The organism is Streptomyces sp. NPDC058371, from assembly GCF_042723265.1.
Classification (GTDB): Bacteria; Actinomycetota; Actinomycetes; order Streptomycetales; family Streptomycetaceae; genus Streptomyces.
The window spans coordinates 82461-139805 of record NZ_JBHXJC010000007.1 but is presented as its reverse complement, the minus strand read 5'-3'; the positions used below and the strand labels follow the sequence as shown (position 1 = coordinate 139805).

Sequence of the window (57345 nt, the reverse complement as noted above, 5' to 3'; positions counted from 1 at the left end):
CCAACCGCCCACCCCAGGACACGGCACCGGGCGCGAGCGTCGGCTCTCTCGCGCGGTATGCCCTGCGTGCCGCGTCGCTCGCCGCCGCGTTGACCACCTGGCAGCTGCTGACCAGCCTGAACGTCGATCTCTGGTTGCGCTTCTCCCAGTTCCCGACCGTCGTCGACGTCGCCCGCACCTTCGGCGACCGGCTCGGCGGCGACGACTACTGGACGGATCTCACCGACAGCCTCACCCGGATCCTCACCGGCTTCCTGCTGGCGGCCGTGCTGGGCATCGCCACGGGTGTGACCGTGGCCCGCTCCCGCCTCGCGGAGGACCTGCTCGGACCGGTGCTCGAAGTGGTCCGGCCGATCCCCGCCATCGCGCTCGTCCCCGTCGCGATCCTCCTGTTCCCCAGCAACGAACAGGGCATCGTCTTCATCACCTGCACCGCCGCCTTCTTCCCCGTCCTGGTCTCCACCCGGCACGCGGTGCGCGCGCTGACACCCGTGTGGGAGGAGGCCGTACGCACGATGGGCGGCGGCCGATGGCGGATCCTCGGCTCGGTGGTCCTGCCCGGCGCCCTCCCCGGGATCTTCGGCGGCCTCTCGGTCGGCATCGGCGTCTCGTGGATCTGTGTCATCTCCGCCGAGATGATCTCCGGCCAGTACGGGGTCGGCTACCGCACGTGGCAGGACTACACCGTCGTCGACTACCCCGGCGTCTTCGTCGGCATGGTCACGATCGGAGTGCTCGGGTGGGTCACCTCCACGGCCGTCGAACGCCTGGGCCGATGGCTCACCCGATGGCTGCCACGCACGGAGTACGTCCCCGGCCCACGACCGCGCTCCCCCAGGACCACGCCCCTCACCCGGCCCGCTCCGGCAACCGTGACCGCGTCCGGAAAGGAGGTGCGCGATGAGCACCTCGTCTGAGGCGATGAGCACCCCTTCCGAGGCGAAGAACAGCGCGTCCGAGCCCACGAGCAGGCCTTCCGGGACGACGACCACGTCATCCGGGACGACGAGCACGTCATCCGGGACGACGAGCACGTCTTCCGGGAGGACGAGCACGTCTTCCGAGGGGAGCGGCACAGGCAGGTCGGTGACCGCCGCCCGGCCCCACGGCACCCGGCTCACCTTCGCGGACGCCTCGCTGGGCCGCCCCGGCTCCCCCGTCCTGCACGGCGTCGCCCTCGACATCCCTCCCGGCGAGATCCTCACCGTCGTCGGTCCCTCGGGATGCGGCAAGTCGACGCTGTTGCGGACCCTCGCCGGACTGCTGCCGCTGCTCAGCGGATCGGTCGCCCAGGACGGCAGCCCCCTGGTGGGTCCCGGGGCCGACCGCGCACTCGTCTTCCAGGAGGACGCGCTCCTCCCCTGGCGCACCCTGCGCGCCAACGTCGAACTGCCGCTCGCCATCAAGGGGCTGTCGCGCACCGAGCGTCGTACCGAGGCCGCAGCCTGGCTCGCCAGGGTCGGACTCGCGGACCACGCACGGCAGTTGCCGCACCGCGTCTCCGGTGGCCAGCGCCAGCGCGTCCAGCTCGCCCGCGCCCTCGCGGGGCAGCCCCGGGCCGTCCTGATGGACGAACCCTTCGGCGCACTCGACGTCCAGACCCGCGCCGGCATGCAGGACCTCCTCGTCGACGTGCTGCACGGCACCGGCGCCACCGTCTTCTTCGTGACCCACGACGTGGACGAGGCCCTGTTCCTCGGCGACCGCGTCGCCCTGCTCGGCGCGGGCCGGCTGCTCGACGTCCGGGACGTGCCCCACCCCCGGGACCGCTCGGCGCACGACGACCCGGCGCGCCGGGCCCTGCGACGCGAAGTCCTCACCTCACTCAGCGGCTGACGGGTCCGGGCGCTCCTCTCCCCCGGCCCCATCGCCCCTTCCCTCAGCAGTCGAAAGACCCGAAAGGCACCCCCGTGGAGATCCCGTCCCTCTCGGACGCCGAGGAACTCACCTGCGACGTCCTCGTCATCGGTGGCGGCACGGCCGGCACCATGGCCGCGCTGACCGCGGCCGAGCGCGGGGCCGATGTCCTCCTTCTGGAGAAGGCACACGTCCGGCACTCCGGCGCCCTCGCCATGGGCATGGACGGTGTCAACAACGCCGTCATCCCCGGCCGTGCCGAACCCGACGACTACGTCGCCGAGATCACCCGCGCCAACGACGGCATCGTCGACCAGTCCACCGTCCGCCAGACGGCGACCCGCGGTTTCGCGATGGTCCAGCGCCTGGAGTCGTACGGCGTGAAGTTCGAGAAGGACGAGCACGGCGAGTACGCGGTCCGCCAGGTGCACCGCTCCGGCTCCTATGTGCTGCCGATGCCCGAGGGCAAGGACGTCAAGAAGGTCCTCTACCGACAGCTGCGGCGCCGGGAGATGCGCGAGCGGATCCGGATCGAGAACCGTGTCATGCCGGTGCGGGTGCTGACCGGCGCCGACGGCCGGGCGATCGGCGCCGCGGGCTTCAACACCCGTACGGGCGGCTTCGTCTCGGTCCGCGCGGGTGCCGTCATCCTCGCGACCGGCGCCTGCGGCCGCCTCGGCCTGCCCGCCTCCGGCTACCTCTACGGCACCTACGAGAACCCGACCAACGCGGGCGACGGCTACGCCATGGCCTACCACGCCGGCGCCGAGCTCTCCGGCATCGAGTGCTTCCAGATCAACCCGTTGATCAAGGACTACAACGGGCCCGCCTGCGCCTACGTCGCCAACCCCTTCGGCGGCTACCAGGTCAACCGACACGGCGAACGCTTCGTCGACTCCGACTACTGGTCGGGCCGGATGATGGCCGAGTTCGCCGCGGAGATCGCCAGCGACCGGGGACCGGTGTACCTCAAGCTGAGCCATCTGCCGGAAGAGTCGATCGACGCACTCGAATCCATCCTGCACACCACGGAACGCCCCACCCGCGGCACCTTCCACGCCGGCCGCGGCCACGACTACCGCACTCACGACATCGAGATGCACATCTCCGAGATCGGCCTGTGCGGCGGCCACTCCGCCTCCGGCGTACGCGTCGACGACCAGGCCCGCACGACCGTGCCCCGTCTGTACGCCGCCGGGGACCTGGCCTGCGTCCCGCACAACTACATGATCGGCGCCTTCGTCTTCGGCGACCTCGCGGGCGCGGACGCAGCCCAGTACCGCCCCTACGAAGGCGAGTTGCCGCACGACCAGCTGCGCGACGCGCACGATCTGATCTACCGCCCGCTGCACAACCCGGAGGGCCCGCCCCAGCCCCAGGTCGAGTACAAACTCCGCCGCTTCGTGAACGACTACGTCGCGCCGCCCAAGTCCGGTGCCCGTCTCTCGCTCGCTCTCGAAGCCTTCGAGCGGATGCGCACGGACATCGCGGAGATGGGCGCCCGCACCCCGCACGAACTGATGCGGTGCGCCGAGGTCACCTTCATCCGCGACTGCGCGGAGATGGCCGCCCGCGCCTCGCTCGCGCGCACGGAGTCCCGCTGGGGTCTCTACCACGACCGCACGGACCACCCCGTCCGAAACGACGCCGACTGGTTCCACCACCTCGATCTGCACAAGTCCCCCTCTGGTGCGATGGAGTTCACGGCCCGTCCCGTGGCTCCCTATCTCGTCCCGGTCACCGAATTCACCCCGTCCGGCGGCCCCTCCCGCCACCTCGGCGAGGTCCACCCGGAGGGTGTGGCCACGGCCGGCGCACGGGACGCGGCACCGGTCGCCGCCCGCCCGGCAGCCGCCCACCATTCCCCGGGTCCCGTCGGCCGCAGCGACCACGCCGCCTCACCCCGCCTCCTCGAACTCCTCGCCCTCGCCGACATCGAGCCCGAACTCACCGCTCTCCAGCCCTACTTGACCGACCCTGAACCGTCCGTCCGCCGGGCCGCCGTCACCCTGCTCACCGAGACGGCCCCACCCGGCACCGGCCCGGCCATCGGAGCCGCACTCGTCGACGCCGACGGCGATGTGCGTGCCACCGCGGCGGCTTCACTGCGCGAGCTCGTCGAAACCCTCACCCCCGAACCGGCCCTGCACAAAACCCTCATCGACGCCCTGACCCGCAACGACGCCCGCAACAACGCCCAGAACGACCCCCTCGTCCGCACCACCGCCCTCGACGTCCTGCGCTCCCTGCGCCTCGGCGAGCCGGACATCTTCGCCGACGCCTTCGAGGACCCCGACATCGCCGTACGCATCGCGGCGGTACGAGGTCTGGTCTCCGTGGACCACGCGGTACCCCTGCTGTCCGCGGTCGACGACCCTTCCCGCGAGGTCCGCGTCACCGTGGCCAAGGCCCTGGCCGGCGTCAGCCGCGGCAGCCTCGTCGAGGGCGCACTCGCCCGGCTCACCGATGACCCCGACCCCCTGGTCCGCGGCGCCGCCTACGAGGCACTGGCCACCACCGGATGCCCGGCGCCCCTCGCCGCCCGTGCCGTCGCCGCCCAGGCCGACCCTGCCTGGCAGGTCAGGTCGGGCGCCGCCACCGCCCTGTCCGCCGGGGACTCCGACACGGCCGTCCCCGCCCTGGCCAAGGCCCTCGCCGACCCGAACGCCGACGTCCGCAAGGCAGCGGTCCTGGCGCTCGTACGGCACGCCGGGGGCCACGAGGGCGCGCGTGCCGCCCTCGCCACGGCCACGTCGGACACCGACGCGGATGTCAGGGCGTACGCATCGCGGGCCCTGTAGGTCCGCCGCACGTGCCGCCCGTGCCGCGCGGGCCGCGCGGGCGGACCGGCCGGAGCGAGCGGACCGGTCGGAGCGAGCGGACCGGTCGGAGCGAGCGGCGCCCGGACCCTATATCCAGTCCTCCGGCTCCGGCTCCGCATCCATCTCGGGCCAGTCCGGGTCCGCCGGGGCCGCCGGTGTCTCAGGCGCATCCGGTGCCGCCGGTGCCGCTGGTGCCGCCGGTGCCTCACCGGGGCCGGAGTCGGCGGCTCCGCCGGGCGCACCGCCCTGCGAGGCCAGGACCGCCAGCACCCCGTCGCCGTACGTCACCAGCTTCTTCTCGCCGACTCCGCTGATGGCACCCAGCTCGGCCACGGTGGTGGGCGCGACCGTGGCGATCTCCCGCAGCGTGGCGTCGTGGAAGATGACGTACGCCGGGACGCCCTGCTCGCGAGCCTGGTCCGCGCGCCAGGAGCGCAGGGCCTCGAAGACGGGGACCAGCTCGGCCGGCAGCTCTGCGACGGCGGCCTTGGCCTTCCGCTCGCCCCGGCCCCCGCCCGAGCCCGACCGCGCGGCCGCCGGTTTCGGCTGTTCCTTGCGCAGCGGCACCTCGCGCTCGCGCCGCAGCACGGTGCCACTGGCGTCGGTCAGCACCAGCGTGCCGTACTCGCCCTCGACCGCGAGCAGTCCCTGGGCCAGCAACTGCCGTACGACGCCTCGCCATTCGGACTCCGACAGATCCTCGCCGATACCGAACACGGACAGCTGGTCGTGATCGAACTGGATCACCTTCGCCGTCCGCCGGCCCAGCAGGATGTCGACGATCTGGAGCGCCCCGAACTTCTGGCCCCGCTCCCGCTGCAGCCGGACGATCGTGGAGAGCAGCTTCTGCGCGGCGATCGTGCCGTCCCACGTCTGCGGCGGGACCAGGCAGGTGTCGCAGTTGCCGCAGCTGTCGGACTGCGGATCCTGTCCGAAGTAGGCCAGGAGCTGGGAGCGGCGGCACTGGACCGTCTCGCACAGCGCCAGCATCGAGTCCAGGTGAGCGGCGGCCCGGCGGCGGAACGCCTCGTCGCCCTCGCTGCCCTGGATCAGCTTCCGCTGCTGCACCACGTCCTGCAGCCCGTACGCCATCCAGGCCGTGGACGGCAGTCCGTCACGGCCGGCCCGGCCCGTCTCCTGGTAGTACCCCTCGACGGACTTCGGCAGGTCGAGGTGGGCGACGAACCGCACGTCCGGCTTGTCGATGCCCATGCCGAAGGCGATGGTGGCGCACACGATCAGGCCTTCTTCGCGCAGGAAGCGCGATTGGTGCGTCGCGCGCGTGCCCGCGTCGAGACCCGCGTGGTACGGCACCGCCTCGATGCCGTTGCGGGAGAGGAACTCGGCGGTCTTCTCCACCGAGTTGCGCGAGAGGCAGTAGACGATGCCCGCGTCACCCGCGTGCTCCTCCCGCAGGAAGGACAGCAGCTGCTTCTTGGGGTCGGCCTTGGGGATGATGCGGTACTGGATGTTGGGCCGGTCGAAGCTCGCCACGAAGTGCCGGGCGTCCGGCATGCCCAGCCGCTGGGTGATCTCCAGGTGCGTCGCGTGCGTGGCCGTCGCCGTGAGCGCGATGCGCGGGACGTCGGGCCAGCGCTCGCCGAGCAGGGAGAGGGCCAGATAGTCGGGGCGGAAGTCGTGGCCCCACTGGGACACGCAGTGCGCTTCGTCGATCGCGAAGACCGCGATCTTGCCGCGGGAGAGCAGATCCAGCGTGCCTTCGAGGCGCAGCCGCTCCGGCGCCAGATAGAGCAGGTCCAGCTCGCCGGCCAGGAACTCCGCCTCCACGACGCGCCGCTCGTCGAAGTCCTGCGTGGAGTTCATGAACCCGGCGCGCACGCCGAGTGCCCGCAGTGCGTCCACCTGGTCCTGCATCAGCGCGATGAGGGGCGAGACGACCACTCCCGTACCGGGTCTGACCAGGGACGGAATCTGGTAGCAGAGCGACTTTCCGGCGCCGGTCGGCATGAGGACGACGGCGTCACCGCCCGCGACCACATGGTCGATGACGGCTCCCTGCTCACCGCGGAAGGCGTCGTATCCGAAGACCCGGTGGAGGGTGGCCAGCGCCTCGCTCTCCGCCAGTCCTGTCCGCGTGTCCGCTCCGGTCACCACAGCTGTCCCGCCCATCCCGCTCATCACCCGTCGTCCCCCGTATGTCGTCCTTCCCCCACGACAGCCACCATAGGGCTCCGCGCCGACAGCCCCGGAGTTATCCACAGGCTGCGACTGATCCACTCCGCTGCGCGCTCCGGCGGGGGCGCGCCAAAGCCGTCAACCACCCACCGGGCCGCCGAACACATGCCGCAGCCGTCCCACACATACCGGAGCCGTCGCGCACGCGCCGCAGCCGTCGCACACGGGCCGGGCCCCGGTCTCCCTCAGGAGGCCCGGGGCCCGGCACGGACGTACGACAGCTCAGCGGACGAAGACTCCCGCCTGGCCCGCGAGGTCCAGGAAGTACTGCGGCGCCACGCCCAGCACCAGCGTGACCGCCACACCCACCGCGATCGCCGTCATGGTCAGCGGCGAGGGCACGGCGACCGTGGGGCCGTCCGCCCTCGGCTCGCTGAAGAACATGAGCACGATCACGCGGATGTAGAAGAACGCCGCGATCGCCGACGAGATCACACCGACCACGACCAGCGCGCCGGCGCCGCCTTCCGCCGCCGCCTTGAAGACGGCGAACTTACCGGCGAACCCGGAGGTCAGCGGGATGCCCGCGAAGGCCAGCAGGAACACCGCGAACACGGCCGCCACCAGCGGAGACCGGCGTCCGAGGCCCGCCCACTTGGAGAGGTGCGTGGCCTCGCCGCCCGCGTCCCGGACGAGGGTCACGACCGCGAACGCCCCGATCGTCACGAACGAGTAGGCGCCCAGATAGAAGAGCACCGACGAGACGCCGTCCGGCGAGGTGGCGATGACACCCGCGAGGATGAACCCCGCGTGTGCGATGGACGAGTACGCCAGGAGCCGTTTGATGTCGGTCTGGGTGATCGCGACGATCGCGCCGCCCAGCATGGTGACGATCGCGACGGCCATCATGACCGGCCGCCAGTCCCAGCGCAGGCCGGGCAGGACGACGTACAGCAGGCGGAGCAGGGCGCCGAAGGCCGCGACCTTGGTGGCCGCCGCCATGAAGCCGGTGACCGGCGTCGGCGCGCCCTGGTAGACGTCCGGCGTCCACATGTGGAACGGCACCGCGCCGACCTTGAACAGCAACCCCATGACGACCATCGCGACCCCGATGAGGAGCAGCGCATCGTTGCCCATCGTGTCGGCGAGCGCCGGGTTCACGTTCTGGATGGTGCCGTCGACGACCTGGCTGATCGTCGCGTACGACACCGAGCCCGCGTAGCCGTACAGCAGGGCGATGCCGAAGAGCGTGAACGCCGAGGCGAAGGCGCCGAGCAGGAAGTACTTGACCGCGGCCTCCTGCGACATGAGCCGCTTGCGGCGGGCCACGGCGCACAGCAGGTACAGCGGCAGCGAGAAGACCTCCAGCGCGATGAACAGCGTCAGCAGGTCGTTGGCCGCCGGGAAGACCAGCATGCCGCCGATCGCGAAGAGCAGCAGCGGGAACACCTCGGTGGTGGTGAACCCGGCCTTGACCGCGGCCTTTTCGCTGTCGCTGCCCGGCACGGACGCGGCCTGCGCGGCGAACGAGTCGACGCGGTTGCCGTGCGCCTCCGGGTCCAGCCGGCGCTCGGCGAAGGTGAACACGCCGAGCACGCCCGCGAGGAGGATCGTCCCCTGGAGGAACAGCGCGGGCCCGTCGACGGCTACCGCGCCCATGGCCGCGATGTGCGCCTTCGTCGTGCCGTACCCGCCGACCGCGAGTGCCACGACCGCGGCGAAGGCCGCGACCAGCGCCACGACGGACACGAACACCTGGGCGTAGTAACGGGACTTGCGCGGGACGAAGGCCTCGATGAGCACCCCGATGATCGCCGCCCCGATGACGATCAGGGTGGGCGACAATTGCGCGTATTCGATCTTCGGCGCGTCGATCTTCGAGATCGGGTCGGCCGCGGTTGTCCACAGGCTGTGGACGGCTACTGCGCTCACTTGGCCGCCTCCACCTCGGGCTTGGGGTCCTTCTTGTGTACGTCTGACATGGTCTGTTGCACCGCCGGGTTGACGATGTCGGTGATGGGCCTCGGGTAGACGCCCAGGAAGATCAGCAGCGCGATCAGCGGGGCGACGACCAGCAGCTCACGGACCCGCAGGTCCGGCATCTCGGCGACCTCGGCCTTCACCGGGCCCGTCATGGTCCGCTGGTAGAGCACCAGCGTGTAGAGCGCGGCGAGGACGATGCCGAACGTCGCGATGATGCCGACGGCCGGGTAACGCGTGAACACGCCGACCAGGACCAGGAATTCACTCACGAAGGGCGCGAGCCCCGGGAGCGAGAGGGTCGCCAGTCCGCCGATCAGGAAGGTGCCGGCGAGCACCGGGGCGACCTTCTGCACTCCTCCGTAGTCCGCGATCAGACGCGAGCCGCGCCGCGAGATCAGGAAGCCCGCCACCAGCATCAGGGCGGCGGTCGAGATCCCGTGGTTGACCATGTAGAGCGTCGCGCCCGACTGGCCCTGGCTGGTCATCGCGAAGATGCCCAGGATGATGAACCCGAAGTGGGAGATCGACGCGTACGCCACCAGCCGCTTGATGTCCCGCTGGCCGACGGCGAGCAGCGCCCCGTAGATGATGCTGATCAGCGCCAGTACGAGGATGGCCGGCGTCGCCCACTTGCTCGCCTCCGGGAACAGCTGGAGGCAGAAGCGGAGCATCGCGAAGGTGCCGACCTTGTCGACCACCGCCGTGATCAGGACGGCGACCGGAGCGGTCGCCTCGCCCATGGCGTTCGGCAGCCAGGTGTGCAGCGGCCACAGGGGTGCCTTCACCGCGAACGCGAAGAAGAAGCCGAGGAACAGCCAGCGCTCCGTGCTCGTCGCCATGTGCAGCGAGCCGCTGGCCCGCGCCTCGGCGATCTGCTCCAGCGAGAAGTTCCCGGCCACCACGTAGAGACCGATGACGGCGGCCAACATGATCAGGCCGCCGACCAGGTTGTAGAGGAGGAACTTCACGGCGGCATACGAGCGTTGCGTCGCCGCCGCCTCGTCGCCGTGCTCGTGCGCCCGGTCCCCGAAGCCGCCGATGAGGAAGTACATCGGGATGAGCATGGCTTCGAAGAAGATGTAGAAGAGGAAGACGTCGGTGGCCTCGAAGGAGATGATCACCATCGCCTCGACGGCCAGGATCAGGGCGAAGAAGCCCTGCGTCGGCCGCCAGCGCCCCGCGGCGAAGCTGCCCAGGGATTCGTCCCCGGTCTCCTGCGGGTCGGCGTCGTGCCAGCCCGCGAGGATGATGAACGGCATCAACAGGGCGGTCAGCGCGACGAGCGCCACCCCGATGCCGTCCACGCCCAGCTCGTACCGCACCCCGAAGTCCGCGATCCAGGAGTGGGATTCGGTGAGCTGGTAGCGGTCGCCGCCGGGGTCGAAGCGGACGAGCACGACCGCGGCCAGCACCAGCGTGGCGAGCGACACGAGCAGCGCCAGCCACTTGGCGGCGACGCGTCGCGCGGCCGGCACGGCGGCGGTGGCGATCGCCCCGAGGGCCGGGAGCGCCGCCGTCGCCGTCAGGAGTGGAAAGACTGTGTTTGATCCAGACATTCGGTATCAGACCGCCCTCATCAGCAGGGTCGCGGCGATGAGGATCGCCGCACCGCCGAACATCGAGACCGCGTACGAACGCGCATAGCCGTTCTGCAGCTTGCGCAGTCGTCCGGAGAGGCCACCCATCGAAGCCGCCGTGCCGTTGACGACACCGTCGACCAGGGTGTGGTCGACGTAGACCAGAGAGCGCGTGAGGTGCTCTCCGCCGCGCACCAGCACGACGTGGTTGAAGTCGTCCTGGAGCAGGTCGCGCCGCGCGGCCCGGGTCAGCAGCGACCCGCGCGGGGCGACCACCGGCACAGGCCGGCGCCCGTACTGGGCGTACGCGATTCCGGCACCGATGACGAGGACGACCATCGTGGACAGGGTGACCGTCAGCGCGCTGACCGGCGAGTCCCCGTGGTCGTGTCCGGTGATCGGCTCCAGCCAGTGCAGGAAGCGGTCGCCGACGCTGAACAGACCACCCGCGAAGACCGATCCGAAGGCCAGCACGATCATGGGGATCGTCATGGACTTGGGCGACTCGTGCGGGTGCGGCTCGGAGTGCTCGCCCTGGTGCTCGGCCGCGGGCTCCACGCTCGGCTCGGCCGGGGACGCCGTCGGCGCGTTGCGCCAGCGCTCCTCGCCGAAGAACGTCATGAGCATCACGCGCGTCATGTAGTACGCGGTGATCGCCGCGCCCAGCAGAGCCGCGCCGCCGAGGATCCAGCCCTCGGTGCCGCCCTTCGCGAAGGCCGCCTCGATGATCTTGTCCTTGGAGAAGAAGCCGGACAGGCCCGGGAAGCCGATGATGGCGAGGTAGCCGAGGCCGAACGTCACGAAGGTGACCGGCATGTACTTGCGCAGGCCGCCGTACTTCCTCATGTCGACCTCGTCGTTCATGCCGTGCATGACGGAGCCGGCGCCGAGGAAGAGCCCGGCCTTGAAGAAGCCGTGCGTCACCAGGTGCATGATCGCGAAGACGTAGCCGATGGGGCCGAGACCCGCGGCCAGCACCATGTAGCCGATCTGCGACATCGTCGAACCGGCGAGCGCCTTCTTGATGTCGTCCTTCGCGCAACCGACGATCGCACCGAACAGGAGCGTGACCGCGCCCACGACGGTGACGGCCAGTTGCGCGTCCGGCGCGGCGTTGAAGATGGCGCCGGAGCGGACGATCAGGTACACACCCGCGGTCACCATGGTGGCGGCGTGGATGAGGGCCGAGACCGGGGTCGGGCCCTCCATCGCGTCCCCGAGCCAGGACTGCAGCGGCACCTGGGCGGACTTGCCGCAGGCGGCGAGCAGCAGCATCAGCGCGACGGCGGTGAGCTTGCCCTCGGTCGCGCCGCCGACGAGCCCCGCGTCCTCGTGCGTGCCCAGCAGCGGCCCGAAGGCGAAGGTCCCGAAGGTCGTGAACATCAGCATGATGGCGATCGAGAGGCCCATGTCACCGACGCGGTTGACCAGGAAGGCCTTCTTCGCGGCGGTGGCGGCGCTGGGCTTGTGCTGCCAGAAGCCGATGAGCAGGTACGAGGCGAGGCCGACGCCCTCCCAGCCGACGTACAGCAGGAGGTAGTTGTCCGCGAGGACCAGCAGCAGCATCGCCGCGAGGAACAGGTTCAGATAGCCGAAGAAGCGGCGGCGCCGCTCGTCGTGCTCCATGTACCCGATCGAGTACAGGTGGATCAGGGAGCCGACGCCGGTGATCAGCAGGACGAACGTCATCGACAGCTGGTCGAGCTGGAACGCGACGTCCGCCTGGAAGCCCTCCACGGGCACCCAGCTGAACAGGTGCTGGCCGATGGCCCGGTGCTCGGCGTCCTTGCCCAGCATGTCGGCGAAGAGGACCGCGCCGATCACGAAGGAGGAAGCCGCGAGGGCCGTGCCGATCCAGTGCCCGACGGCGTCCAGCCGCCGGCCGCCGCACAGCAGTACGGCCGCTCCGAGCAGAGGCGCCGCTACCAGCAGCGCGATCAGATTCTCCACGATTCAGCGACCCCTTACAGCTTCATCAGGCTGGCGTCGTCGACCGAGGCCGAGTGGCGCGAACGGAACAGCGACACGATGATCGCGAGCCCGACCACGACCTCCGCGGCGGCGACGACCATCGTGAAGAAGGCGATGATCTGGCCGTCGAGATTGCCGTGCATCCGGGAGAAGACCACGAAGGCGAGGTTGCAGGCGTTGAGCATGAGCTCGACGCACATGAACACCACGATCGCGTTCCGCCTGATCAGCACGCCGGTGGCACCGATCGTGAACAACAGGGCGGCGAGATAGAGGTAGTTGACCGGGTTCACTTCGACCCCTCCCCCGTCTTCGTGCGCTCCAGGCGCTCCTCGGCGCGCTGTTCCAGGGCCTTCAGGTCGTTCAGCGCCTCGGAGGACACGTCACGGATCTGGCCGCGGTCGCGGAGCGTCTTGTTGACGGTCAGCTCGGACGGGGTGCCGTCGGGGAGCAGACCCGCGATGTCCACCGCGTTGTGCCGGGCGTAGACACCCGGGGCCGGCAGCGGCGGCAGGTGCTTGCCCCGCACCCGCTGCTCGGACATCTCGCGCTGGGTCATGGCCCGCTCGGTGCGCTCGCGGTGGGTGAGCACCATGGCGCCGACGGCGGCCGTGATGAGCAGGGCGCCGGTGATCTCGAAGGCGAACACGTACTTCGTGAAGATGAGGGCGGCCAGGCCCTCCACGTTGCCGTTCGCGTTCGCCTGGGTCAGGCCGGCGAACTCCTTGAGGGACGCGTTCCCGATGCCCGCGAAGAGCAGGACGCCGAAGCCGAGTCCGCACACCAGGGCCAGCCAGCGCTGGCCCTTGATGGTCTCCTTCAGTGAGTCCGCCGCCGTGACACCGACGAGCATGACCACGAAGAGGAACAGCATCATGATCGCGCCGGTGTAGACGACGATCTGCACGATGCCCAGGAAGTACGCGCCGTTGGCGAGGTAGAACACCGCCAGGATGATCATGGTCCCGGCGAGACAGAGCGCGCTGTGCACGGCCTTCTTCATGAAGACGGTGCACAGGGCGCCGATCACGGCGACGGTGCCGAGGACCCAGAACTGGAAGGCCTCTCCGGTGGAGGTGGAGTAGGCGGCGAGATCCGTCATCGGCCGACCACCTTCCCGGACGCGGGCTCGTCCTCGCCGAAGGTCGAGGCGGCCTCCTGCGGGACCTCGCCCTTGGAGACGGCCACCTGACGTTCCGTACCGGGCGCCGCCTCCGTCACCAGGCCCCGGTAGTAGTCCTGCTCGTCCGTGCCCGGGAAGATCGAGTGCGGGCTGTCGACCATGCCCTCGTCGAGGCCGGCGAGCAGCTGCTCCTTGGTGTAGATCAGGTTGGCGCGGCTGCTGTCGGCGAGCTCGAACTCGTTGGTCATCGTCAGCGCGCGCGTGGGGCATGCCTCGATGCACAGGCCGCACAGGATGCAGCGGGCGTAGTTGATCTGGTAGACGCGGCCGTACCGCTCGCCCGGCGAGTAGCGCTCCTCGTCGGTGTTCTCCGCGCCCTCGACGTAGATCGCGTCGGCGGGGCAGGCCCAGGCGCACAGCTCGCAGCCGATGCACTTCTCCAGGCCGTCCGGGTGCCGGTTGAGCTGGTGCCGGCCGTGGAACCGCGGAGCCGTGGTCTTCTGCTGCTCCGGGTACTGCTCGGTCAGCCGCTTCTTGAACATGGCCTTGAAGGTCACGCCGAAGCCGGCGACGGGGTTCTGGAAGCCCGGCTTCGTCTGCCCGGTCTCCTTCGGCTCCTCAGCCATCGGACCCCTCCTTTCCGTCACGCGATCCGCCAAGTGATCCGTCACTCGCAGTATCGGACCCACCACTGACAATCAACTCCCGCTCGCGGTGCGAGCGGCGCCGTGGCACCGGCGGCAGTTCCTGTCCCGGCAGCGGCGGTACGGGGAATCCGCCCGCCATCGGGTCGAAGGCGACCGGCTCGGCGGCCGCCTCCTGTTCCTTGGCGCCGCGGTCGCGGAAGATGTCCGCGACGAACGAGAGCAACAGCAGGACCAGGACACCGCCGCCGACGTACAGGGCGATGTCGGCGAAGTCGTAGTTCTCGTTGCGCAGGGTCCGCACGGTCGCGACGAGCATCAGCCAGACCACGGAGACCGGGATCAGCACCTTCCAGCCGAGCTTCATCAGCTGGTCGTAGCGCACGCGCGGCAGCGTGCCGCGCAGCCAGATGAAGAAGAACAGCAGCAGCTGCACCTTCACCACGAACCAGAGCATCGGCCACCAGCCGTGGTTGGCGCCCTCCCAGAAGGTGCTGATGGGCCAGGGGGCCCGCCAGCCACCGAGGAAGAGCGTCGTGGAAACGGCCGAGACCGTCACCATGTTCACGTACTCGGCGAGCATGAACAGCGCGAACTTGATCGACGAGTACTCGGTGTTGAAGCCGCCGACCAGGTCGCCCTCGGACTCCGGCATGTCGAAGGGAGCGCGGTTGGTCTCGCCGATCATGGTCACGATGTAGATCAGGAACGAGACCGGCAGCAGCACGATGTACCAGCGGTCGTGCTGCTGTTCCACGATCGTCGAGGTCGACATCGACCCGGAGTAGAGGAACACCGAGGCGAACGCGGCACCCATGGCGATCTCGTACGAGATCATCTGGGCGCAGGACCGCAGACCGCCGAGGAGCGGATACGTGGATCCGGAACTCCAGCCCGCCAGCACGATGCCGTAGATGCCCACCGAGGCGACCGCGAGGATGTAGAGCATCGCGATCGGCAGGTCAGTGAGCTGCATCGTGGTGCGGTGGCCGAAGATCGACACCTCGTTGCCGGCCGGCCCGAAGGGGATCACCGCGATCGCCATGAAGGCCGGGATGGCCGCGATGATCGGCGCGAGGACGTAGACCACCTTGTCCGCGCGCTTGACGATGAGGTCTTCCTTGAGCATCAGCTTGATGCCGTCGGCGAGCGACTGGAGCATGCCCCAGGGGCCGTGCCGGTTGGGGCCGATGCGCAGCTGCATCCAGGCGACGACCTTGCGCTCCCACACGATGGAGAAGAGCACGGTCACCATCAGGAAGGCGAAGCAGAAGACCGCCTTGACGACGACCAGCCACCAGGGGTCCTGGCCGAACAGGGAGAGGTCTTCAGCGGCGAGGTACGGAGTCATGCCTCCACCTCCTTGGGGGCCTCGGCGGCGAGGGTCGCCGGGCCGATGCGGACGAGTGCGCCGGGCAGCGCCCCGGTGTCGGAGGCGACGCCCCCTCCGGTGGAGTTCAGCGGGAGCCAGACCACGCGGTCCGGCATCTCGGTGATCTGCAGCGGGAGTTCGACCGATCCGGAGGGTCCGGTGACCGCGAGGAGGTCGCCCTCCTTGATGCCCGCCTCGGCGGCGGTGGCGGGCGACACACGCGCGCGTGCCGCGTGCCGTGTCCCGGCGAGCGCCTCGTCGCCCTCCTGGAGCCGGCCCCGGTCGAGCAGCAGCCGGTGGCCCGCGAGCACGGCCTCCCCGGCGGCGGGGCGCGGCAGCAGGGCGGCCGTTTCCAGCAGTTCGGTGGCCCGGGACCCGTCCCAGCCGCCGAGCCGGTCCAGCTCGATGCGCGCGGTGCGCAGATCGGGCAGACCGAGGTGGATGTCCATGGCGTCCGCGAGCATCTGCAGGACACGCGCATCGCTGGTCGCCAGGCGCCGGGTCATCTGGTCGGGCTTGAGCGCGGCCTCGAAGAGACGTGCCCGGCCCTCCCAGTTGAGGAAGGTGCCCGCCTTCTCGGCGACCGCGGCCACCGGGAGGACGACGTCCGCGTGGTCGGTGACCTCGCTGGGACGCAGTTCGAGCGAGACCAGGAAGCCGACTTCGGCCAGGGCGGCACGCGCGCGTGCCGGGTTCGGCAGGTCGGCGACCTCGACGCCGGCCACCAGCAGGGCGCCCAGCTCACCACTGGCGGCGGCCTCGACGATCTGGCCGGTGTCGCGGCCGTAGCGGTGCGGGAGTTCGGCCACGCCCCAGGCGGTCGCGACCTCGTCCCGCGCGCGCGGGTCGGTGGCCGGCCGGCCACCGGGCAGCAGCGTGGGCAGCGCGCCCGCCTCGATCGCGCCGCGCTCTCCGGCCCGCCGCGGGATCCACACCAGTTGGGCGCCGGTGGCGGACGAGGCCCGTACGGCGGCGGTGAGACCGCCCTCGACGGCGGCGAGCCGCTCACCGACGACGATTACCGCGCCCTCGAGGCGCAGCGCCTCGGAGGCCCTGGCACCGTCGCCCTCGAGACCGACGCCGCTCGCGAGGGCGTCCAGCCACTCGGTCTCGGTGCCGGGTGCGGCCGGCAGCAGCGTGCCGCCCGCCTTCTCCAGGCCCCGCGTCGCGTGCGTGGCGAGCGAGAACGTCTGCTGTCCGTGTCCCCGCGAGGCCTTGCGCAGCCGCAGGAAGACGCCGGGCGCCTCCTCCTCGGACTCGAACCCGGCGAGCAGAACGGCGGGCGCCTTCTCCAGGGAGGTGTACGTGACGCCCGTACCGTCGAGGTCGCGACCCCGTCCGGCGACCCGGGCGGCCAGGAAGTCTGCTTCCTCGCCGCTGTGCACGCGCGCGCGGAAGTCGATGTCGTTCGTGCCGAGGGCCACGCGCGCGAACTTGCTGTACGCGTAGGCGTCTTCGACGGTGAGCCGGCCACCGGTCAGCACACCGGCACGGCCCCGCGCGGCCAGCAGCCCCTTGGCCGCCGCCTCCAGAGCCTCCGGCCAGGAAGCGGGCTCCAGTTCACCGGACGCGCCCCGCACCAGCGGGGTCTCGATGCGGTCCCGCTGCTGCGCGTACCGGAAGGCGAACCGGCCCTTGTCGCAGATCCACTCCTCGTTGACCTCGGGCTCGTTGGCCGCGAGGCGCCGCATGACCTTGCCGCGCCGGTGGTCGGTGCGGGTCGCGCAGCCGCCGGAGCAGTGCTCGCACACCGAGGGCGACGAGATGAGGTCGAAGGGGCGCGAACGGAAGCGGTACGCCGCCGAGGTCAGCGCGCCCACCGGGCAGATCTGGATCGTGTTGCCGGAGAAGTACGACTCGAACGGGTCGCCCTCACCGGTGCCGACCTGCTGGAGCGCGCCCCGCTCGATCAGCTCGATCATCGGGTCGCCCGCGATCTGGTTGGAGAAGCGGGTGCAGCGGGCGCACAGCACGCACCGCTCGCGGTCGAGCAGCACCTGGGTGGAGATCGGGACCGGCTTCTCGTAGGTCCGCTTCTTGCCCTCGAAGCGGGACTCGGCGTTGCCGTGCGACATCGCCTGGTTCTGCAGCGGGCACTCGCCGCCCTTGTCGCAGACCGGGCAGTCCAGCGGGTGGTTGATGAGCAGCAGCTCCATCACACCGTGCTGGGCCTTCTCGGCGACCTGCGAGGTGAGCTGGGTCCTTACGACCATTCCGTCCGTACACGTGATCGTGCAGGACGCCATCGGCTTGCGCTGGCCCTCGACCTCGACGATGCACTGACGGCAGGCGCCGACCGGGTCGAGGAGCGGGTGGTCGCAGAAGCGCGGGATCTCGATGCCGAGCTGCTCGGCGGCCCGGATGACCAGGGTGCCCTTGGGCACGCTGAGCTCGGCGCCGTCGATCGTCAGCGAGACGAGGTCCTCCGGCGGGATCGCCGGCTCCCCGCCTCCGGAGGGACGCCGGCCCGCGGCGGAGCCGCTGTCTGCCTGCTGAACCGTCATGCGTTCACCTCCGTGTGCTTGTCCGCCCAGGCGGTCGACTTGGCCGGGTCGAAGGGGCAGCCGCGGCCCGTGATGTGCTCCTCGTACTCCTCGCGGAAGTACTTGAGCGAGGAGAAGATCGGCGAGGCGGCGCCGTCGCCGAGGGCGCAGAACGACTTGCCGTTGATGTTGTCGGCGATGTCGTTCAGCTTGTCGAGGTCGGACATGACGCCCTTGCCCGCCTCGATGTCGCGCAGCAACTGCACGAGCCAGTACGTCCCTTCGCGGCAGGGTGTGCACTTGCCGCAGGACTCATGGGCGTAGAACTCGGTCCAGCGCGTGACCGCCCGCACGACGCAGGTCGTCTCGTCGAAGCACTGGAGTGCCTTGGTGCCGAGCATGGAGCCCGCCGCGCCGACTCCCTCGTAGTCCAGCGGCACGTCGAGGTGCTCGTCGGTGAACATGGGGGTCGAGGAGCCGCCCGGCGTCCAGAACTTCAGCCGGTGTCCGGGCCTGATCCCGCCGCTCATGTCGAGGAGTTGGCGCAGCGTGATGCCGAGCGGTGCCTCGTACTGGCCGGGACCGGCGACATGGCCGCTGAGCGAGTAGAGCGTGAAGCCCGGGGACTTCTCGCTGCCCATCGACCTGAACCATTCCTTGCCTTTGTGGAGAATTGCGGGAACTGACGCGATCGACTCGACGTTATTCACAACAGTCGGGCACGCATAGAGGCCCGCGACCGCCGGGAAAGGGGGACGAAGCCGCGGCTGGCCACGGCGGCCTTCGAGCGAGTCGAGCAGCGCGGTCTCCTCGCCACAGATGTACGCGCCCGCACCCGCGTGCACGGTGAGTTCGAGATCGAGTCCGCTGCCCAGAATGTTCTCGCCCAGGTAGCCCGCCGCATAGGCCTCGCGTACGGCCTCGTGCAACCGCCGCAGCACGGGGACGACTTCACCGCGCAAATAGATGAAGGCATGCGAGGACCGGATCGCATAACAGGCGATGACAATGCCCTCGATGAGGCTGTGCGGGTTCGCGAAGAGGAGCGGGATGTCCTTGCAGGTCCCCGGCTCCGATTCGTCGGCGTTGACAACAAGATAGTGAGGCTTGCCGTCACCCTGCGGAATGAACTGCCATTTCATTCCGGTGGGGAATCCCGCACCGCCGCGGCCGCGCAGCCCGGAGTCCTTGACGTACGCGATGAGGTCGTCCGGCGACATGGCGAGCGCCTTGCGCAGGCCCTCGTATCCGTCGTGCCTTCGGTAGGTGTCCAGCGTCCAGGACTTCTCCTCGTCCCAGAAGGCCGACAGCACCGGTGCGAGCAGCTTCTCGGGGCTGGTCTCTCCGCCGGCCTCCGGCTGGGAGGTGCCCCTATATTCAGTGGACAAGGTCATCACTCCCCCTCCTCGGCTACCGGACCCGCCGGGTGGGACGGGTCGGATGCCGACGTGTCCTGCGGCGCGTCGTGCGAGCTGAGGTGCTCGCTCGGCGACGGCTCGTGTGTCTGCGGGTCCCGGTCGCTGCCGGAGCCGCGCGGGTGGACCACGCGCGCGGGGGAGGTCTCCCCCTTGGCCAGCCGGAGGCCGATCAGGGAGGCGGGGCCCGCGCCGCCGCTCGCCTCCACGGCACCGGCGCGCTCGTCCGGGAAGCCGGCCAGGATCCGGGCGGTGTCCTTGAACGTGCACAAGGGGGCGCCCCGGGTGGGGTCGACCTGTGCTCCCGCGCGCAGGTCGTCGACGAGGCGCTTCGCGGAGGCCACGGTCTGGTTGTCGAAGAACTCCCAGTTGACCATCACGACCGGCGCGAAGTCGCAGGCCGCGTTGCACTCGATGTGCTCCAGGGTGACCTTGCCGTCGCCGGTGGTCTCGCCGTTGCCGACGCCCAGGTGGTCCTGGAGGGCCTCGAAGATCGCGTCGCCGCCCATCACCGCGCACAGCGTGTTGGTGCAGACGCCGACCTGGTAGTCACCGGAGGGCTTGCGCCGGTACATGGAGTAGAAGGTCGCCACCGCGGTGACCTCGGCCGTCGTCAGGCCGAGCACCTCCGCACAGAACCGCTGCCCCGTGCGCGTGACATGGCCCTCCTCCGACTGCACGAGGTGCAGCAGCGGAAGGAGCGCGGAGCGGGAGTCCGGGTAGCGGGCGATGATCTCGCGCGCGTCGGTCTCCAGCCGGGCTCGGACGTCGTCCGGGTAGTCGGGCGCGGGCAGTTGGGGCATGCCCAGGCTGACACCCTCGGGAGTGGTGGTCACCGGTCGACGCCTCCCATCACGGGGTCGATGGACGCGACGGCGACGATGACGTCGGCCACCTGGCCGCCCTCGCACATCGCCGCCATGGCCTGCAGGTTGGTGAAGGACGGGTCCCGGAAATGGACCCGGTAGGGGCGGGTGCCTCCGTCGGAGACGGCGTGCACCCCGAGCTCGCCCTTGGGCGACTCGACCGCGCTGTAGGTCTGTCCCGGCGGGACGCGGAAGCCCTCGGTCACCAGCTTGAAGTGGTGGATCAGGGCCTCCATGGAGGTGCCCATGATCTTCTTGATGTGGTCGAGGGAGTTGCCGAGTCCGTCGGGGCCGAGCGCGAGCTGGGCGGGCCAGGCGATCTTCTTGTCGGCGACCATGACCGGCCCCGGCTGCAGCCGGTCCAGGCACTGCTCGACGATCCGCAGCGACTGGCGCATCTCCTCGAGACGGATCAGGAAGCGCCCGTAGGAGTCGCAGGTGTCGGCGGTCGGGATATCGAAGTCGTACGTCTCGTAGCCGCAGTACGGCTGGGACTTGCGCAGGTCGTGCGGCAGGCCGGCCGAGCGCAGTACCGGGCCGGTGGCGCCGAGGGCCATGCAGCCGGCCAGGTCGAGATAGCCGACGTCCTGCATACGGGCCTTGAAGATGGGGTTCCCGGTGGCGAGCTTGTCGTACTCGGGAAGGTTCTTCTTCATCTTCTTCACGAACTCGCGGATCTGGTCCACCGCACCGGGCGGCAGGTCCTGGGCGAGTCCGCCGGGCCGGATGTACGCGTGGTTCATCCGCAGGCCGGTGATCAGCTCGTAGATGTCGAGAATGAGTTCACGATCACGGAAGCCGTAGATCATGATCGTGGTGGCGCCGAGTTCCATGCCGCCGGTGGCGATGCACACCAGGTGCGAGGAGAGCCGGTTCAGCTCCATCAGGAGCACCCGGATGATCGAGGCGCGGTCGGGGATCTGGTCCGTGATGCCGAGGAGTTTCTCGACGGCGAGACAGTAGGCCGTCTCGTTGAAGAACGGCGTCAGGTAGTCCATGCGCGTCACGAACGTGGTGCCCTGCGTCCACGTGCGGTACTCGAGGTTCTTCTCGATGCCGGTGTGCAGATAGCCGATGCCGCAGCGGGCCTCGGTGACGGTCTCGCCGTCGATCTCCAGGATGAGCCGGAGCACCCCGTGGGTGGACGGGTGCTGCGGGCCCATGTTGACGATGATGCGCTCGTCGTCGGACTTGGCCGCCGACTGGGCGACCTCGTCCCAGTCGCCGCCGGTGACCGTGTAGACGGTCCCCTCGGTGGTCTCACGGGCCGAGGCGGCGGATGCGTCCGGGGAAGGGGTCTGCGTGCTCACGAGTACGACCTCCGCTGGTCCGGAGCCGGGATCTGGGCGCCCTTGTACTCGACGGGGATGCCGCCGAGGGGGTAGTCCTTGCGCTGCGGGAAGCCCTGCCAGTCGTCCGGCATCATGATCCGTGTCAGCGCCGGGTGACCGTCGAAGATCAGCCCGAAGAAGTCGTACGTCTCGCGCTCGTGCCAGTCGTTCGTCGGATAGACGGAGACCAGCGACGGGACGTGCGGGTCGGAGTCCGGGGCGCTGACTTCGAGGCGGATCAGCCGGTTGTGGGTGATCGAGCGCAGGTGGTAGACGGCGTGCAGCTCGCGGCCCTTGTCGTCCAGGTAGTGCACTCCCGAGACACCGGTGCACAGCTCGAAGCGGAGGGCCGGGTCGTCGCGCAGCGTCTGTGCGACCGCGAGCAGGTACGCGCGTTCGACGTGGAAGGTGATCTCGTCGCGGTCGACGATCGTCTTCTCGATGACGTTGTCGGGGACGAGTCCCTGCTCCTCCAGGGCGCCTTCCAGCTCGTCGGCGACCTCGTCGAACCAGCCGCCGTAGGGGCGGGAGGCCGCTCCCGGCAGCCGGATCGAGCGGACCAGACCGCCGTAGCCGGAGGTGTCGCCGCCGTTGTTGGCGCCGAACATGCCGCGCTGGACCCGGATCTCCTCGCCCTGGTCGCCCCGCTGACCAGGGAGGTTGGAGGCCCCGAGGTCCTTCTCGGGGTTGACCCCGTTGCCGTTCGCGTCGCTCACCGCAGCAGGCCCTTCATCTCGATGGTGGGAAGCGCCTTGAGCGCCGCTTCCTCCGCCTCGCGGGCCGCCTCCTCGGCGTTCACGCCGAGCTTGGAGGACTGGATCTTCTGGTGGAGCTTGAGAATCGCGTCCATCAGCATCTCGGGCCGCGGCGGACAGCCGGGCAGGTAGATGTCGACCGGGACGATGTGGTCGACGCCCTGGACAATTGCGTAGTTGTTGAACATTCCGCCCGATGAGGCACAAACCCCCATGGAGATCACCCACTTGGGGTTGGGCATCTGGTCATAGACCTGCCGCAGCACCGGCGCCATCTTCTGGCTGACCCGGCCGGCGACGATCATCAGGTCCGCCTGCCGGGGTGATCCGCGGAAGACCTCCATACCGAAGCGCGCCAGGTCGTAGCGGCCCGCGCCGGTCGTCATCATCTCGATGGCGCAGCAGGCGAGCCCGAACGTGGCGGGGAAGACGGATGACTTGCGCACCCATCCCGCGGCCTGCTCGACGGTGGTCAGCAGGAATCCGCTCGGCAGCTTTTCTTCGAGTCCCATGTCCTAAGGCCCCTCAGTCCCATTCCAAGCCGCCGCGCCGCCATACGTACGCGTACGCGACGAAGACGGTGAGCACGAAGAGCAGCATCTCCACGAGCCCGAAAACACCCAGGGCGTCGAACGTGACGGCCCAGGGGTAGAGGAAGACGATCTCGATGTCGAAGACGATGAAGAGCATCGCCGTCAGGTAGTACTTGATGGGGAATCGCCCGCCGCCGGCCGGCGTGGGGGTCGGCTCGATACCGCACTCGTAGGCCTCGAGCTTGGCCCGGTTGTACCGCTTTGGACCGATAAGCGTGGCCATGACCACGGAGAAGATCGCAAAGCCTGCCCCGAGGGCTCCCAGTACGAGGATCGGCGCATACGCGTTCACGCTCCTCGCTCCTCTCAGTCGGCGCTGACTGCTGGCGGTTGCATTGGGCGAGCCCACCCGCCCCACACGCCCCACGAACCCCGTGCGTCCCCAACGAAGATCGCGCTCATGTGAAGCAGGTCACAAGCCCAACTGCCCCGCATCCTATGCCTGCCGGTCTGTGATCTGCGACACGGGGGTCAGGAACGACTTTGTGATCTCCACCACCAGGCGAACGATCATGAAGTCGGATGAGCAGTGATCTTCATACGCGAAGCAGCCGAGCGATCACCAAGGGGTGACATTTTCCTACGTCGTCGCTGGTCGGGGCGGTGCCGCATTATCAAGCGGCGCCGATCGCAGGCAAATTGGCGCTGGACCAGATCCCTTGATAGTGGAGCCCGTTCACACGTCGGAGGGAGCGAAGCGGACGGAAGTGGACGCGTGCACGCGTTCACGAGCGGAAGCGGCCGCGGCTTCCGCGCGGGACGCGCCTGCCGCGGTGACCGTTCCGTGACCTGCACCACATCCACGTGTGCACCGAATCAACCGGGCTTGGCCACCTGGTTCAACCAGTGGTAAGCGCGGGGCAATTCGGGCGTATTACGGAAAGCCCATGATCAAAGGCGTGATCATCTCTGTCCGCAATGCCCGTTACGGCGTCAATAAGGGGCGCCGCGCCCGAGATTCGGCCGCCGATTGAACAACTGTGGCGCACCACACGTTTCTTGAAGGTATGGAGGAGCCCCTGGTACCGGTTGTACCCATGTCCCACACCGCTCACATACGCAGCCACCGGAAGCCCCGCCGCAACGCGTCGAGTCTCGCGATGCGCGCCGGAGTTGCCGGTGGCGTTCTCAGCACCCTGGCAGTGGCCGGTGCGTCGGGTTCGGCATACGCCGCCGACCCCGTGACGCAGACGGTCGAACTGCCCGCGCTGACGGCCGACCTGTCCACCCAGGTCGCGCAGTCGGCGGACGCCACGCAGCAGGCCGCGGCCAACTACGAGCTGCAGGCGGAGCGCGACGCAGCCACGGCAAAGGCCGCAAAGCAGGCCAAGGCCGACCTGGCCGAGGCCAAGAAGAAGGCGGAGGCCAAGAAGAAGGCCGAGGCCGCCCGCAAGGCCGCCGCCGCCCAGGCAGCCTCGCGGTCGTCCCAGCGCACCACCCTCTCGGCGTCCACGGACGTCTCCGTGCCGGCCAGCGGCTCTGTCGCGACCGTCATCGCGTTCCTCAAGTCGCAGGTCGGCGACGCCTACGTCATGGGCGGCACCGGTCCCAACGCCTGGGACTGCTCCGGGCTCGTGCAGGCCGCGTACAAGCAGGTCGGCGTCGACCTGCCGCGCGTCTCGCAGAGCCAGTCGACGGCCGGTACGCCGGTCTCGCTCTCCAGCGTCCAGGTCGGGGACATCCTGTACTGGGGTTCGGCGGGTTCCGCGTACCACGTGGGCGTCTACATCGGTAACGGCCAGTACCTGGACGCCGCCAACCCCTCCAAGGGTGTGGTGATTCAGGACCTTTCGGGCTACCCGGCCACCGGTGCGGTGCGGGTGCTCTAGGGCCTGTCCTGCGCACGGCAGTTTCTGTCGAGGGCCGTCTCCCTGTCCGGGAGGTGGCCCTCGCGCGTACCCGGGCCGCCCCCGGGCGACCCTCGCCCGCACCCTCAGAGGTGCCTCAGCGGGCCCACAGGGGCCCCTCAGGTCCCTCTCGGAGGCATCGCGGGCCGGGATCCCCGGCGGCCGAAAGCCGGGTTCCGGTTGGATGGACGAGGACCAGATCCTCACACCGACCGAGGAAGTGACCGATATGCCCCGTGTGTTCGTCCAGGGAAAGCCCGTCACGACATACCCCGCCCGCACGCCGGAAGCCGCTCGCGGAACCGTGCGGCGCATCACCGAAGTCGGCGAGGGGGTGCTGCACCGGCCCTGCCGGGACGTGACCGAGTTCGGACCCGATCTCGCCGCACTCATCGACGACATGTTCCTGACGATGTACGTCGCCGAGGGTGCGGGCCTCGCCGCGAACCAGGTCGGCGTCGACCTGCGGCTCTTCGTCTTCGACTGTCCCGACGACGGCGGTGTCCGGCATGTCGGACACATCGTCAATCCGGTGCTGGAGCAACTCGCTCCGGCCGGACGGCGGCTGCTCGACGACGGCGAGGGCTGCCTCTCCGTGCCGGGTGCCGTGATGGCCGTACCCCGCCCCGACCGCGCCGTCGTGCGCGGCGTCGACCGGGACGGGAACGCCCTGGTCATCGAGGGAACGGGATATTTCGCGCGCTGCCTCGAGCACGAGACCGACCACGTCAACGGCCGCGTCTACCTGGACCGGCTCTCCCGGCGGGACCGGCGGGACGCGCTGCGGCAGATGACGGATCTCCGCGAGCAGGTCTTCGCCCGCCGCGCCGCCAGGGAGGCGGAGCTCAGCCGGTAACGGAACGAGGCTCGGCCGGTAGCGGGGCGGGGCGGACCCGTGAAGAGGCGGGCCCGGCCCGCGCCGGCCGAGACCGGTGGAGACCGGTGGAGACCGGTGGAGACCGGTGGAGACCGGTGGACCGGGTTGCCGGCAGGGCCCCGGCGTTATGCCTTCGGAGCCACCTTCGACAGGCCGTTGATGATCCGGTCCATCGCGTCGCCGCCCGTCGGGTCCGTGAGGTTGGCGAGCATCTTGAGCGTGAACTTCATGAGCATCGGGTGGGTGAGCCCGCGCTGAGCCGCGATCTTCATGACCTTCGGGTTGCCGATGAGCTTCACGAAGGCACGGCCGAGCGTGTAGTAGCCGCCGTAGGTGTCCTTGAGGACGCGCGGGTAGCGCTGGAGGGCGAGTTCGCGCTGGCCGGGGGTCGCCCGCGCGTGGGCCTGGACGATGACGTCCGCGGCGATCTGGCCGGACTCCATGGCGTAGGCGATGCCCTCGCCGTTGAAGGGGTTGACCAGGCCGCCGGCGTCACCGACCAGCAGCAGCCCCTTGGTGTAGTGGGGCTGGCGGTTGAAGGCCATGGGGAGGGCGGCGCCGCGGATCGGGCCCGTCATGTTCTCCGGGGTGTATCCCCAGTCCTCCGGCATCGAGGCGCACCACGCCTTCAGCACCTCCCGCCAGTCCAGCTCCTTGAAGGAGTCGGTGGTGTTGAGGACGCCGAGGCCGACGTTCGACGTGCCGTCGCCCATGCCGAAGATCCAGCCGTAGCCCGGCAGCAGGCGGTCCTCGCCGGGGCCGCGCCGGTCCCACAGTTCCAGCCAGGACTCCAGGTAGTCGTCCTCGTGGCGCGGGCTGGTGAAGTACGTACGCACCGCGACGCCCATCGGGCGGTCCTCACGGCGGTGCAGGCCCATTGCGAGGGAGAGCCGGGTCGAGTTGCCGTCGGCCGCGACGACCAGCGGGGCGTGGAAGGTGACCTCGCGCTTCTCCTCACCGAGCTTGGCGTGCACACCCGTGATGCGGCCGGTGCGGTCGTCGGTGATCGGGGCGCCGACGTTGCAGCGCTCGTACAGCCGCGCGCCCGCCTTCTGTGCCTGCCGGGCCAGTTGCTCGTCGAAGTCGTCCCGCTTGCGGACGAGTCCGTAGTCGGGGAAAGAGGCGAGATCCGGCCAGTCCAGCTGGAGCCGGACGCCGCCGCCGATGATCCGGAGGCCCTTGTTCCGGAGCCAGCCGGCCTCCTCCGAGATGTCGATGCCCATCGAGACGAGCTGCTTGGTGGCGCGCGGGGTCAGTCCGTCACCGCAGACCTTCTCCCGCGGGAACGCGGTCTTCTCGAGCAGCAGGACATCCAGTCCGGCCTTCGCCAGGTAGTACGCGGTGGTGGAACCGGCTGGCCCGGCCCCGACGACGATGACATCGGCGGTGTTTTCGGAGAGGGGCTCGGTCACGGCGGGTTCTCCCCAAGGTTCGAAAAATACGTGCTGACGGGCACTGGACATGGGCAGTCTATGCAGCGGTACAGATCACCCGGCTGAAGGGCTGCCCCCGTGAACCGAGCTCTCCCCGCAGTACAGCTGCGCGTCCCCACCGACGAGGACGCCTTCGCCTGGCACCGGATCTTCGCGGACCCGGAAGTGATGGAGTTCCACGGGGGCAAGGCGGCCGAACTCTCGGTCTACGAGGAGCTGACCGCGCGGCAGCGCCGGCACGACGCGGAGCACGGCTTCTGCTTCTGGACGATGGTCGGTGCGGCCGGCGAGGTGCTCGGCTTCACCGGCGCGCAGCCGTGGCCGCACGAGTGGGGCCCGCAGGGCGAGATCGAGATCGGCTGGCGGCTCGGCCGGGAGTACTGGGGCCGGGGGTACGTGACCGCGGCCGCGCACATCACCATCGACCGGGTGCGCGCGGCGGGCGTATCCAGCGTGGTCGCCATGGTCAACGCGCGCAACGAGCGTTCCATCGCGGTGGCGAGGCGCCTCGGCATGGAGCTCGCCGAGCGGTTCACCACCCCGGCGTCTCAGCAGGAGGGCCACCGCTACCGGCTGGTTCTCGGCTGACGTTCGGCCGACTCTCGGCTGACCGAAACGGCGCCCGCGCCGGCCGGTCGCAGGCCCCGCACGGCTTCCGGAAGGACCCCGGCGGGGCTTACCCTGCCGGTACCGCTGGGGGTGACGTCCGTGCGCCTGACACCCAAGACACCCGAAGTGCGTGTGCCGCAGCTCGTCGGTCTGATGGCCGTGGACGCGCGCGAGACGGCCGAGACGCGAGGTGTGCTGCTCGCCGCGCCCGACCGGCCCGACTTCCACCTCGCCGTCGTCGACTACGTCGTACGCCAGTACCCGCTGCCCGGAGCCGAGGTGCCGCGCGGTGCCGTGATCACCGTGTGGTTCGACTTCGGCGAGGGTGAGGGCGGCGGAGGCGCGGGGGTGCACGAGCCGCGCCGGTCCGGACCGCCGCCGGGCGGAATGCGCCGTGAACTCGACGCGCCCGGCGACCCGTTCGAGGTTCTCAGATGACCTTCCGGGAGCGCAGCAGAGTCCCCGGGTGACCTTCCGGGAGCCCGGCCGAATCGGCCGCCGCCTTCCGGGAGCCCGGCCGCATTCCCGGGTGACCTTCCTTGGAGCTCAGCCGAGTTCCCACGTCTCGAGAGCCACCCGGAACGTCTCCGTGAGGTCGCTCTCCCACAGCTCGTCCCGGCCGACGAGCATGATCGCGTACTCGGTGCCGCTCTCGGCGACGTACCCCTGGTCCTTCGCGTGGACGGTCCGGCCGGACTCATCCGTGTACGTGTACTCCCAGAGGGCGCCCGCGCGGCCCTGGAAGGTGTTCCGCTCCAGCCTGATCCGCCGGTAGTCGGTGTCCTTCTTCTTGGCGGTCTTCTCCAGGGTCAGGAAGTTGTCGTACGAGGTGTAGCCCGCGTTCGCGATGACGCCGACCTGGAGATGCTCAAGGCCGGTCGAGCCCGCGTACGTCACCTGCGTCCCGTACTTCACGCCCTCGCGCCCCCAGACGTCCGGGACGGCCACGGAGAATCCCATCGGATCGGTCAACCGGTGGTAGCCGTCGGGGAGTTGGCCGGCCGGGACGTCGTCCGAGGGCTGCTCGCTCGGCGTCGGGGACGGAGTGGGCTCCGCGGACGGCGTGGGTGAGGCACCGTTCTGCGAGGGTGTCGGTCCGGGCTGTGTCCCCGCCTTGTCGGAGGTGCCCTTGGACTGATGGTCCTGCCAGACCAGCACCCCGGCCGCGGCACCGCCGCCGACCGCTACGGCGAGCACCAGGGTGACCACCCAGACCAGGGCACGGCTTGGGGGCGCGGCACCGACGGGAGCCACCGGACCGAGCGGCAGGCCCGGCGCGGGGTGCCCGAGCTGCACGGTGCGGGAGCCGTACGCGACCGGGGCGGGCGCGACGGGGACGACCGCGTGGGGCATGGCGACCGCCGGTCCCGGTGGCGCCGGAACCCCGGGTCGGGACGGAGCCTGCGCCGGAGCCACGGGCGCCTGCGGAGACGAAACCGCCGGAGCCGGCTGCGGCGGCCCGGGTACGTACCCCGCGGGAGCGCCCGGCATCGGCGGTACCGGCGAGACCTGCGGTGCGACCGGGCCCGTCCGCACCCCGGCCATCCGCAGCAGATACGGCGCCAGAAGGGCCGCGACGAAGACCCACAGCGCCCCGAACAGCAGCGCGTCCGTGAGACTCACGCCGGCCGAGACCGTACCGGCGACCGCGTCCCCGGAACCGGAGCCGAAACCGGCCCCCGGACCCGACCCGGATCCGTAGTCCGCCCCGTAGTCGGACCCATAGCCGGACCCGTAGTCCGACGGGCCGCCGGCCACCTGGGTGCTGAATCCGCCGATCCCCGCCAGCAGCAGGAACAGACCGAAGAAGATCCCCGCCGCCAGCAACTGCTCACGCCGGTCGGCCGATCGGCGGGCGGCCATGGCCCCCAGGGTCAGCGCACAGACCAGGCCGAGGGCCAACGCGCCCGCGACCGCCCAGGAGTTGACGGCGTCGCCGAGTTCGGGGAGCCCGAGGCCCCGGCGCTCGTACCCGCCGCCGAACGGCGAGTTGCCGCCCGCCTCCACCTCCACCGGCGCACCCCAGGACAGGCCGAGGGCGAGCAGTGCGAGGTTCGGCAGCACGAGCAGCGCCGCGAGCAGGGGAGACACGTCCGAGCCGTCGAGGTCGGACAGCTCACCGAGGTCGTCCACCTGCGCGAGACAGACGAACGCGACCACCGAGCACAGGGCGAGGACCACGGCGAGGGCGCGCAGCGCGGTGCCCGTCGCCCGGACACAGGTCCGTGCGCCCGGCCGCGCGGCGAGCCACTGGGCCAGGTCGTCGCGGTGCAGTACGCCGCCGGCGACGGCGAGGCCGAGCAGCAGGGCGCCGAGCGCGGCGAGCCACGGTGACGAGGAGACCGTGACCATGCCGGCGACGGTCGGCTGCGCGAACAGCCCGAGCACGAGCACGGCCGCGGTGACCAGCAGGACGACGCGTACGGCCGCTTCGAGCCCGTCGGTCGCGGCGCGCGGAGCCCGCAGCGCCAGGCGGGTGCGCAGCATCCGTACGCCGACGAAGAGCGCGGCGAGCCACAGCGCGGTGACGGTCAGCGGGATCAGGGACAGCTCTCCGCCGCCGCTGAGATCGGAGGCGAACCCGGCGCCGCTACCCCCGAATCCGGGTCCGGACGCCTCCTTCACCTCGAAGCCGCCGCCGAAGGCCTGCAACAGCAGGGCGAGGGCGATCCGCATCCGGTCGCCGAACCCGACGACCACCTCGTCGCCCTGCCCGTACGAAGGGATCGCCAGCGCCACGGCCGAGATCAGCAGCAGTCCGACGGGCCAGAGCGCGGCCTGCGCGGCGCCGGCCCAGTCCCCCGTGAACGTACGGCCGAAGAAGGCACCGACGACGGAGGGCCGGGCGGGCACGGGGGCGTACGCGGGAGGCGGCGGGCTCACGGGCGGCGCCATCGGCAGAGCGGCCGACGGCTGAGGCGGCGCCGACGGAAGGGCGGGCTTCCCGAGCACGATCGTCCCGGGCGCGGGAGCTTCAGACGCAGGCGTTCCAGGCGCGGGAGCTTCAGGCGCAGGCGTTCCGGACGCGGGCGTTCCAGGCACAGGCGTTCCGGACGCAGGGCTCCCGAGCACGAGCGTCCCGGGCGCGGGGGCCTCCGACGCAGGTGCGTCAGGCGCTTCAGGCGCCGGGGTTTCAGGTTCGGGCTTTCCCAGCACGAGCGTCCCGGGCGCCGAAGTTTCCGACGCAGGCGTATCCGACGCAGGCGTATCCGACGCAGGCGTATCCGACGCAGGCGCTTCAAGCGCCGAAGAGTCAGCCACCGGAGATTCAGCCGCCGGAGTCGCCGGCCCCGACGGCGCGTCGGCCGTCGCCGGTACGCGCTCGCGGCCGCACTTCATGCAGAAGCGTGCTTCGTCAGGAGCGGGTGCCCCGCAGTGCGGGCAGTTCGACGCCATGGGAAAGCTCCGTCATTCAGAGAACTCGAGCCGGACTCGTGCCGTGACCGGACGTAGTCAGGCGTCATCACACGTAATCAACGGACACGAGTTTCCCATTGACCGGTTCCCGTCAATGCACCCTCTTACGGGTGATTGGGGACGTCGGGGAGAGGTGGGCGGGGCTCAGCCCTGCTTGAAACCCCGGTGCAGCGCCACGACGCCACCCGTCAGGTTGCGCCACGCCACCTTCGACCAGCCCGCCTTGCGCAGTCGCTCGGCGAGGGCCGGCTGGTCGGGCCAGGCGCGGATGGACTCGGCGAGATAGACGTACGCGTCGGGGTTGGAGGACACCGTGCGGGCCACCGGGGGCAGGGCGCGCATCAGGTACTCGGTGTAGACCGTGCGGAAAGGCGCCCAGGTGGGGTGCGAGAACTCGCAGATCACCACGCGTCCACCCGGCTTGGTCACCCGGTACAGCTCGCTCAGCGCGGTGTCCGTGTCCTGCACGTTGCGCAGCCCGAAGGAGATCGTCACCGCGTCGAAGGTGTCGTCCTTGAAGGGCAGCTTCGTGGCGTCACCGGCGGTCAGCGGCAGCCAGGGGTGGTTCTTCTTGCCGACCCGGAGCATCCCGAGGGAGAAGTCGCAGGGCACGACGTACGCGCCCGTGCGGGCGAAGGGAAGAGAGGACGTGGCGGTCCCCGCGGCGAGGTCGAGGACCTTCTGCGCGGGCCGGGCGTCCACCGCCTTCGCGACCTCCTTGCGCCACAGCCGGGCCTGGCCGAGCGACAGCACGTCGTTCGTCAGGTCGTACCGTTCCGCCACGTCGTCGAACATCGAGGCGACTTCGTGCGGCTGCTTGTCCAGAGATGCGCGGGTCACGGTCCCATTGTGGCAGTACGGGCCCGGCGACTCTCCGGCGCCCGGCCCGTACGGCCCGTCCCGCGTGCCGCTCAGGGCAGCAGCTTCGGTTTCCGCTTCGCGGCCACGTCCTCGACCCAGCCGAACAGCGGGATCGCGATCCAGATCAGCAGCCAGCCGATGCCGAACATGAACCACTGGCTCTCCAGCGGCAGGTACTTCTCGAACGCCGGCACGTTCCAGAACTGGTCGATCAGCGGCACGGCGAGAATCAGCGCGATCTCGTGCCAGAGATAGATCGTCACGGCCCGCCCGTTGAAGATCGTCACGGTCCGGTCGAGCCGCCGGAAGCGGGCGAGGCCGGCGAAGTCGACCTTGTAGTACGCCTTGAAGTACATCAGCAGCGTGACGAAGCCGGCCGACCAGAAGGTCTGCGCGAGCGGGATGTCGTCCAGGTCGTAACCGCCGTACTCCGCCTGGTGCGTGAAGGCGTACCACGCGCCGTACGCCAGCGCGGCCAGCGACAGCGGGACCACGACGGCGGGCCGCAGCCGCTGGAGGACGCCCTCGCGGTGCGCGAAACCGACCAGCCAGCAGAACAGGAAGGTGGCGAGATCGGTGAGGCCGCTGCCGAACCGGTTGTCCGGCGGCTGCCACGCGTACTGGAAGACCACGATCGGTACGAGGGAGAGCAGCAGCACCGGGACGGGTGCTTTCCGGAACACCTTCAGGAGCACCGGCGACAGGAGGACGAACCAGAGGTACGTCCGCAGGTACCAGAGGATCTCCCAGGCCTGCATCCCCCACCGGTTGCCCGGCGGGTCCCCCAGCGGCAGCACCCAGAAGACGATCTGCCAGCCGGGCATCCAGCCGTGGATCAGCATCGCCAGCACGACGAAGAATCCCCAGAACCAGAAGGGGGGCAGCAGTCGGCGCACCCGGCTCCTGACCACCTTGAGCGCCGGACGCTCCAGGGACTTCGCCATCAGCGAGCCGGCGAGCGCGAACATCACGCCCATGGACGGGAAGACCAGCCCCGCCCAGGCCCAGCCGAAGGTGTGGTACGTCACCACACGGACGAGCGCGATGGCGCGCAGCGCGTCGAAGTAGCGGTCGCGGACACCCGCTGTCGCCTGCGGCTTCGGCTCGGCCGCCGTCGTCACCGGAGGCGGAGAAACGGGTGGCGAGGCCGGGAGGGGTTCCGTGCGGGGGACGGCCGAGATCTCGCCCGTCCCCTCGGGCACGTACTGCCAGGGCCGGTCGTACGGCGCGGGCTGCACCGGCTGCGTGTACGGCTGGGGCTGCACGTACCCCTGCGCATACCCCTGATCGCGCCCTTGGTCGTACCCCTGGTCGTACGGGGGATACGCCTGGCCGTACTGCTGGGGCGGGGCCTGTTGCCCGTACCCCTCCCGGCTCTGCCGACCCTGCCCGTTTTGTTCCGGGCCCCAGCTCATCGGCCCACTCCCGCCGGGGTGCCGACCTCGCCCGTGCGCTTGAGCTTCTGCCAGCGCAGCCGGCCGCCGGTCAGGGCGGTCACGCACGAGTGGATGAGGACCAGGTACATCATCTGGCGGTAGGCGAGCTGTTGCAGCGGCATCATCGCGAGATAGCGGTACTTCTCCTTGTCGAGCCGGAACGCGTAGGCCGCGCACAGGAGTTGGACGGCGAGCACGGCGAGCCAGGCCAGCAGGGACGGCCAGAAGTCCACGAAGATCATCGAGTAGACGGTGAACACGTCGATGAGCGGGGCGAAGACCGGCGTGACGATCTGGAAGAGGACCACCAGCGGCATGCCGACCCGGCCGAACCTGCCTGAAGGACCCCGGTCCGTCAGGGACTTGCGGTGCTTCCAGAGCGCCTGCATGGTGCCGTACGACCAGCGGTAGCGCTGGGACCACAGCTGCTTCAGGGAACCCGGCGCCTCCGTCCAGGCCTTGGCGTGCTCCTGGTAGACGACCCGCCAGCCCTCGCGGTGCAGCGCGATGGTGATGTCGGTGTCCTCGGCGAGCGTGTCCTCGCTCATGCCGCCGACCGCGAGCACCGCCTCCCGGCGGAACGCGCCGATCGCGCCCGGGATGGTGGGCATGCAGCGCAGCAGGTCGTACATGCGCCGGTCGAGGTTGAAGCCCATCACGTACTCGATGTGCTGCCAGGCGCCGATCACGGTGTTGCGGTTGCCGACCTTGGCGTTGCCCGCGACCGCGCCGACCGCCGGATCGGCGAAGGGCTGCACCAACTGCCGTACGGTGTCCGGCTCGAAGACCGTGTCGCCGTCCATCATCACGACGATGTCGTACCGCGCGTTGCGCACCCCGTTGTTGAGGGCGGCCGGCTTGCCCGCGTTCTCCTGGCGGATGACCCGGACGTTGGGCAGGCCCAGCGCCTCCGCGATCTCCTTCGTGCCGTCCGTGGAACCGTCGTCGACGACGATGATCTCGATCGGATGGGTGCTCTGCGCCAGGGAGTTGAGGGTGTTGGCGATGCACTCCTTCTCGTTGTACGCGGGCACGATCACGCTGACCGGGCGGACCACCGCCGGGCCCCAGTTGAAGCGGCGTTTGTTGCGCTGTCTGTAGTGGCGCCGGGCCAGGATCAGCATCAGCCCGAACCGGCCCATCACCGCCACGCCCACGATGCCCAGGAAGTAGGCGAGCACCGGCACGGCGCACTCGGCCACCGCGACCGCCGCGATGAGGGCCTTGCCCTCGTAGAGGGTGGCACCGGTGGCCTTGGAATGGGCGGCCTGCTCGGCGTGGGCCAGGGCGGCCGCGGCCGTGCCCTGCTTCAGCTGCTGACCGTCCAGCTCGCCGCCGGCCGGAGCGCCGCCCGGCCTGCTCGCCTGCCGGCCCGGGCTCGCCGAGGGGGCTGCGGTACCGGTCTGCCCGGCGGCACCGGCCGTACCAGCCTTACCGGCCGCACCGGTCCGCCCCGACGCGGCGGCGGCCTTGTCGGCGTCCTGCTTGGCGAGTTGGGCCGTGACCCCGCTGATCGTGGTGAAGGTGTAGCCCTTGTCCTTCATCTTCTTGATGTACTCGCCGAGCGCCTTGACCGTCTGCGACCGGTTGCCGCCCGCGTCGTGCATCAGGACGATGGCGCCCTTGTTGTCCTTCGGCGTGGCCCACTCGACGATCTTCGAGACGCCGGGCCGCTTCCAGTCGTCGCTGTCGTCGTCGACGAAGACGCTGGTGTAGCCGAGGTCGCCGATCTCCTGGTAGACGGGCCAGCTGTAGTTGTCGACGGCGTTGATCTCCGAGGAGTACGGGGCCCGGAACAGCGTGGTGTTGATCCCCGCCGCGCCCGCGAGCGCGAGCTGCGTCTGCTTGAGTTCGCGCTGGAGCCGCGAGGTGCTCTGGTAGGAGAGGTCGACGTGCGTGAAGGTGTGGATACCGGCCTCGTTGCCCTGGTCCACCAGGTCCTTCACGATGCCCGGGTTGCGGGAGATCATCGAGCCGACCATGAAGAACGTGGCCTGGACGTCGTTCTCCTCCAGGACCTTGAGGATCTGGGGCGTCCAGGTCGGGTTCGGGCCGTCGTCGAAGGTGAGCGCGATGGTCTTGTCGGGCACCGACTGGGTCTTCTCGGCGCCTTTGTCGAACGACAGGATGGGCCCGCCGTCGAGGACCTTCTGCGGGACCTTGTCGTAGGCCGCGCCGTCGCGGACCCGCGCGTCGTTGCCGATCTCGGAGCGCAGATAGCCGTCGAGCAGCATCACGCTGCACAGCGCCATCAGGAGCAGCACGGCCAGGATCACGCGCGGTTTCTGCAGGGCGGCGGCCCGGCCGGCCGCCCGCTCCATCCTGGTGGGGGCGCGTCGGCGGCCGCGCGTGGGCGTGGTCGTAGTCATAGGAGTGCGTGCGCCCCCGTCAGTTGGCGTCTGCGGAGGCAGAGGCGGAGGCAGACGCGGACGGGACGGAGCTGGGGGTGGCCGCCGCGGTCGGCAGGCCCGTCGGCGGAGCGCCGGTGAACCCGGCGGGCGGGGTACCGACGCCGCCGTGCAGCCGGCCACCGGGCCCGCCGTTCTGGGCGGCCGGACCGCGGTCGCCGAAGGGCAGCAGCGAGGACGGGGTCAGCGGGGTGCCCCAGCCCATGAAGGCCATGCCGAGGACGACCGCGTACCCGAGGCAGAGGACGCCGACGAGGAGGCCGATCCGGCGCAGCAGTCGTGCCCTGCGTCCGGAGTTGTCAACGAACACGGGACCTTCCAGGGACCCGTTGCCGCTCTTGCGGCGGCGGCCGTGCCCAGGGGCACGGTTTTCGATGGCGGACTCGGATTGCATTCCCCGGACATTAGGACGCTTTCATGTGCCCTAAACTCGGTTTCTCTTGTGAGACGCCCATGAGAAACGCCTTCACCTGTCATTCCCCTGAGAGAATCCTCGCGCATCCGCACAACTCAGCGACGACCCATATGAGTTGCTATGCCTCTTTCATCCGCCCTAATCACCCGATTCGCTCCCCCTTTGCCAGGCCCTTTCTGTGCCTCCCCTGTCTTCATGATTCATCGCCGGATGTGGCACCTTCCCCAGTGGAAACACGCTTCGTTTCCGTCTTGAGACAGAAATCACGAGAGCGGGTGCATGCACAATGAGGAGTTTCCTGAAGCCGGCTGCCGGGCTCGTCTGCCTGGTGGCGCTGGCCTGTGCGGGGTGCTCCTCGGGCAGTGACGGCACCTCGGCCGCGCGGTCCGCGGGAACCCCGTCGTCCGCCCCGGACACCTCGAACGGGTCGGCGGCCTCCGCCACCTCGTACGCCCCCTACGTCAGCGCCACGACCGCCTCCGGCACCGACTCCGCCGGGTCCCCGTCGACGTACAACCTGGCCTTCGTGATCTCGGACGGCAGTGGCTGCACGCCGGAGTGGAACGGGACGGAGGCCATCGGCGACTCGGCGGTGACCTCGCGGATCTCGGCGCTCACGGACTCCGGCGCGAGTGTGCGCGTCTCGTTCGGCGGGGCGTCCGGCAAGGAGCTCGCCTCGACGTGTGACACGGCGTCCGCGCTCGCCGCCGCCTACGGCAAGGCCCTTGACGCGGCCGGCTCGACCCAGGCGGACTTCGACATCGAGGGCGACGAACTGACCGACTCCGACTCCGTCGCGCTGCGCTCCGAGGCGATAGCGCTGCTCCAGAAGGAGCGCGGCGACCTGGAGGTCACCTACACCCTGCCGGTGATGCCCGACGGACTCGACGCGGACGGCCTGGCGCTCCTGGAGTCCGCCAACGACCACGGGGTGAACGTCTCCACCGTCAACATCATGACCATGAACTACGGGAGTTCGTACACCGGCGACATGGGCGACTACGCGGAGACCTCGGCCGCGGCCGCCCACGACCAGCTGGCGAAGGTCTTCGGTCTCTCGTCCGAGGGAGCCTGGCAGGGCCTCGCGCTCACCTCGATGATCGGCGACAACGACGTGGCCAACGAGACCTTCACCCTCTCCGACGCCGCCCAACTCCGTACGTTCGCCGAGGAGAAGGAGGTCGCGTGGGTCTCCATGTGGTCGACCTTCCGCGACCGGCAGTGTTCGTCCGGGGACCCGTCGTCGGACGACGCGGCCACCGACTGCAGCGGCGTGACGCAGAGTTCGGGAGCGTTCGCCCAGGCGCTGTCGGGCTGACGCCGACTACCGGCGCCGGTGCACCAGGCGCCCCGCGCACACGGTGGCCAGACACGTCCCGTCCGCGTCGAAGACGGCGAGGTCGGCCCGTCCGGCGTCGATGATCACGCGGCGGTGCGCACGGGGGAGGACGGCGACGTCGTTGCGGGCCGCCGCGGAACGGACGTCCGCGGTGTCGGCGTACTCCGCGAGGACGGCGGTCGCGCCCGACTTCAGTACCGCGTGCAGCCGTTCACGCGGGGACGGCGCCGCGGGCAGCGGTCCCTCGTGGACCAGCGCGGGACCGAGGACTCCCGGCCACCGCCGCACGCGCGCGTCCGGGAACCGTCGGCGCAGTTCCTCGAACGGACCGGCACCGGCGACGCGGTCGCCCTCGACGGCGACCGCGCCCTCCGTGACGGGCGCCGCGTCCCAGCTGAGCCGCAACTCGTCCGCGGCGTGAATCGTCAGCACGAGTACGTCAGTTGGAGGCCAGCAGCTTCAGCTCGGGGTGCGCGGTGCCGCCCGCGATGGCGGTGGAGGAGATGTGCGAGGCGACCCGCTCGTCGACCGGGTCGTTCGCCGGGTCGTCGTGGACCACGATGTGCTCGTACGTCGTCGTCCGCTGGGCCGGCACCCGGCCCGCCTTGCGGATCAGGTCGATGATCTCCATGCGGTTGGAGCGGTGCTTGGCACCGGCGGAGGAGACCACGTTCTCCTCCAGCATGATCGAGCCGAGGTCGTCCGCGCCGTAGTGCAGCGAGAGCTGGCCGACCTCCTTGCCGGTGGTCAGCCAGGAGCCCTGGATGTGCGCGATGTTGTCCATGAAGAGACGGGCGATCGCGATCATCCGCAGGTACTCGAAGAGGGTTGCCTGCGTCTGGCCCTTGAGGTGGTTGTTCTCGGGCTGGTACGTGTACGGGATGAAGGCACGGAAGCCGCCGGTCCGGTCCTGTACGTCACGGATCATCCGCAGGTGCTCGATGCGCTCGGCGTTGGTCTCGCCGGTGCCCATGAGCATCGTGGAGGTCGACTCGACACCCAGCCGGTGGGCGGTCTCCATGATCTCCAGCCAGCGCTCGCCGCTCTCCTTCAGCGGGGCGATCGCCTTGCGCGGCCGCGCGGGCAGCAGCTCGGCGCCCGCGCCGGCGAACGAGTCGAGCCCGGCGGTGTGAATCCGCTGGATCGCCTCTTCCACACTCACCTTGGAGATCCGGGCCATGTGCTCGACCTCGCTCGCGCCCAGCGAGTGGATGACGAGCTGCGGGTAGGCGGCCTTGATCGCGGCGAAGTGCTCCTCGTAGTACTCGACGCCGAAGTCCGGGTGGTGGCCGCCCTGGAACATGATCTGCGTACCGCCGAGCTCGACGGTCTCCGCACACCGGCGCAGGATGTCGTCCAGGTCACGCGTCCAGCCCTTGGCGGTGTCCTTGGGGGCCGCGTAGAACGCGCAGAACTTGCACGCCGTGACGCACACGTTCGTGTAGTTGATGTTCCGCTCGATGATGTACGTGGCGATGTGCTCGGTGCCCGCGTACCGCCGCTTGCGTACGGCGTCGGCGGCGGCGCCGAGCGCGTGCAGCGGGGCGTCGCGGTAGAGGTCGAGTGCCTCTTCGGGGGTGATCCGCCCACCCGCGGCGGCACGGTCGAGGACGGACTGAAGGTCGGTCTTCTCGGTCACCGGGAGCGTCCCTTTCGTAAGGGTTGTGGGCGTACCGAGCCAGCCTACGCCAGCCCTGTCGGGAGCCCGACGCCAGCCCGCGCAGCGCCACCGTCAGCCCCTTCACGGCCGCGCCACCGCCCCGATCAGGCCGCGTACGCCCCGATCAGCAGCCCGGCGAAGGCACCCGCGATGAGGAAGGGGCCGAACGGCATCGAGGTCTTCCGTCCCGCCCGCCGCGTCACGACCAGCCCCAGCCCGTACAGCCCGCCGAACAGGAACCCGGCGAAGGTGCCGAGCAGCACGGCCCCCCACCCGTACCAGCCGAGCACCGCGCCCAGACCGACGGCGAGCTTCACGTCGCCGAACCCCATGCCGTTCGGATTGACCAGGAACAGCACGAAGTACGCGCCGCCGAGCGCGAGCGCGCCGAGCAGCGCGGTGAGCCAGTCCCCCGCGTGCTCGGGCGCCGCCGCGGCGAGGCCGAGGAGGACGAGCGCGGCGCCGGCCAGCGGCAGGGTGAGCACGTCGGGCAGCCGCTGCACGCGGAAGTCCACGACGGCCAGCAGCACACCGAGGGGTGCGAGGAGCAGCCACGCGCCGAGTTCGGGCCGGGTACCGGTGGCCAGCGCGAGGGCGGCGCAGACGAGGGCGGTGGCGAGCGAGACGGCGGGGGTGCTCGGGCCGTACCGGGCGCCGTCCGGGCAGCGGGCCCGCCCGAACCAGCCGCCCGCCACGCCCGCTATCGCATGCCCCTGCGGACAGCGGTCCCGCCAGGGCTCGTCCGGTTCGACGGCGAAGCGGTACGCGGCCCGCGGCACCAGCAGCCCGGCGACCGCACCCCACAGAGCGGCCGCGGCGGTGAGCCATACGTCGAGATCCACGCCGTCCACGCGCACGCCCCGGCCGGCTACTTGACCTTGGACATCCGCGCGGTCGGGTTGCCCGCCGCCGGGTTGTCCGTCTCGTAGGCGAGGTCGTCCCCGTCCGGGGTCAGCCGGACCTCGTGCTTGCCCGTGGTGCAGTGCGAGCCGTTGGTCTTCTTGGCCACGCTGGTGGCGACGAGCTGCTCGGCCGTGGCCTTCTTCAGGATCAGTGTGTCGTCGCAGATGCCGCCGATCTGGTCGGTCTGCCGGAACGTGCCGAACTCCTCGCCCACCCGCGCCTGATGGACGGTGACCCGGATCGTGCCCGCGGCGAGGGCGCCGTCGAGCGCCAGCGCGTTCCCCTCCCAGGTGCCGAGGTAGGAGGCGGGAATGCCGGACGCCTCGGATCCGGTCGCCGTCGCCGAGGGGCGGGCGGTCCCGGCCGAGTCGCCGCTGTCCTGGGACTCGCCCCCGCCCGGCAGCAGGTCGAACAGGAACACCGACCCCACCGTGACGGCGGCCAGCGCACCCGCGACCGCCAGCGCGACCGTGCAACTCAGCTTCCGGCCACGCCCGTTCGCCCCGGGGACGGAGGCCGCGGCCACGCTCACGGAGAGCTTCCCGGGCTGCCGGTCCGCGGGCTCGCCCGCCGACTGCACGGACTCCCGCGGCGGCACGGCGTCCCGCACCTGAACGGGGTGGTGGTCCTGAGCCCGTACGAGACTCCCCGGCCCCGACGCCTGCGCCGGCAGAGAAGAGGACAAGGGCATCGCGGGCGCCGGCCCGAACACCCCCGACGGAGGACCGAACTGCCCGGCGCCCGCCACCCCCGAAGTCCCGCCCACCGACGGACTGCTGAAGTCCACAGGACCGGACGGTGCCGGTTCCCCGGCCTCCAGATTCAGCAGCTGTACGGCACTGCGGCTGACCTGTTCCACCAGCGCGCCGGGCAGCCAGCCCGCCGTGACCAGCCGGGCCGCGCCCTGCGGGGCCAGCTGCCGGGCCACCTCCTCCGGCGTCGGCCGGCCGGCCGGGTCCTTCGTCAGGCACCGGGAGACGACGTCCCGCAGCTCGCCCTCCAGGGCGCCGAGCAGCGGCTCTTCGTGGACCACCTTGTAGAGGAGGGCGGCGGACGAGTCGCCCGGGAAGGGGGACGTGCCCGTCGCCGCGTACACCAGCACCGCGCCCAGGGAGAAGACGTCCGCCGCACCGGCGACGCCCTTGCCGAGGATCTGCTCGGGCGACATGTAGCCGGGCGAGCCGACGGAGACGCCCGTCGAGGTCAGGGACGCCGTGCCGTCGGTGGCCCGGGCGATGCCGAAGTCGATCAGCAGCGGGCCGTCGAGGGTCAGCAGGACGTTGGACGGCTTGACGTCGCGGTGGACCAGGCCGAGCGAGTGGACCGCGGTCAGCGCCTCGGCCAGCCCCGCGCCGAGGACCCGTACGGAGTGCTCGGGCAGCGCGCCGGCGTCCGCGACCGCGCCCGTGAGCGAGGGACCGGCCGCGTACCCGGTGGCGACCCAGGGCACCGGTGCCTCGGGGTCGGCGTCCAGGACCGGCGCCGTCCAGGCCCCGCCCACCCGGCGCGCGGCCTCCACCTCACGCCGGAAACGCGCCCGGAACTCCTCGTCGAGCGCGAAGTGCGGGTGCACCATCTTGACCGCGACCGTCCGGCCGCCCGCGCTGCGGCCCAGATACACCCGGCCCATGCCGCCGGAGCCGAGCCGGCCGAGCAGCCGGTAGGGCCCCACGACCGTGGGCTCGCCCGCTTCGAGCGGCTGCATGGCGCCACCCCTCCCCCGTACGCACTGGACTCCCAGCAGAGTAGTGCCGCACAGCCCCGGCGCCTCAGGGCTTCAGCAGCTCCACCCGCACGTCCGCCGGGAATCCGGTCGTCGGGCCGACCCGGCGGGCGAACTCGGTGACGGCCGCCAGCTGGGGGGCGCCGAAGCGGAAGTCGAGCGTCGTGAAGTACTGCTCCAGGACGGCCTCGTCGAAGACCTCCCAGCGTGCCGCCTGCTCGGCGACCTTGCCGACCTCGTCCAGGGACAGGTCGCGCGAGGCGAGGAACGCCTGGTGCACCTTGCGCGTGAGCGCCGGCTCGCGCTCCAGATAGTCGCGCCGGGCCGCCCACACCGCGAAGACGAACGGCAGGCCCGTCCACTCCTTCCACAGCGTCCCGAGGTCGTGCACCTGGAGACCGAACTTCGGCCCCTCGTGCAGGTTGGCGCGCAGCGCCGCGTCCCCGATGAGCACGGCGGCGTCGGCCTCCTGCATCATCAGGCTGAGGTCGGGCGGGCACGTGTAGTACGACGGCTGGACGCCGACGGCTTCGGCCAGCAGCAGCTGGGCCAGGCGCACGGAGGTGCGGGAAGTCGAGCCGAGGGCGACCCGGGCGCCGTCCAGCTGGTCCAGCGGGACCTGCGAGACGATCACGCAGGACATCACCGGGCCGTCGCAGCCGACCGCGATGTCGGGGAAGGCGACCAGCTCATCGGCGTGCTTGAGGAACTCGACGAGGGTGATGGGCCCGATGTCGAGATCGCCCCGCACCAACTTCTCACTGAGCTTCTCGGGGGTGTCCTTGGTGAGCTCGAAGTCGAGGAGCGTGCCGGTTCTCGCGAGCCCCCAGTACAGGGGCAGGCAGTTCAGGAACTGGATGTGGCCGACGCGCGGCCGGGTGCGAGAATTGTCCACATCGCGAGGCTAGCCCCCATGCGGTACGGTGCAGGCTTCGGGTCCCCGTGTGGTGCGAGAAACCATCCGGACCCCATGTGTCAACCCCTGTGACACGGCGACGTCAACCCCTTGGACAGGCGGTTCAAACATCCGGGTGACGTGATCTTGCCCCCTATTGCTTTCGGCTGCCTGCATGCTAGGCTCGCCCGCAAGTTGCAGTTTGGTTTCCCTTGCAGTACAGAGCCTGCGGAGCATGTGACCGCGGGCTCTCGTCGTTTTCAGATGAATGCAGTTGTTTACACGCTGTTGTTTACACACTTGCAGGTTCTGGAGCAGGGCAACCCTTTGGGCCCAAGGAGGGCTTATGGCTACCGGAACCGTGAAGTGGTTCAACGCCGAAAAGGGCTTTGGCTTCATTGCCCAGGAAGGCGGAGGCCCGGACGTGTTCGTCCACTACTCCGCCATCAACGCGAGCGGCTTCCGCTCTCTCGAAGAGAACCAGTCGGTTTCCTTCGACGTCACGCAGGGCCCGAAGGGTCCGCAGGCGGAGAACGTCACCCCGCTCTAAGCCTTCGGCTCCATGAGCCCAATGCTTTGATCCGGACCTGATAGCAGTACCCAAGGAGCCCCGCGCCTGCCGGCGTGGGGCTCCTGCCTTTCCCGGCGGGCCGGCACGGCGCCGGCCGAGGGCTCACACGTGCTGCATGACCAGGACGAAGGTCGTGCCGGGCGCCAGCGCCTCGTAGCGGTGCGGAACATCGCCGCGGTACGACATGTAGTCGCCCGGCCCGAGTTCCACGGCCTCACCCTGCGGGCCCGCCGCGAGGCGGCCGGTACTGACGACGAGGTGTTCCACGCTCCCCGGGATGTGCGGGTCCGACTCGCGGGGGGCGCCCGGCTCCATCCTCAGGTGGTAGATGTCCCTGCGCGCCCCCGGCGGGCTGGCGGAGAGCAGGGTGGCGGCGTAATCGGCCCGCTCGGAGTGAACGCTCGGCCCGTCACCGGACCGGATCACCTGGACCGCGGGAGCCGGCGGCTCCACCAGCGCGCTGAACGGCACGTCGAGCGCGACGCCCAGCGCCCACAGTGTCTCCACGCTGGGATTGCCGCTCGCCGCCTCCAACTGGGACAGCGTGGACTTCGCGATCCCTGCGCGCTTGGCCAGCTCCGAGAGGGAGAGGCCGGCGCGAGCGCGCTCGCGGCGCAGGGAGGCGGAGATCCAGTCGAGGGGGAGACGGGACGGGGTCGCGGGGGGCGGCGGAGTCGGCATCGCGTGCGTCCGTTCACTGTGGAAGTACGATCGTTCGGCTTGACGAACAGGGTGGCCTCTGTCCATTGTAGAAAACATGCGTTCGCTCTACCGAACAACCACAACCGTTCCCGCCGTCCGCGATCCGGAACTGCTCCGCGATGTGGCGCTGGTCTGTCTGGCCAGCGGGGTCGTCGGGGCCTCGTTCGGGGCGATCGCCGTCGCCGGCGGACTGCCCGTCTGGGTACCGGTGGTGATGTCGCTGGTGGTGTACGCGGGCTCCGCCCAGTTCAGCGCGGTCGGGATTCTGCTCGCCGGGGGCGGACCGCTCGCGGCGGCCGCGACCGGACTGCTCCTCAACACACGCACCGCGGCCTACAGCCTCGCCGTCGCCGATGTGCTCGGGCGGGGCCGGATCGCCCGGCTGGTCGGCGCGCATCTCGTCACCGACGAGACGGTTGCCTTCGCCCTCGCCCAGCCGGACCCCGCCCGTCGCCGCGCCGCCTTCTGGATGTCCGGGCTCGGCCTCTACGCGGCGTGGAACCTGTGCGTGCTGGGCGGTGCGCTGGCCGGCAGCGCCCTCGGCGACACCGGCACGTACGGCCTCGACGCCGCCTTCCCCGCCGTACTCGTGGCCCTGGTCCTGCCCGCCCTGCGGACGGACGCGAGGGTGCGGCGGGCCGCGCTGGCCGGCGCGGCGGTAGCGCTCGCCGTGACACCGCTGGTGCCGGCCGGGGTGCCGGTGCTGCTGGCTCTGGTCGGACTGTTCACGTACGGCACGGCGGCCGGGAGGACGGCATGACGCCCACGCTCGCCGCCATCCTCGCCCTCGCCGTCGGGACGTACGCCTTCCGTCTGGTGGGACCCGCGCTGCACGGACGCGTCGAACTGTCCGCGCGTGTCCGGCAGTTGCTGTCCGCCGGTGCGGTGGTCCTGCTGGTGGCGCTGCTGGCCACGGGAGCCCTCACGCAGGCGCACGGCGCGGCGGGGTGGGCGCGGCCCGCTGGGGTGCTCGTCGCCGGTGGGCTGGCGTGGCGGCGGGCCCCGTTCGTGCTGGTGGTGCTGGGCGCGGCCGGGACGACGGCGGCGTTGCGGGCGGCCGGGGTGGCCTAGAACCTGTCCGCCAGGCCCGCTACTTGGCGTACAGCCCCTCGATCTCGTCGGCGAAGTCGCGGGCGATCGCCTCCCGCCGCAGTTTCATCGACGGCGTCAGGTGGCCCGCCTCCTCGGTGAAGTCCCCGGGCAGCACGGCGAACTTGCGGATGGACTCGGGTCGCGAGACGAGCCGGTTGGCCTCGTCGATCGCGCGCTGGAGGACCGTGCGCAGCTCGGGGTCGTCGAGGAGCAGTTCCGGCGGGACGCCGTGCTTGCCGTTCATCTGGCGCCAGTGGGTGATGGCCTCGGGGTCGAGGGTGACGAGGGCGGTGATGTACGGGCGGCGGTCGCCCAGGACCATGCACTGGGCGATCAGCGGGTGCGAGCGGAGCCAGTTCTCCAGCGGGGCGGGGGCCACGTTCTTGCCGCCGGCCGTGATCAGGATCTCCTTCTTGCGGCCGGTGATGGTGAGGTAGCCGTCGCCGTCCAGTTCGCCGATGTCGCCGGTGGCGAACCAGCCGTCCGGGGACGCGGGGACGACACCGCCCGCGGACGGGTCCCAGTAGCCGCGGAAGACCTGGCTGCCGCTCAGCAGCACCTCCCCGTCGCCGGCTATGCGCACCCGGGTGCCGGGCAACGGCCAGCCCACGGTGCCCAGCCGGGGCCTGATGGGAGGCGTGACGGTGGCGGCCGCGGTCGACTCGGTCAGGCCGTACCCCTCGAAGATCTCGATGCCCGCGCCGGCGTAGAACGCGGCGAGCCGGCGGCCGAGCGGGGAGCCGCCGCAGATCGCGTAACGGACCCGGCCGCCCAGGGCGTTGCGGATACGGCGGTAGACGAGCGGGTCGTAGAGGGCGCGGGCCGCGCGCAGGGCGCGGGAGGGGCCAGGACCCGTGCCGTGCTGCCGGGCCTCCAGCGCCTCGCCGTAGCGGCGCGCGATACCGGCCGCGCGGTCGAAGGACGAGCCGCGGCCCATCTTCTCGGCCGTCGCGCGGCCGGTGTTGAAGACCTTCTCCAGGACGTACGGGATGGCGAGGAGGAAGGTGGGCCTGAAGCTCGCCAGGTCGGCGAGGAGATCGTCCGTCTGCAGACTCGGCGCGTGGCCCAGTTTCACCCGCGCCCGCAGACAGGCGACCGCGACCATCCTGCCGAAGACGTGCGAGAGGGGCAGGAAGAGCAGGGTCGAGGCGGCGTCCGACGTCTTCGCCTTGAAGATCGGGTAGAGGAGTTCGATCGCGTTGTCGACCTCGGCGAAGAAGTTGCCGTGGCTGAGGGCGCAGCCCTTGGGGCGGCCGGTGGTGCCCGAGGTGTAGATGACAGTGGCGAGGGTGTCGGGGCCCAGCACCCCGCGCCGGACGGCGACTTCCTGGTCGGGGACGTCCCGGCCCAGCTCGGCGAGCCGCTCCAGGTGCCCCTTCTCGAAGACCCACATGTGCCGCAGATCGAGGAGGCGGTCGCGCTCGGGGCCGATCGTGGCGGCCTGGGCCACGGACTCCACGGCGAGCGCGACGGCTCCGGAGTCCTGGAGGATCGAGCGGACCTGGTAGGTGGAGGACGTGGGGTAGACGGGGACGGTGACCAGTCCCGCGGCCCAGGCGGCGAAGTCGAGGAGCGTCCACTCGTACGTCGTACGCGCCATGATCGCGATGCGGTCGCCGGGGGCGAGGCCCTCGGCGATCAGCCCCTTCGCGACGCCCAGCACCTCGGCGGCGAACTCGGCGGCGCTGACGTCCGTCCAGCCGCCCTCCTGGTCCTTGCGGCTCAGGACGGGGACTCCGGGGTCCGCGGCCGCGTTGTCGAACGGGATGTCCGCGAGCGAACCGTGGGTGACGGGGGCGACGAGCGCAGGCAGGGAGGCCTCGCGCACGACGCCGCCCAGCCGCTTGACCTCGGGTTCCGGGAGGAGGGAGGCGGGAGCGTAGAGGTCGGACACGGGGCGGCTCCTTGACTGCGGGGACCCGGGGCGGGGGCGCGCATCCTGATACGGCCCCGGAGGGCGGGGAGTTCATACGCAGGCGGGGCGGCTGCGGCAACCAGGTCCAGAACGGGGATCGTACGGCGCCCGCGTGTGGGGTTTGTGGGGCTCGGGGGCGGGAGGCGTGCGGGTTGCCACCGGTATGGGCGGGGGTGTTTTCGCCCCCTCCGCCCCTACCCGTCCCGTACCTGGGGCTGCGCCCCGGGCCCCCGTTCGCGCTGCGCGCTCGTCCTCGAGCGCCGGACGGGCTAGAAGCGCTCCAGTACCGCTGTCACACCCTGGCCGCCCGCCGCGCAGACGGAGATCAGGCCCCGGCCGGGGGTGTTCCGTTCCGCCAGGAGCTGGGCGAGGGTGGCGACGATGCGGGCGCCGGTGGCGGCGAAGGGGTGGCCGGTGGCGAGGGAGGAGCCGGCGACGTTGAGGCGGGCCCGGTCCACCGGGGCGAGGCCGCACTTCTCCCAGGCCGCGAGGGTGGCGAGGACCTGAGAGGCGAACGCCTCGTGGATCTCCACGAAGTCGAAGTCCTCGATGCCGAGTCCGGCTCGCTCCAGCATGCGCGGCACGGCGTGCGCGGGCGCCATCAGCAGGCCGTCCGCACCGCCCGCCACATCGCCCTCGACGAAGTCGACCGCGGCGGTCTCGTACTCGGTCAGATACGCCAGCGGGGTCAGCTGCCGGGCCGCCGCCCACTCGTCGCTCGCCAGCAGCACGACCGCCGCGCCGTCCGTGAGCGGTGTCGAATTCCCGGCTGTCATCGTCGGGTCGGGGCCGTCGGTGCCGAACACCGGCTTCAGCGTGGCGAGTTTGCCGGCTGTCGAGTCCGGGCGCAGGTTCTGGTCCCGGTCCAGGCCCCGGAAGGGCACCACCAGGTCCTGGAAGAAGCCGCGTTCGTACGCCGCCGCCAGCCGCTGGTGGCTCGTCGCCGCGAGGTCGTCCTGGGCCTCGCGGGTCACGCCCCACGCGCGGGCGGTGACGGCGGCGTGCTCGCCCATCGACAGGCCGGTGCGCGGCTCGGCGTTGCGCGGGATGTCGGGGACGAGGTGGGAGGGGCGGACGCGGGCCAGCGCCCGCAGCCGCGCTCCCGTCGACTTCGCGCGGCGCACCTCCAGGAGGATGCGGCGCAGTTCGTCGTTGACGCCGAGGGGTGCGTCGCTGGCCGTGTCGGCGCCGCCCGCGACCGCGGACTCGGTCCGGCCGAGGGCGATCTTGTCGGCGGCGGTGATCACGGCCTGCAGGCCGGTGCCGCAGGCCTGCTGGATGTCGTACGCCGGCGTACGGGCGTCGAGGCGCGAGCCGAGGACGGTCTCGCGGGCGAGGTTGAAGTCGCGGGCGTGCTTGAGGACGGCGCCGGTCACCAGCTCGCCCACCGCGCCCGGCTCGTCGAGGCCGAACCGCTCGGCCAGGCCGTCGACCACCGCGGTCAGCATCTCCTGGTTGGAGGCGGTCGCGTACGGGCCGTCGGAACGGGCGAACGGGACACGGGTGCCGCCGACGACCGCGACGGGGCGCACCCGCGCCGGTGCTCGGTGTGCCGCGGCTGGACTGAGGGGGCTCATCTCGACCTGCTCCTGACCCTGGCGTAGCATTACCGGCGGTAACCTTACTCTGGAGTAGATTTACGTCCGAGCTGGGAGTTGGGCAATGGCCGACCGCTATCTGGGCTTCGCCGGCACCGGGCCGGGCCGCTTCCTGACCCGTCGGCTGGGGCTGCCGCAGCCGACGGCCCTGCGCCGCTGGTCGGCCGAACGGCCCGCGCTGGAGGGGCCGTTGCTGCACCTGACGGCCGGCACCTCGGGGCTGGACCTGGAGAAAGTGCTCGCGCGTACGGGCCTGGAGGTACGGACGGCTGCCGCGCCCGCCGACCGGCCGGCCGCCGTGGTCCTGGACGCCACCGGTGTCGCCGACGTCGAGGGGCTGGCCGAGGTGCACGCGGCGCTGCATCCCGTGGTGCGGTCGGTCGCCGAGAGCGGGCGGGTCGTGGTCCTCGGTACGCCGCCCGACCCCGCCGACCACCACCGGGCCGCGGCCCAGCAGGCGCTGGAGGGTTTCGTCCGCTCGCTGGGCAAGGAGATCGGGCGGGGGCGTACGGTCACGCTGCTACGGCTCACCGACGCCGGCGCCGGGACGGCCCCCGGCGCGGCCGAGTCGACCCTCCGCTTCCTGCTCTCCCCCGGGTCCGCGTACGTCAGCGGACAGGTGATCGAGGTCGGCGCCGGCGAGGTGACCGCGCCGGCGGACTGGGCACGGCCGCTCGCGGGGCGCACCGCGCTGGTCACCGGGGCCGCGCGCGGGATCGGCGAGGCGGTCGCCGAGACGCTGGTCCGGGACGGGGCGCGGGTCGTGTGCCTGGACGTGCCTGCGGCGGAGGGCGACCTCGCGCGGGTGGCGGAACGGCTCGGGGGTGCGGAGGTCGCGCTGCCGCTCGCGCTGGACATCACGGCCGGGGACGCGGGTGAGCGGATCGCCGCCGCGGTGCCGGACGGGCTGGACGTGCTGGTCCACAACGCCGGGATCACCCGGGACCGGCGGCTCGCCAACATGCCCTCGGAGCGGTGGAGCCCGGTCCTTGAGGTGAACCTCGCGAGTGTGCTCCGTACGACGGACGCGCTGCTGTCGGCCGGTGCGCTGCGTGCCGGTGGGCGGATCGTCGCCACCGCGTCCATCGCCGGGATCGCGGGGAACGCCGGTCAGACGAACTACGCCGCCGCCAAGGCGGGGATCGTGGGTCTCGTCCGCTCGCTCGCGCCGCGGGCACTCGCCGAGCACGGGGTCACCGTCAACGCGGTGGCCCCCGGCTTCATCGAGACCCGGATGACCGCGGCCGTGCCGCTGCTCATCCGTGAGGCCGGGCGGCGGATGAACTCCCTCGGGCAAGGGGGGCTGCCGGTCGATGTCGCCGAGACGACGGCCTGGTTCGCCCACCCGGCGTCCGGGGGCGTCAACGGGCAGGTCGTACGGGTGTGCGGGCAGAGCCTCCTCGGAGCGTAGGGCTTGGGCGCCCGGCAGCGCGGCGGGGTGGGCCCGGTCCCCTCCCTCTCGTGGCCCCCAGCGCTGGTCCCGCCGCCCGGGTGGGCCCGCTCTCCTACCTCCATGGGCACCGTGCGCTGGCGCCGCCGCCCGGGTGGGCCCGCTCCCCTACCTGCCTGCGCACCCGGCGCGGGTGCCGGCGCCCGGGTGAGCCCACTCCCCCACCCGCATGGGCACCCTGCGCTGGTGCCGGCGCAGGGGTGAGTGGGCGAGCCCGGCGCCCACAGGGTGCCGCCCGGGTGGGCCCACTCCCCTACCCGCATGGGCACCCTGCGTCGGTGCCGGCGTATAGGTGGGTCGGCGAGCCCGGCGCCGCGGGGTTGCCGCTGCGCCCACCCTCCCCCACTCTCGACTCCGCTCGAGCGGGGGGGACCCCCATCGCCCCCAGCGGCACGCATGCCCGCAGCTAGAGCGGCGGTTGCCCGCTGCCCGCAGCGCAAGACGGCGACGGCGGCCCGCCCCCGCCCGCAACCCCCACGCACCCGCAGCCGCCCACGCACGCAAGGGGCCGTGCCGGTACATCAAATGCCCGTCGCCATGCGTGAGGACGGGGCAACCGAGCGCCCCCAGAAGACAGCACAGCCGGTAGGGCGACGGGCGGATGTACCGGCACGGACCCGACCCACCCACCGGCACAAGGCGAACCACCCACCACCGGACGGCGAACCACCCACCCACCCAAGGCGAACCCCGCTCAAGGCGCCCCCGCCAGCGAACCGTCCCCACCAGGAGACCTCATGGACACCCGCACGCTCGTCGCCCCGCCGGCCCTCGCGCCGGTTCTTCTGCGAGGGGCCCTGCTGTCGCCGTTCAAGCGTCCCCGCCCCGGCGGAGGTGCCGATGGCCCGCGAACGAGGCTGGTGCTGGGCGGGGTTCGGATCGACCTCGCCCGGCTGGCCGCGTACGAGCGGGTGTGCGGCTTCGCCACCGGCGCGGACGCGCTGCCGGTCACGTACCCGCACGTCCTCGGCTTCCCGCTGGCGATGCGGCTCATGACGGCCAGAACGTTCCCGCTGCCGCTGCTCGGCCTGGTCCACACCTCGATCGAGATCACCCGGCACCACGACCTGGCGGCGACCGGGGAGTACGAACTCGCCGTGTACGTAGAGGCGTTGACCCCGCACAGGCGGGGCACGGAGGCGGTCGTCGTCACCGAGGTGAGCGCCGGCGACCGGGTCGTATGGGAGTCACGGAGCACGTATCTGGCCCGGCACCGCACGGCAGAGACCCCCGGGCCCGAGCGGGACACGCAGCCGCGCGAACCGGCACCCGCGATCGCCACATGGCGGCTCGGCAAGGACGTCGGACGGCGCTACGCGGTGGTGTCGGGGGACCGCAACCCCATCCACCTCCACCCCCTCACCGCCCGCCTCTTCGGCTTTCCGCGGGCCATCGCCCACGGCATGTGGACCGTCGCCCGCTGCCTCGCGGAACACCCCGCCGACGGCCCCGTACACGTCCGCGCCGAGTTCAAGGCACCGGTCCTCCTCCCGAGCACGGTCACGTACGCCGCGAAGGGCCCGGCCTTCGAACTCCGCGGCGGGCAGCGCCTGCACCTCACCGGGGAGGTGCGGGCGCTGCCCGCCGAAGCGGGGTGAACAGCGCTCCGCCGCCGGGACGGCCGGGCCCGACGGCGACAGCCAGGGCGGCTACCGGTCCTGCTGCGACGGAGACCAGGCGCGGCCCTCCATGAGCTCACCCAGGCCCGCCCAGGCGAAGTTCATCAGGGTCGCCGCGGCCTGCTTGGCGGAGATGCCCGGGGTGACGTTGGCCCACTCCGCGAGGGACTCGGCGGCGCCGACCAGGGCCTCGGCGAGCCCGGCGACCTCACGCTCGGCCAGCGACGGGTCCCGGTGCGCCTCGCGCGCGGCGGTCACGATCAACTGCGTGACGAACGCGACGAGTTCCTCCCGCATGGCGGTGACCTCGGCCGCGAACGGCTCCCCGTGCGTACGGGCCTGACGGTGCAGCACGGACCAGCCGTCCTGGTTCTGCGCGGTGTGCGTGAAGAACGCCCGCAGGCCTTCCCAGAGTTGGCGGTCGGCGGGCAGCGCCGGCTGTACGCCCGCGCGGACGGCAGCGGTCAGCGCCGCGGCCTCACGCCGGATGCAGGCGGTGAAGAGGTCTTCCTTCGAGTTCAGGTACAGATAGACCAACGGCTTGGAGACGCCCGCCAGTTCGGCGATCTCGTCCATCGACGCGGCCCGGTAACCCCGCTGCCCGAAGGTCCGTACGGCGGCGTCGAGCATCTGCTGCTCCCGCACCGCACGCGGCATCCGCTTGTTCTTCACAGCACCCATACGGTCAAGCGTAGGCCTGAGCTTCGGGCCGACGGACTCGTCCGCACCCGCGAACGCGCGGGAAACCGCTTCCCAGGCCGAACGGCGAGCCGGAGGTGACCGTTACGAGGCCTGGCCCGGGGTGGCCTGGCCGTGCGACTGGGGCTGGGGCCGGGCGCCGTCGTCCACGGCGTCCTCCTGGCTGCGGTTGGCCTCCAGGTTCGCCTTGGCGCGGTCGACGCGGGCGACGACCTGGGCCGAGGCACGGTCGCGCTCCTTGCGCAGCACGACGAAGCTGATCGGCGCGGAGATCACCAGGGAGAGCAGGACGACCCACATGTAGTTGGAGTCGCCGAGGCCGCGGGGGGCGACGCCGGAGTAGACGAGGCCCCAGACGACCACGAAGCAGCCCGCGAGGATCCCAAGGCGCATCAGTGTGTAGCGGAGCATCTCAATCCACTCTTCCGTTCCGAACCGTTCCCAAAGGGCACCGTCCAGTGAAGCACGCCGGAGGGGCGATCTTGCAGGGGGGCCTCAGTCGCGGAGTCCGAGCGGCAGCAGCATCGTGACGTCGTCGCGGTCGTCGCCGGGCCCGACCCGGATCGCGCCGGGCACCCGGCCGACCTCCTTGTAACCGCAGGAGGCGTAGAAGCGCTCCAGGCCCTCGCCGCCACGGCAGGTGAGCCGGATCGCCTCGATCCCGTCGAGGGAAGCGGCGGCCTGCTCGGCGGCGGCCAGCAGATCGCGCCCGTACCCCTTGCCCTGGTGCCGCGGATGCACCATCACCGTGTACAGCCACAGCCAGTGCCGCATCAGCCGGTGCGTGTTGAGGGAGAGGAACGCGGTGGCGGCGACGGCGCCCGTCCCGTCGAGGCCGACGAGGAGGTGCGTGCGCCGCTCGGCCATCGCCGCGAGGTGCTTGAGCCACTCGGGCCGGATGTCCTCGACACCGACCGGCGGTACGAAGCCCACGGACCCGCCCGCGTTGGAGACGTCCGTCCACAACGTGAGCACGCCGTCACGGAGCTCCGGACCGACGGGCGGGTCCAGGTGGAAAACCAGGGCCATCGTGCCGTCAGACGCGCATCGGCTGCGGCGACTCCCGCCGCGCCGGGTCGGGGCCGTCGTACTCGCGGATGATCTCGTAGCGCGTGTTCCGCTCGACCGGGCGGAAGCCGGCGTCGCGGATCAGGTCGAGCAGGTCCTCGCGGGTCAGCTTGTTCGGGGTGCCGTAGTTGTCCGCGTCGTGCGTGATCTTGTACTCGACGACCGAGCCGTCCATGTCGTCGGCGCCGTGCTGGAGGGCGAGCTGGGCGGTCTGCACGCCGTGCATGACCCAGAAGACCTTGACGTGCGGGACGTTGTCGAAGAGCAGCCGGGAGACCGCGAAGGTCTTCAGTGCCTCGGCGCCCGTCGCCATCTGCGTGCGCGCCTGGAGGCGGTTGCGGACCTTGCCGTCCTTCACGTCCACGAAGTCGTGCTGGTAGCGCAGCGGGATGAAGACCTGGAAGCCGCCGGTCTCGTCCTGGAGTTCACGCAGCCGCAGTACGTGGTCCACGCGGTGGCGCGGCTCCTCGATGTGGCCGTACAGCATCGTGCACGGGGTCTTCAGACCCTTCTCGTGCGCGAGGCGGTGGATGCGCGACCAGTCCTCCCAGTGGGTGCGGTGGTCGACGATGTGCTGCCGGACCTCCCAGTCGAAGATCTCCGCGCCGCCGCCGGTGAGGGACTCGAGCCCCGCGTCGATCAGCTCGTCGAGGATCTCGGAGGCGGACAGCCCCGAGATCGTCTCGAAGTGGTGGATCTCCGTGGCCGTGAAGGCCTTCAGCGAGACGTCCGGGAGGGCCTTCTTCAGCTCGCTCAGGGACCGGGGGTAGTAGCGCCACGGCAGGTTCGGGTGCAGGCCGTTGACGATGTGCAGCTCGGTGAGGTTCTCGCCCTCCATCGACTTGGCGAGGCGGACGGCCTCCTCGATGCGCATCGTGTACGCGTCCTTCTCGCCCGGCTTGCGCTGGAACGAGCAGTACGCGCACGACGCGGTGCACACGTTCGTCATGTTGAGGTGGCGGTTGACGTTGAAGTGGACGACGTCGCCGTTCTTCCGCATCCGCACCTCGTGGGCGAGCCCGCCCAGCCAGGCCAGATCGTCCGACTCGTACAGCGCGATGCCGTCCTCGCGGGTCAGCCGCTCACCGGCCCGGACCTTGTCCTCCAGCTCGCGCTTGAGCCCGACATCCATGCGTGTACCTCTCCCTGTGACGAATCCTGACAACCGTACGCCTAGCCGTGCGGCCTTCCCCAAGCAGGCGGCTACTCCTCTTCGGGCAGCTCTCCCACCCGGTTCTCCCACTTGGTGGAGAGCACGATGGTCGTACGGGTCCGCGAGACGCCCTTGGTGCCGCTGAGCCGCCGGATCGTCTTCTCCAGCTCGTCCACGTTGCCCGAGCGCACCTTGAGCATGAACGAGTCGTCGCCGGCGATGAACCAGCAGTCCTCGATCTCGCTGAGGTCCTTCAGCCGGTGGGCCACGTCCTCGTGGTCGGCGGCGTCGGAGAGCGAGATGCCGATCAGGGCGGTGACGCCGAGACCGAGCGAGGCGGAGTCGACCGTCGCGCGGTAGCCGGTGATGACCCCCGCGGCCTCCAGCCGGTTGATGCGGTCGGTGACACTGGGTCCCGACAGTCCGACGAGGCGTCCCAGCTCCGCGTAGGAGGCCCGGCCGTTCTCTCTCAGGGCCTGGATGAGCTGCCTGTCCACCGCGTCCATGCGATCGATAGCCTTCCGCTGAAGAAATCCTGAAAGTACTGAAAGTCCTGAAAGTAATGGCCTACGTGCTGTGCTCAGGTGGTGCCGCGGGAACCGCCGCCGAGTTCGCCCTCCCAGCGGCGGTAGAGCCGGTGCTCGACGCCCGCCGCGTCGAGGACCCGCCCGGCGACGAAGTCCACCAGGTCCTGGATGTGCGTGGCGCCCGCGTAGAACGCCGGTGAGGCGGGGAGCACGACCGCGCCCGCTTCGTCCAGCGTGACGAGATGCCGCAGCGTCTGCCCGTTCAGCGGGGTCTCGCGGACGGCGACGACCAGCTTGCGTCCCTCCTTGAGGGTCACGCTCGCCGCCCGCTGGAGCAGGTCCTTGGAGAGCCCGAGGGCGACTCCGGCGACGCACGCCGTCGAGGCGGGCACGATGATCATGCCCTTCGAGGGGTACGAGCCGGAGGACGGTCCGGCCGCCAGATCCCCCGCGCTCCAGTGCCGTACGGCGTCGATACGTCCCGTGAATGCCTCGAAGGTGCCGGGCTTGCCGTCGGCGCCCCGGGCCAGCCACTCCCGCAGGTCGGCCTGCCAGTGCGCGTCCCGGAAGGCGAGGCCCGTCTCGTCGAGCAGGGTGAGCCGAGAGGCGCGGGAGACCACCAGGTCCACGCTCTCACCGGCCGCGAGGAGGGCACGTAGCACGGCCGCCGCATACGGGGTTCCGGACGCGCCGGAGACCCCCACGATCCAAGGCCGACGCTGCGTTTCTCCTGCGTTCACACCTTGAGCCTACCGGCGGGATGCGGCAGCCTCAGGACCGGTCGCGGGCTTGCGGGTCCATGGGAAGACGTGCGGTGGCGATCGTCAGTTTGCCCAGCGGCGAATCGATGGTCAGGTCCGTGCCGTACGGGATGATGTCGCGGCCCCGGTAGCCGTCGGTGCCGGGGTTCCACATCGTGACGCAGTGGCCCTTGAGCGGGTCGAGGATCAAGTAGTTGGCGATGCCCCGGGACGCGTACCAGCGAGGCTTCACCTCATAGTCACGCCGGACGCTCTCTGGAGACACCACCTCGGCAACGAACTCGATCAGGTCGAACGGGTACGCACTGCGGTTCTCGGCCTCCGCCTCGGCGGGGATGATCGCGAGGTCCGGGCAGAACTCATTGGCGTCATCGAACGGAAAGGCCACATCACTCACCAGCGCCCACTCCGACGGCAGCTGGTCCTCGACAATGGCCCACAGCCGCTGGATGCTCCTCCCGTGGAACGGCCTGACCGGGTTCATCACGATGCTGCCCTCGACAATCTCTGTCAGGTAGCCGGGGAACATGTCCTCCAGCTTGCTGAGCTGTGAGTGCAGGCGGTCAAGGTCCGAGACGGTCACGGTGGCCTCCCTGGGGTCCTGCCCTCGATGGTAGGCCGCACCGTACTCACATGGTCAGAACACGAACCAGAAGATCAAACAACGCACCCACGAACAGGGCAATCCCGATGCAGCCGTTGACGCTGCGGCGCGCGGGCTCAGGGGCTCGTCCTCGGCGCGTCCGATTCCGCGCCGTCGGCGTCGGCCTCTTCGTCGTCCTCGGCGTCCTCGGTGTCCGGTGCCGGGATGCGCAGGCCTCGGGACTCGGCGACGCGCAGGGCGTCGCCGAGGCACTCGGCGAGCCGGATCGCGGCATACCGCACCTCGGCGTACGGGGACATGAGGTCCTCCAGTACCTGCCGGGCGTGCCCGAGCGCCTCCCCGCCCGCTGCCAGTTGCCGGGCCTCCGTCGCGTCGGCGAGGCGCGAGAGGTACCCACCTTCGCTGCCGGTCGACAGATGGCACGGCTTCCCGTCCGGGGACAGCCAGGGCAGGAGGCGCAGCATCGTCTGCTCCCGCGCCGGTTCCGGGTGCTCCATCAGGCGGCCGCCTTCTCCGCGCCGATCAGATGCAGGTCGAGGTCGATACCGAAGTCGGCGGCGAGCACCAGGGCGGTACGGCGGCGCCGTTGCCGGGCGCGTTCCTGCTCGAGGGCGGTGAGGTAGGGGCGGACGAGACGGCTCGCGGCGCCGTCGAGGGGGACGTCGAGGCCGTAGGGGGACCGGTGGAGGGGGAGGCAGGGCGGTGCCGGCCGGCTCCGTACGGCCGCGGGCCGGGAGAGGGCCGGCCGTCGCGGGCCCGCGCGATGGGTTCCCGTGCCCGGGGCGACCAGAAGGCCCAATCGGCGGACGGTACGGCGGATAAGGTTGAGCATGTC

General features: G+C 70.8%; 51 protein-coding genes and 1 pseudogene (1 of these 52 cut by a window edge). 13 read left to right on the top strand and 39 right to left on the bottom strand.

The window, feature by feature from the left end; genetic code table 11:
• The 3 genes from ACFWM2_RS21980 to ACFWM2_RS21970 all read left to right on the top strand — a co-directional run.
• Nucleotides 1-917, top strand: the 3' portion of a protein-coding gene (locus ACFWM2_RS21980) for an ABC transporter permease (RefSeq protein WP_383282352.1). It extends 136 nt beyond the left edge of the window; 917 of the gene's 1053 nt are visible here — the last part of the coding sequence; its start codon lies beyond the left edge, outside the window; the stop codon is at nt 915-917.
• Nucleotides 918-1086: 169 nt separating this feature from the next.
• On the top strand, nt 1087-1836 hold the full coding sequence (locus ACFWM2_RS21975; RefSeq protein ID WP_383282349.1) for an ABC transporter ATP-binding protein: 750 nt from the start codon (nt 1087-1089) through the stop codon (nt 1834-1836).
• A 74-nt stretch (nt 1837-1910) separates the two neighbouring features.
• The gene (locus ACFWM2_RS21970; protein WP_383282346.1) at nt 1911-4658 is read left to right on the top strand and encodes a fumarate reductase/succinate dehydrogenase flavoprotein subunit; all 2748 of its coding nucleotides are present in this window, start codon (nt 1911-1913) and stop codon (nt 4656-4658) included.
• A gap of 108 nt (nt 4659-4766) precedes the next feature.
• On the opposite strand, the gene recQ is transcribed toward ACFWM2_RS21970, so the two are convergent.
• The 15 genes from recQ to ACFWM2_RS21895 all read right to left on the bottom strand — a co-directional run bounded on the left by recQ (nt 4767) and on the right by ACFWM2_RS21895 (nt 23220).
• The gene (recQ, locus tag ACFWM2_RS21965; RefSeq protein ID WP_383282343.1) at nt 4767-6809 is read right to left on the bottom strand and encodes a DNA helicase RecQ; all 2043 of its coding nucleotides are present in this window, start codon (nt 6807-6809) and stop codon (nt 4767-4769) included.
• Nucleotides 6810-7097: 288 nt separating this feature from the next.
• On the bottom strand, nt 7098-8747 hold the full coding sequence (gene nuoN, locus ACFWM2_RS21960) for an NADH-quinone oxidoreductase subunit NuoN (protein WP_383282340.1): 1650 nt from the start codon (nt 8745-8747) through the stop codon (nt 7098-7100).
• A complete protein-coding gene (locus ACFWM2_RS21955) occupies nt 8744-10354 on the bottom strand; it encodes an NADH-quinone oxidoreductase subunit M (RefSeq protein ID WP_383282337.1) in 1611 nt (536 codons plus the stop codon). The genes nuoN and ACFWM2_RS21955 overlap by 4 nt, the downstream gene beginning before the upstream one ends.
• 6 nt (nt 10355-10360) lie before the next feature.
• The gene (gene nuoL, locus ACFWM2_RS21950; RefSeq protein ID WP_383282334.1) at nt 10361-12325 is read right to left on the bottom strand and encodes an NADH-quinone oxidoreductase subunit L; all 1965 of its coding nucleotides are present in this window, start codon (nt 12323-12325) and stop codon (nt 10361-10363) included.
• 14 nt (nt 12326-12339) lie between these two features.
• Nucleotides 12340-12639, bottom strand: coding sequence for an NADH-quinone oxidoreductase subunit NuoK (gene nuoK / locus ACFWM2_RS21945; RefSeq protein ID WP_018568277.1), 300 nt, complete (start codon nt 12637-12639; stop codon nt 12340-12342).
• Nucleotides 12636-13448, bottom strand: a complete 813-nt coding sequence (locus ACFWM2_RS21940) for an NADH-quinone oxidoreductase subunit J (protein ID WP_383282331.1) — start codon at nt 13446-13448, stop codon at nt 12636-12638. Before ACFWM2_RS21940 ends, nuoK begins: the two co-directional genes overlap by 4 nt.
• On the bottom strand, nt 13445-14095 hold the full coding sequence (gene nuoI, locus ACFWM2_RS21935) for an NADH-quinone oxidoreductase subunit NuoI (RefSeq protein ID WP_383282328.1): 651 nt from the start codon (nt 14093-14095) through the stop codon (nt 13445-13447). Before nuoI ends, ACFWM2_RS21940 begins: the two co-directional genes overlap by 4 nt.
• Nucleotides 14088-15464, bottom strand: a complete 1377-nt coding sequence (nuoH, locus tag ACFWM2_RS21930) for an NADH-quinone oxidoreductase subunit NuoH (protein ID WP_383282325.1) — start codon at nt 15462-15464, stop codon at nt 14088-14090. Before nuoH ends, nuoI begins: the two co-directional genes overlap by 8 nt.
• The gene (locus ACFWM2_RS21925; protein WP_383282322.1) at nt 15461-17989 is read right to left on the bottom strand and encodes an NADH-quinone oxidoreductase subunit G; all 2529 of its coding nucleotides are present in this window, start codon (nt 17987-17989) and stop codon (nt 15461-15463) included. The genes nuoH and ACFWM2_RS21925 overlap by 4 nt, the downstream gene beginning before the upstream one ends.
• On the bottom strand, nt 17986-19365 hold the full coding sequence (gene nuoF / locus ACFWM2_RS21920) for an NADH-quinone oxidoreductase subunit NuoF (RefSeq protein WP_383282319.1): 1380 nt from the start codon (nt 19363-19365) through the stop codon (nt 17986-17988). The genes ACFWM2_RS21925 and nuoF overlap by 4 nt, the downstream gene beginning before the upstream one ends.
• Entirely contained in the window at nt 19362-20186 is an 825-nt protein-coding gene (nuoE, locus tag ACFWM2_RS21915; protein ID WP_383282909.1) for an NADH-quinone oxidoreductase subunit NuoE, read from the bottom strand. Before nuoE ends, nuoF begins: the two co-directional genes overlap by 4 nt.
• 29 nt (nt 20187-20215) lie before the next feature.
• Nucleotides 20216-21559 carry an NADH-quinone oxidoreductase subunit D gene (locus ACFWM2_RS21910; RefSeq protein ID WP_383282316.1) on the bottom strand — a complete coding sequence of 448 codons (1344 nt, stop codon included), beginning with the start codon at nt 21557-21559 and terminating at the stop codon, nt 20216-20218.
• Nucleotides 21556-22296, bottom strand: a complete 741-nt coding sequence (locus tag ACFWM2_RS21905) for an NADH-quinone oxidoreductase subunit C (protein ID WP_383282313.1) — start codon at nt 22294-22296, stop codon at nt 21556-21558. The genes ACFWM2_RS21910 and ACFWM2_RS21905 overlap by 4 nt, the downstream gene beginning before the upstream one ends.
• Nucleotides 22293-22847, bottom strand: a complete 555-nt coding sequence (locus tag ACFWM2_RS21900; protein WP_018528252.1) for an NADH-quinone oxidoreductase subunit B family protein — start codon at nt 22845-22847, stop codon at nt 22293-22295. Before ACFWM2_RS21900 ends, ACFWM2_RS21905 begins: the two co-directional genes overlap by 4 nt.
• Before the next feature lie 13 nt (nt 22848-22860).
• A complete protein-coding gene (locus ACFWM2_RS21895; protein WP_007383963.1) occupies nt 22861-23220 on the bottom strand; it encodes an NADH-quinone oxidoreductase subunit A in 360 nt (119 codons plus the stop codon).
• 715 nt (nt 23221-23935) lie between these two features.
• Between ACFWM2_RS21895 and ACFWM2_RS21890 the strand changes: the two genes are divergently transcribed.
• Together ACFWM2_RS21890 and def are read left to right on the top strand one after the other, a co-directional pair.
• Complete coding sequence (locus tag ACFWM2_RS21890; RefSeq protein WP_383282309.1) at nt 23936-24757, top strand: C40 family peptidase; 822 nt, start codon at nt 23936-23938, stop codon at nt 24755-24757.
• 247 nt (nt 24758-25004) lie between these two features.
• Nucleotides 25005-25631: a peptide deformylase gene (def, locus tag ACFWM2_RS21885; RefSeq protein WP_383282906.1), complete on the top strand. Its 627-nt coding sequence runs from the start codon at nt 25005-25007 to the stop codon at nt 25629-25631.
• Nucleotides 25632-25777: 146 nt separating this feature from the next.
• Here def and ACFWM2_RS21880 read toward each other — a convergent pair whose 3' ends face one another.
• Entirely contained in the window at nt 25778-27115 is a 1338-nt protein-coding gene (locus ACFWM2_RS21880; protein WP_383282306.1) for a geranylgeranyl reductase family protein, read from the bottom strand.
• Between the two features lie 48 nt (nt 27116-27163).
• On the opposite strand from ACFWM2_RS21880, the gene ACFWM2_RS21875 reads away from it, so the two are divergent.
• Complete coding sequence (locus ACFWM2_RS21875) at nt 27164-27673, top strand: GNAT family N-acetyltransferase (RefSeq protein WP_383282303.1); 510 nt, start codon at nt 27164-27166, stop codon at nt 27671-27673.
• Nucleotides 27674-27793: 120 nt separating this feature from the next.
• The gene (locus tag ACFWM2_RS21870) at nt 27794-28132 is read left to right on the top strand and encodes a PASTA domain-containing protein (protein WP_383282300.1); all 339 of its coding nucleotides are present in this window, start codon (nt 27794-27796) and stop codon (nt 28130-28132) included.
• A gap of 108 nt (nt 28133-28240) precedes the next feature.
• On the opposite strand, the gene ACFWM2_RS21865 is transcribed toward ACFWM2_RS21870, so the two are convergent.
• The 6 genes and pseudogenes from ACFWM2_RS21865 to ACFWM2_RS21840 form a co-directional block, all read right to left on the bottom strand.
• Nucleotides 28241-30577, bottom strand: coding sequence for a hypothetical protein (locus ACFWM2_RS21865; protein ID WP_383282927.1), 2337 nt, complete (start codon nt 30575-30577; stop codon nt 28241-28243).
• A gap of 444 nt (nt 30578-31021) precedes the next feature.
• A pseudogene (locus ACFWM2_RS21860) lies at nt 31022-31090 on the bottom strand (zinc-ribbon domain-containing protein); the annotation flags it as partial.
• A gap of 165 nt (nt 31091-31255) precedes the next feature.
• Complete coding sequence (locus tag ACFWM2_RS21855; RefSeq protein WP_383282298.1) at nt 31256-31951, bottom strand: demethylmenaquinone methyltransferase; 696 nt, start codon at nt 31949-31951, stop codon at nt 31256-31258.
• 71 nt (nt 31952-32022) lie between these two features.
• Nucleotides 32023-33387 carry an acyltransferase family protein gene (locus tag ACFWM2_RS21850; protein WP_383282295.1) on the bottom strand — a complete coding sequence of 455 codons (1365 nt, stop codon included), beginning with the start codon at nt 33385-33387 and terminating at the stop codon, nt 32023-32025.
• A complete protein-coding gene (locus tag ACFWM2_RS21845) occupies nt 33384-35777 on the bottom strand; it encodes a bifunctional polysaccharide deacetylase/glycosyltransferase family 2 protein (RefSeq protein ID WP_383282292.1) in 2394 nt (797 codons plus the stop codon). Before ACFWM2_RS21845 ends, ACFWM2_RS21850 begins: the two co-directional genes overlap by 4 nt.
• A gap of 19 nt (nt 35778-35796) precedes the next feature.
• Nucleotides 35797-36210 (bottom strand): hypothetical protein, encoded by a 414-nt coding sequence (locus ACFWM2_RS21840; RefSeq protein ID WP_383282289.1) that lies wholly within the window; start codon nt 36208-36210, stop codon nt 35797-35799.
• Between the two features lie 307 nt (nt 36211-36517).
• Here ACFWM2_RS21840 and ACFWM2_RS21835 point away from each other — a divergent pair, with 307 nt between their 5' ends.
• Entirely contained in the window at nt 36518-37549 is a 1032-nt protein-coding gene (locus ACFWM2_RS21835) for a chitinase (RefSeq protein ID WP_383282286.1), read from the top strand.
• Nucleotides 37550-37555: 6 nt separating this feature from the next.
• Here ACFWM2_RS21835 and ACFWM2_RS21830 read toward each other — a convergent pair whose 3' ends face one another.
• The 5 genes from ACFWM2_RS21830 to ACFWM2_RS21810 all read right to left on the bottom strand — a co-directional run bounded on the left by ACFWM2_RS21830 (nt 37556) and on the right by ACFWM2_RS21810 (nt 42751).
• A complete protein-coding gene (locus ACFWM2_RS21830) occupies nt 37556-38002 on the bottom strand; it encodes a hypothetical protein (protein ID WP_383282283.1) in 447 nt (148 codons plus the stop codon).
• A gap of 7 nt (nt 38003-38009) precedes the next feature.
• On the bottom strand, nt 38010-39209 hold the full coding sequence (mqnC, locus tag ACFWM2_RS21825) for a cyclic dehypoxanthinyl futalosine synthase (protein WP_383282281.1): 1200 nt from the start codon (nt 39207-39209) through the stop codon (nt 38010-38012).
• 125 nt (nt 39210-39334) lie between these two features.
• Nucleotides 39335-40087 (bottom strand): prepilin peptidase, encoded by a 753-nt coding sequence (locus tag ACFWM2_RS21820; protein WP_383282279.1) that lies wholly within the window; start codon nt 40085-40087, stop codon nt 39335-39337.
• An 11-nt stretch (nt 40088-40098) separates the two neighbouring features.
• The gene (locus ACFWM2_RS21815; protein WP_383282276.1) at nt 40099-41838 is read right to left on the bottom strand and encodes a serine/threonine-protein kinase; all 1740 of its coding nucleotides are present in this window, start codon (nt 41836-41838) and stop codon (nt 40099-40101) included.
• A 64-nt stretch (nt 41839-41902) separates the two neighbouring features.
• Complete coding sequence (locus ACFWM2_RS21810; protein ID WP_383282273.1) at nt 41903-42751, bottom strand: menaquinone biosynthetic enzyme MqnA/MqnD family protein; 849 nt, start codon at nt 42749-42751, stop codon at nt 41903-41905.
• A gap of 346 nt (nt 42752-43097) precedes the next feature.
• On the opposite strand from ACFWM2_RS21810, the gene ACFWM2_RS21805 reads away from it, so the two are divergent.
• Nucleotides 43098-43301, top strand: coding sequence for a cold-shock protein (locus ACFWM2_RS21805; protein ID WP_010986243.1), 204 nt, complete (start codon nt 43098-43100; stop codon nt 43299-43301).
• Between the two features lie 123 nt (nt 43302-43424).
• Here the strand turns inward: ACFWM2_RS21805 and ACFWM2_RS21800 are convergent, their stop codons facing one another.
• Nucleotides 43425-44003, bottom strand: coding sequence for a helix-turn-helix domain-containing protein (locus ACFWM2_RS21800; RefSeq protein WP_383282270.1), 579 nt, complete (start codon nt 44001-44003; stop codon nt 43425-43427).
• Between the two features lie 76 nt (nt 44004-44079).
• Between ACFWM2_RS21800 and ACFWM2_RS21795 the strand changes: the two genes are divergently transcribed.
• Nucleotides 44080-44784: an AzlC family ABC transporter permease gene (locus tag ACFWM2_RS21795; RefSeq protein ID WP_383282267.1), complete on the top strand. Its 705-nt coding sequence runs from the start codon at nt 44080-44082 to the stop codon at nt 44782-44784.
• A complete protein-coding gene (locus tag ACFWM2_RS21790; protein WP_383282264.1) occupies nt 44781-45095 on the top strand; it encodes an AzlD domain-containing protein in 315 nt (104 codons plus the stop codon). Before ACFWM2_RS21795 ends, ACFWM2_RS21790 begins: the two co-directional genes overlap by 4 nt.
• Before the next feature lie 19 nt (nt 45096-45114).
• Here the strand turns inward: ACFWM2_RS21790 and ACFWM2_RS21785 are convergent, their stop codons facing one another.
• A complete protein-coding gene (locus ACFWM2_RS21785; RefSeq protein WP_383282260.1) occupies nt 45115-47010 on the bottom strand; it encodes an AMP-dependent synthetase/ligase in 1896 nt (631 codons plus the stop codon).
• Nucleotides 47011-47300: 290 nt separating this feature from the next.
• Nucleotides 47301-48608 carry an acetyl-CoA C-acetyltransferase gene (locus ACFWM2_RS21780; RefSeq protein ID WP_383282903.1) on the bottom strand — a complete coding sequence of 436 codons (1308 nt, stop codon included), beginning with the start codon at nt 48606-48608 and terminating at the stop codon, nt 47301-47303.
• Between the two features lie 85 nt (nt 48609-48693).
• Between ACFWM2_RS21780 and ACFWM2_RS21775 the strand changes: the two genes are divergently transcribed.
• Nucleotides 48694-50040 carry a 3-oxoacyl-ACP reductase gene (locus ACFWM2_RS21775; protein WP_383282257.1) on the top strand — a complete coding sequence of 449 codons (1347 nt, stop codon included), beginning with the start codon at nt 48694-48696 and terminating at the stop codon, nt 50038-50040.
• A gap of 776 nt (nt 50041-50816) precedes the next feature.
• Nucleotides 50817-51677 (top strand): MaoC family dehydratase, encoded by an 861-nt coding sequence (locus ACFWM2_RS21770; RefSeq protein ID WP_383282254.1) that lies wholly within the window; start codon nt 50817-50819, stop codon nt 51675-51677.
• 51 nt (nt 51678-51728) lie between these two features.
• On the opposite strand, the gene ACFWM2_RS21765 is transcribed toward ACFWM2_RS21770, so the two are convergent.
• The 9 genes from ACFWM2_RS21765 to ACFWM2_RS21725 all read right to left on the bottom strand — a co-directional run bounded on the left by ACFWM2_RS21765 (nt 51729) and on the right by ACFWM2_RS21725 (nt 57342).
• Nucleotides 51729-52379, bottom strand: a complete 651-nt coding sequence (locus tag ACFWM2_RS21765) for a TetR/AcrR family transcriptional regulator (protein ID WP_383282251.1) — start codon at nt 52377-52379, stop codon at nt 51729-51731.
• Nucleotides 52380-52481: 102 nt separating this feature from the next.
• On the bottom strand, nt 52482-52808 hold the full coding sequence (locus ACFWM2_RS21760) for a DUF4229 domain-containing protein (protein WP_383282249.1): 327 nt from the start codon (nt 52806-52808) through the stop codon (nt 52482-52484).
• A gap of 84 nt (nt 52809-52892) precedes the next feature.
• The gene (locus ACFWM2_RS21755) at nt 52893-53426 is read right to left on the bottom strand and encodes a GNAT family N-acetyltransferase (protein ID WP_383282246.1); all 534 of its coding nucleotides are present in this window, start codon (nt 53424-53426) and stop codon (nt 52893-52895) included.
• A 7-nt stretch (nt 53427-53433) separates the two neighbouring features.
• Entirely contained in the window at nt 53434-54597 is a 1164-nt protein-coding gene (mqnE, locus tag ACFWM2_RS21750) for an aminofutalosine synthase MqnE (protein ID WP_383282243.1), read from the bottom strand.
• A gap of 71 nt (nt 54598-54668) precedes the next feature.
• Nucleotides 54669-55124 carry an Lrp/AsnC family transcriptional regulator gene (locus ACFWM2_RS21745; protein WP_383282240.1) on the bottom strand — a complete coding sequence of 152 codons (456 nt, stop codon included), beginning with the start codon at nt 55122-55124 and terminating at the stop codon, nt 54669-54671.
• A 74-nt stretch (nt 55125-55198) separates the two neighbouring features.
• The gene (locus tag ACFWM2_RS21740) at nt 55199-55885 is read right to left on the bottom strand and encodes a UbiX family flavin prenyltransferase (RefSeq protein WP_383282238.1); all 687 of its coding nucleotides are present in this window, start codon (nt 55883-55885) and stop codon (nt 55199-55201) included.
• Between the two features lie 31 nt (nt 55886-55916).
• The gene (locus ACFWM2_RS21735; protein ID WP_383282235.1) at nt 55917-56489 is read right to left on the bottom strand and encodes a Uma2 family endonuclease; all 573 of its coding nucleotides are present in this window, start codon (nt 56487-56489) and stop codon (nt 55917-55919) included.
• Nucleotides 56490-56626: 137 nt separating this feature from the next.
• Complete coding sequence (locus ACFWM2_RS21730; RefSeq protein WP_383282233.1) at nt 56627-57007, bottom strand: hypothetical protein; 381 nt, start codon at nt 57005-57007, stop codon at nt 56627-56629.
• Nucleotides 57007-57342, bottom strand: a complete 336-nt coding sequence (locus ACFWM2_RS21725) for a hypothetical protein (RefSeq protein WP_383282230.1) — start codon at nt 57340-57342, stop codon at nt 57007-57009. Before ACFWM2_RS21725 ends, ACFWM2_RS21730 begins: the two co-directional genes overlap by 1 nt.
• Between the last annotated feature and the right edge of the window lie 3 nt (nt 57343-57345).

What these genes read in the sequence shown, in the direction of transcription:
- recQ (WP_383282343.1), bottom strand. Translation starts at nt 6,809, where the DNA reads ATGGGCGGGACAGCTGTGGTGACCGGAGCGGACACGCGGACAGGACTG.
- ACFWM2_RS21955 (WP_383282337.1), bottom strand. Translation starts at nt 10,354, where the DNA reads ATGTCTGGATCAAACACAGTCTTTCCACTCCTGACGGCGACGGCGGCG.
- ACFWM2_RS21940 (WP_383282331.1), bottom strand. Translation starts at nt 13,448, where the DNA reads ATGACGGATCTCGCCGCCTACTCCACCTCCACCGGAGAGGCCTTCCAG.
- nuoI (WP_383282328.1), bottom strand. Translation starts at nt 14,095, where the DNA reads ATGGCTGAGGAGCCGAAGGAGACCGGGCAGACGAAGCCGGGCTTCCAG.
- nuoH (WP_383282325.1), bottom strand. Translation starts at nt 15,464, where the DNA reads ATGACTCCGTACCTCGCCGCTGAAGACCTCTCCCTGTTCGGCCAGGAC.
- ACFWM2_RS21925 (WP_383282322.1), bottom strand. Translation starts at nt 17,989, where the DNA reads ATGACGGTTCAGCAGGCAGACAGCGGCTCCGCCGCGGGCCGGCGTCCC.
- nuoE (WP_383282909.1), bottom strand. Translation starts at nt 20,186, where the DNA reads ATGCCCCAACTGCCCGCGCCCGACTACCCGGACGACGTCCGAGCCCGG.
- ACFWM2_RS21900 (WP_018528252.1), bottom strand. Translation starts at nt 22,847, where the DNA reads ATGGGACTCGAAGAAAAGCTGCCGAGCGGATTCCTGCTGACCACCGTC.
- ACFWM2_RS21890 (WP_383282309.1), top strand. Translation starts at nt 23,936, where the DNA reads ATGGAGGAGCCCCTGGTACCGGTTGTACCCATGTCCCACACCGCTCAC.
- def (WP_383282906.1), top strand. Translation starts at nt 25,005, where the DNA reads ATGCCCCGTGTGTTCGTCCAGGGAAAGCCCGTCACGACATACCCCGCC.
- ACFWM2_RS21880 (WP_383282306.1), bottom strand. Translation starts at nt 27,115, where the DNA reads ATGTCCAGTGCCCGTCAGCACGTATTTTTCGAACCTTGGGGAGAACCC.
- ACFWM2_RS21850 (WP_383282295.1), bottom strand. Translation starts at nt 33,387, where the DNA reads ATGAGCTGGGGCCCGGAACAAAACGGGCAGGGTCGGCAGAGCCGGGAG.
- ACFWM2_RS21845 (WP_383282292.1), bottom strand. Translation starts at nt 35,777, where the DNA reads ATGACTACGACCACGCCCACGCGCGGCCGCCGACGCGCCCCCACCAGG.
- ACFWM2_RS21840 (WP_383282289.1), bottom strand. Translation starts at nt 36,210, where the DNA reads ATGCAATCCGAGTCCGCCATCGAAAACCGTGCCCCTGGGCACGGCCGC.
- ACFWM2_RS21835 (WP_383282286.1), top strand. Translation starts at nt 36,518, where the DNA reads ATGAGGAGTTTCCTGAAGCCGGCTGCCGGGCTCGTCTGCCTGGTGGCG.
- ACFWM2_RS21815 (WP_383282276.1), bottom strand. Translation starts at nt 41,838, where the DNA reads ATGCAGCCGCTCGAAGCGGGCGAGCCCACGGTCGTGGGGCCCTACCGG.
- ACFWM2_RS21805 (WP_010986243.1), top strand. Translation starts at nt 43,098, where the DNA reads ATGGCTACCGGAACCGTGAAGTGGTTCAACGCCGAAAAGGGCTTTGGC.
- ACFWM2_RS21800 (WP_383282270.1), bottom strand. Translation starts at nt 44,003, where the DNA reads ATGCCGACTCCGCCGCCCCCCGCGACCCCGTCCCGTCTCCCCCTCGAC.
- ACFWM2_RS21795 (WP_383282267.1), top strand. Translation starts at nt 44,080, where the DNA reads ATGCGTTCGCTCTACCGAACAACCACAACCGTTCCCGCCGTCCGCGAT.
- ACFWM2_RS21790 (WP_383282264.1), top strand. Translation starts at nt 44,781, where the DNA reads ATGACGCCCACGCTCGCCGCCATCCTCGCCCTCGCCGTCGGGACGTAC.
- ACFWM2_RS21780 (WP_383282903.1), bottom strand. Translation starts at nt 48,608, where the DNA reads ATGAGCCCCCTCAGTCCAGCCGCGGCACACCGAGCACCGGCGCGGGTG.
- ACFWM2_RS21775 (WP_383282257.1), top strand. Translation starts at nt 48,694, where the DNA reads ATGGCCGACCGCTATCTGGGCTTCGCCGGCACCGGGCCGGGCCGCTTC.
- ACFWM2_RS21770 (WP_383282254.1), top strand. Translation starts at nt 50,817, where the DNA reads ATGGACACCCGCACGCTCGTCGCCCCGCCGGCCCTCGCGCCGGTTCTT.
- ACFWM2_RS21765 (WP_383282251.1), bottom strand. Translation starts at nt 52,379, where the DNA reads ATGGGTGCTGTGAAGAACAAGCGGATGCCGCGTGCGGTGCGGGAGCAG.
- ACFWM2_RS21760 (WP_383282249.1), bottom strand. Translation starts at nt 52,808, where the DNA reads ATGCTCCGCTACACACTGATGCGCCTTGGGATCCTCGCGGGCTGCTTC.
- ACFWM2_RS21755 (WP_383282246.1), bottom strand. Translation starts at nt 53,426, where the DNA reads ATGGCCCTGGTTTTCCACCTGGACCCGCCCGTCGGTCCGGAGCTCCGT.
- mqnE (WP_383282243.1), bottom strand. Translation starts at nt 54,597, where the DNA reads ATGGATGTCGGGCTCAAGCGCGAGCTGGAGGACAAGGTCCGGGCCGGT.
- ACFWM2_RS21745 (WP_383282240.1), bottom strand. Translation starts at nt 55,124, where the DNA reads ATGGACGCGGTGGACAGGCAGCTCATCCAGGCCCTGAGAGAGAACGGC.
- ACFWM2_RS21730 (WP_383282233.1), bottom strand. Translation starts at nt 57,007, where the DNA reads ATGGAGCACCCGGAACCGGCGCGGGAGCAGACGATGCTGCGCCTCCTG.
- ACFWM2_RS21725 (WP_383282230.1), bottom strand. Translation starts at nt 57,342, where the DNA reads ATGCTCAACCTTATCCGCCGTACCGTCCGCCGATTGGGCCTTCTGGTC.